A 57671-nucleotide genomic window follows, 5' to 3' on the forward strand; every position below is an offset into this window, starting at 1 on the left:
AATTTATCCTTACGAGATAAATCCAACCATAGTATCGAGCTTAAACTCTAAAATTACAATCTATAAAATACTGAGAATACTGGAGAAAACGCGAGTTTTCACTTTGTTTATTGAGGGAGTTTAGTTGAACAAAGCCGATGGAAATTTTGGAAAAGAACCTTCTATTAATTGATGTAGTACCAAATTTAGCGTTCAGGATTAAAAGCTTTTTTATTGAAAGGTCTAGAATGGATTCAGTTAGGCAGGTCGAGCATCTGATATAGTAAGGAGAGGGTCTAAATAGTTTGTTTGATATATAATGTACCACTTTTATTAAAGACATTAGGCGGATTAATTGGCGCAACAATGGGTTTTGTATTGGCATTAATGGCACTTAAACAGGGGAAAAATAAAGTTTCAACTAGAAGAAGAGTATTTGGATTCATAGTGTTTTTATTCCTAGCTATTGGTATATTTTTTATTGTTATTGCCTATTTTTTAACTAACTCAGGCTATGAAAATCTATCAGATAAATTTGCAATAGGTTCCGCTTTATTTTTTAGTATTTTTTTTATTATGAGTTTGGTGTTGGTTGTAATGGCGAAAAGAAAAAAGAATCGTTAATCGGATAATCCTTATTTTTTGTTATTAACGAAATGGTTACTCTATGAAAATCTAATAAAATAAGTACATTCGATTCTAATTTAAAAATACGTTTGTGAAATTTTGCACTTAAACAAACGGGGGCAATTCTTCAATAACGAAGGATCGCATTGGGGCAGGTTACTTCAAGATGAATATCTCGCTATTTTGTTAAAATAGTGATGTAGGAGGTTACTTTATGAATGAAAAAGATTTGTTAGAGTTCTTTACATTTATAGCTGAGGAAGATGCTCAAATCGGTACTATTATCGGTTTTTTCACTAATCAATTAGGGTATGACGTAAATATTTTAAAGAATATAGTTAACTATGGTGTGAAAATAGATGTTTTACAAGTGATTGAAAATGACGAAGATTTTAAAGATTATTTAGAAGTTAAGGGTAATAAGTTAAACGAAATTAATTGGTCAACTTCAAATGTTAGAAACGAAATATACTTTAAGGACTTTGATTATTATAAAAAAAAGTTATTTATTTCTAATCCTAAAATACCAAATGAATTTAGATGTTTTATAAAAGATTAAGGTTATGGATTGTGAATCATTTCACTTAAAGTAACGGGTGCTTTAGTTTAATATCGAACTTCAACAATCGGGCGCTTTTCTTGAATAAGAAAGGGGGCTTTTTGTAACGTCCCAACTCATTTTAGGAGAACTTTTTAAGAAGAAGAAAAGATTGTGATGTTTTTTTACTTAAACTAAAGGGGTGCGATTCTTCAAGATGGCATTCCCCAAAAAACAACTAATAAAAGTGCTTAAAGGGAGTAATTATATGTTTGAAACAATATATTGGCGGATATTCATCGATGTCACCTCAAAAGGAAAGGCACAAAAAGTAATAAACAGATTATCTAAAGTAATTGGAGAAATAAACACGGTAAAATTGGAGCCATATTGGAAGGATAAATCGAAGTACGAACTTGTTTGTGAAACCAAATTACTAATTGAAGAACCAGATAAGGCAGTGTTTTATGTACTTCAATTAGTTAACCAACTTGGACGAGAAATTAGTGTAATGGGTCCTAATATATACGATAAAGGTCAGGTGAAGTTCGAGGGTATCTGTTCATCTCCTACATTTGTAGGGCTTAGTTGGTTCCATTTTTATATCGATAATTCTGGATCCTTATTCAGCTAACTGTTGCTATAATTGAATAAGCATATGTATTTAATAAAGGGTAATAAAGGCTTAATATACAAGGTTTTATGCATAATTTGTATGTTAAGCCTTATTTACATTCAAAAAACATACAGCAATTAGCGACATTTCTAATTTGTCAAATACCCTCCACTAATTTTGGAAGTGTTAAAGCCGGTTGGAAATGGCGTTTAAAATAATCCTGCCCCAATTCGACCCCAATTAAATTAAAATGGATGGTTTTAACATAGAAATAAAAAAAGAAACCCTTGATATATCAGGGTTTCTAGTACGTCCCAGAGAGGATTCGAACCTCCGACCTACAGTTTAGGAAACTGTTGCTCTATCCTACTGAGCTACTAGGACTTAATAATAAGGAACGTTTATAATTATAATAAGTTAACTGAAAAAGGTCAATGATAAGTTCTTTTAAAAGGATATTTATGAATCACATCTGACTTTTCTCTTAAGATCAGCCATACGATCAGACTTAACATAATGAGCAAGCCTTCCATCGATAAAATGTACCAAGGATAAGGTCCGAGAAGATCCAATAAACTGGCACTTCCTGGCTTATGACTTAAAAACATATAATTGCCGCCAACCAGTTTATTAATTACCATAATAATAGGCATTAACCCATTTAAAAAAACAAACAGTTTCATCACTGACCATATCGTCGGACGATAGCCTTTTACCCATGTGAAATATAACGGCACCCAAATCGACATGAGATGGGTATAAAAAAAATGGAAGTAGCGAAAATGCGGAAAATCATATTTTAGTGCTGGCGTTATGATTGCTTGGGATGCCCCTAATAAAGCTGTAAACAGAAGAATTTCATAGATTACTTTTTTTCTTGTCAGTAATAAAAGGATGGTAAGAATTAAGCTGATGCTACATAATTCTAAAGGGATGGCATGGCTGACATTCCAACTGCCATTTATAATCATCCAAACATGATAAATAATTTCAATGGTAATTAGGGAAATGGCAATCCCTAATTCTGCTTTCCTCCACTTTTCATCTTTCAATTGTTCCTTCATTAGATAAATAACCACTAAACCTAGTACGAGGATTCCAATAATGGCAAGATGGCTCATCGAAAACATCTCAAAATCAAAGTTTTTATTACTGCGGCCAAACCAGTCCAAAATATCACCACCTCCCTATTAATATTACCATTTAAATACAGTTTAATTAATACAGAAGATTTAGACAATTATCGCGTTGAAAGTGGTTTATTCTGCCTAATAAAGTCATATAAATTTGTGATATAATAGTTTGTCGAAGCTACTCGAAAGTAATAGGTAATGGAGGAAAATATGTCAACTTATACTCCGATGATGCAACAATATATACAAGTCAAGGCAGAATATCAGGATGCCTTTTTATTTTTTCGCCTAGGAGATTTTTATGAAATGTTCTTCGAGGATGCCATTAAAGCATCTCAAGAATTAGAAATCACCCTGACTAGCCGTGAAGGCGGAATGGAAAATCGCATCCCCATGTGCGGTGTTCCTTTTCACTCGGCAGCAGGATATATAGAAACGCTTGTTTCGAAGGGCTACAAGGTGGCTATTTGCGAACAAACAGAAGATCCAAAACAGGCAAAAGGGGTTGTCCGCAGGGAAGTGGTCCAACTCATCACCCCAGGAACGATGATGGAAGGCAAGGGGTTAGCTGATAAAGAAAATAATTATATCGCCTCTGTAACTGAATTTGAAGATAAAACCTTTGGTCTTGCTTATAACGATATTTCTACAGGGGAAAGCAGGGTTACATTGCTCTCTTCTCATTTTGATGAAGTTTTAAATGAACTTGCAGTATTAAGTGCAAAAGAAGTGGTGGTTGCAAGCCATTTTGATGCAGAACTGCAGAGGAAAATGAGGGAACGCGAAGTTTTGACGATTTCCTTTGAGGATCATAGTTCAATAGAATTGAATTTTGCACATCTTTTAGAGGGAATTAATCAGGAAAAATTAAAGCAGACTGCAGCAAGACTTTTCCATTATTTATTCCGCTCCCAAAAACGCAGTTTGGACCATTTACAGCCGGTTTCTACCTATCAAATTCAACAATTTATGAAAATAGATTATTATTCGAAGCGCAATTTGGAACTGACGGAAACCATTCGTTCAAAAGGCAAAAAGGGTTCATTATTATGGCTTTTAGATGAAACGAAGACGGCAATGGGCGGCAGAATGCTGAAATATTGGATTGACAGGCCGTTAATAAATCGTGAAGAAATCGAACACCGTCATAGTCTAGTTGAGATTTTTATGAATCATTATTTTGAACGGCAGGATCTTCGGGAAAAACTGACTGAAGTGTACGATTTGGAACGTTTAGCAGGAAGGGTTGCATTTGGGAATGTAAATGCTCGTGATTTAGTCCAGCTCAAGCGGTCATTATTGCAAATTCCGTTATTAAAACAAATTCTCCACAGTATCCAGGGTGATAAGATGACGGAGTTAGTGGATTTATTGGATCCATGTGAAGAGGTAACCGATCTATTGGAGCAGGCGATTGTTGAAAACCCGCCGCTTTCCTTAAAAGAAGGCAATATCATTCGTGATGGATACAATGAACAATTGGATCAATATCGGGATGCAAGCCGGAACGGGAAGACCTGGATTGCTCAACTCGAGAGGCAAGAGCGCGAAAAAACTGGAATTAAATCGTTGAAGGTAGGTTACAACCGGGTGTTTGGTTACTATATCGAAGTGACTAGAGCCAATTTGCACCTACTTCAAGAAGGTCAGTATGAGCGAAAACAAACATTAACTAATGCTGAGCGCTTTATTACTCCAGATTTGAAGGAAAAGGAAGCATTAATTTTACAAGCAGAAGAAAAAATCGGCGAATTGGAATACGAGTTATTCACGGAAATCCGTGAGATCGTGAAAGAATACATTCCGCGTCTTCAGGCACTAGCCAAAACTGTCAGTGAGTTGGATGTGCTGCAATGCTTTGCCCAAGTGAGTGAGGAACGCCGCTATGTGAAGCCGCTTTTCTCTTCTGAACGACAAATTATCGTAAAAGAAGGCCGTCATCCTGTTGTTGAAAAAGTATTGAACGCGCAGGAATACGTACCAAACGACTGTATAATGGATAGCGATCGTGAAATCCTATTAATCACAGGACCAAACATGTCTGGTAAAAGTACGTACATGCGTCAAATTGCTTTAACGGCAATTTTGGCACAAATCGGCTGCTATGTTCCGGCAACAGAGGCTGTCCTGCCTATTTTTGACCAAGTGTTTACGAGAATTGGTGCAGCTGACGATTTAATTTCTGGCCAAAGTACGTTCATGGTTGAGATGCTGGAAGCGAAAAATGCGATTGCCAATGCGACTCAAAATAGTTTAATTTTATTTGATGAAATTGGCCGCGGAACCTCGACGTATGACGGTATGGCTCTTGCTCAGGCGATTATTGAATATATTCATAACCGTATTGGTGCGAAAACCTTATTTTCAACCCACTACCATGAGTTAACCGTTTTGGAAGAAGAACTAAACAAGTTAAACAATATTCACGTCAGTGCAATTGAACATAACGGCAAGGTCGTTTTCCTTCATAAAATCAAAGAAGGACCGGCTGATAAGAGTTACGGAATTCATGTAGCTCAACTTGCAGAGCTGCCTATGGAACTCATTAATCGTGCTAATGAGATTTTAGCAACACTTGAACAACCGTCTTCTGTCCAAGTTCAAACCATTGTCAAAGAAGTCGCGGCTGTTTCGGAACAACCATCTCAGCTGTCCTTTTTTGACGAGCCAAAGGAACCGAAGAAGCACGAGCATTCATCAAAAGAGAAAAAGGTTCTCGAGAAAATCAAAGAGCTTGATTTGCTGGATGTAACGCCACTGCAAGCGATCAATATGCTTTATGAACTGCAAAAAAAGTTAAAAGGTTAGGGGAATAAAAGGAGGCGGAATACATGGGGAAGATCATTCAATTAAATGATGCTTTATCCAATAAAATAGCGGCGGGAGAAGTAGTCGAACGCCCCGCCTCTGTTGTCAAAGAACTTGTGGAAAATTCGATTGATGCCGGCAGTACGGTGATTGAAATCGAGGTAGAGGAAGCAGGTCTTGCGAAAATCCGCATTACCGACAATGGCGCCGGAATTGAAGAAGATGATGTGTTAATCGCATTCCAACGACATGCCACTTCCAAGATCAAAGATGAAAATGACTTGTTCCGTATTCGTACACTTGGATTCCGCGGTGAGGCATTGCCAAGTATTGCCTCAGTGTCCAGATTGGAAATGTCAACTTCGACTGGAGAAGGTGCTGGAAATCGGATAGTCATTGAAGGCGGTAAAGTAGATATTTTTGAAAAGGCACCGAGCAGACGCGGTACCGATATCGTCATAACCGATTTATTTTTTAATACTCCTGCCCGCTTAAAATACATGAAGACGATTCATACTGAGCTCGGGAATATCACCGATGTGGTGAACCGGTTAGCTCTTTCACATCCTGAAGTGGCATTTCGGTTGATTCATAATGAACGGAAGCTATTGCAGACAAACGGGAACGGTGATGTGAGGCAAGTACTTGCATCAATCTACGGAATGAGCATTGCTAAGCAGCTTGTTCCGATTTCGGGAAGTTCGCTTGATTACAAGATTAGTGGATTTGCTTCGATGCCGGAAGTGACTAGGGCATCTCGCAACTATATTTCGACCATGATCAACGGCCGTTTCATTAAAAATTACTCATTGGCAAAAGCGATTCAGGAAGGGTATCACACTTTGCTGCCGATTGGCAGATTCCCGATAGTTTATTTAAATATTGAAATGGATCCGCTCTTGGTAGATGTGAACGTCCATCCATCGAAAATGGAAGTCCGTTTTAGTAAGGAAGCGGAACTGAACGAGCTTGTCACCACAACGATTAAAGATACCTTTAAATCAAAAGTGCTGATTCCAACGGCTTATACGCATGTGAAAAAAGAAACACCGAAGACAGAGCAAACTACTCTAGTATTGGATGAGGGAACAAGCACTTCCCAAAAATTCGAGGAAGAAGAGACAATTAAACCTGTTGAGGTTGAAAGGCCTTGGACTGCTCCGATCACAATCCGTGAAAACTTTCCCGAAAAGGTGGAAGCGGAGGATACTTGGACATCCGTTGACCCGTTTGCTGGTTTTTCTAACAGAGTGGAACCGGTCGTGGAGGAGGAAGTCAAACCCGTTGAAGAGCCTAAAACAGAAAGCAGGGTACCCCGTATGTACCCAATCGGGCAAATGCACGGGACTTATATTTTTGCCCAAAATGAAAATGGACTATATATCATTGACCAACACGCCGCCCAGGAAAGGTTGAAATATGAGTATTTCCGGGAAAAAGTCGGTCGCGTAGAACCGGAGCTCCAGGAAATGCTGATGCCATTAACGTTTGAGTATTCCACCGATGACTATTTAAAAATTATGGAATACAAGGATGAACTGGAAAAAGTCGGTGTATTTCTGGAAGAGTTTGGCTTAAACAGCTTCGTGGTACGATCTCATCCTCAATGGCTGCCAAAGGGTGAAGAGAAGGAAATCATTGAAGAAATGATTGAACAGCTATTATCCATGAAAAAAGTGGATATTAAAAAGCTACGCGAGGAAGCGGCGATTATGATGAGCTGTAAAGCATCGATAAAAGCAAACCGCCATTTGCGTAATGATGAAATCCAAACATTACTCGATGATTTACGAAGGGCATCCGATCCATTTACCTGCCCGCACGGCAGACCGATTATTGTGCACTATTCTGTGTATGAGATGGAGAAGATGTTTAAGCGGGTGATGTAGGGCCTTCAAAGGATATTTGTTCGGTATTTGAGCAAATATCCTTTTTATTTAGCTAAGTATCTATTAGGTATGAAACCCTATCTTATTTGAATATAAATAGGTGAACACTAGAGATGGAGGAATGATTATGAGTTATGTTTCAATCTATACAGTTGGTAGCCTAAGTCACCCCTATCATCACCCTGCTTCAAAGGACTTTTTTGAAGTGGGAGAGGAGATTGTTCGTCAAGCCGCTAAATCAGGACAACTACTAGAGATTTTTTCACCAGATAGGGTCCCTTTTCCTGAAGAGGTCACTAGGGAAGGCGGTTTCCCTGTACTCACTCTAACCGTATGGAAAGATCTTCAATCCTTATATAATTTTACGTATTCAGGTCTTCATAAGCAGGCATTGCGGGATAGGAGCAAATGGATGGCGACTTATCAAGAGAAACATCTTTCCTATGTTGTATGGTGGACCGATAAAGTAGGAGATGTTTCCTGGAAGGAAGCTTTTAATAGATACCGGTATTATATTCAAAATGGCCCGACTCCTTTTGCGTTTAATTTTAAGCATGCTTTTGATGAAAAGGGGGAGGTAATCTCGATTAAGTCCCAGTGAGATTGGAGGTAAAATATATGCACTTTTTTGACTGGCAAATTGAATTAACAGGAGATTTAAAGCCGTACATAGACATAGAAAATAAAAGAGTGGCGATTCTTACTGAAGGTGATGATGATATTCATATTGCTATTGAATTTGATGAAAATAACAACTTGGTCATGCATCCAAGATGGAATATAAACATTACTGTTCTTGGTGAAAAACATTTAAGATTCTCTACTAATTCTTAAGTTGTCAGTTCACTAAAAAAATTGAAAAGAAGGTCGTTATTAGGATATCTACGTTCCTGAACAAGGTCTAAAAATCAAAATCCGGGAACGTAGTCTGCTTCTACATTCCTGAACTAGGGTTAAAAATCAAAATCCGGGAACGTAGCCAGCTTCTATATTCCCGAACAAGGGCTAAAAATTAAAATTCGGGAACGTAGCCAGCTTCTACATTCCCGAACAAGGGCTAAAAATTAAAATTCGGGAACGTAGCCAGCTTCTACATTCCCGGACAAGGTCTAAAAATCAAAATCCGGGAACGTAGCCAGCTTCTATATTCCCGAACAAGGGCTAAAAATCAAAATCCGGGAACGTAGCCAGCTTCTACATTCCCGAACAAGAGCTAAAACCAAAAAACAGGGAACGTAGCCTACCACTACGTTCCTGAACAGGATTGTTAAAATCAAAACTAGTCATATAGGACAAATCTATCAGCCTGTAAATCAATATTTATCGGAAAACCGGTCAGATAAGGCGTCAGTTTAGCAGCTCAAAATTTAGTAAAGAAACCAAAACATCAGTCGCCAGTAAGGCCCCAGGCGACCGAGACCCCGATCAAAACAAAATCCAATCGCCAATAGCCCTTACTTCGCAGCACCTTCAAGCTTCCCCATATACTGCAAAGCCTTCCCAGTACCAACAGCCACCGATTCAAGAGGACTTGGCGCTAACTGAACTGGAACAAAGATTTCCTGACTCAGCCATTCCACCATACCTTTCAATAGCGCACCGCCACCAGATAAAATCACACCCCGGTCTACAATGTCGCCACTAAGTTCAGCAGGACAATCCTCCAAAGTCGCACGGGCAGACTCTAAAATGTGCAACAATGACTCTTTTAAAGCACCACGAATTTCAAAGGAAGATAGAGTAATAGTCTTTGGCAACCCAGTAACCAGGTCACGGCCACGGACATCAAGGAACAGCTCCTGATGCTCAATCGGGGCATACCCTATTTCCATCTTGATGAATTCAGCCGTTCTCTCACCGATTAACACATTATACTTTTTGCGGACATATTGAATAATGTCATCATCCAACCGATCCCCACCAATTTTAAGAGAATGGCAGGCAACTACCCCACCATAAGAAATAATGGCCACTTCCGTATTACCACCGCCGAAATCGACCACGACATTGGCCACCGGCTCATCGACGGGAAGGCCGGCTCCAATCGCAGCTGCTACAGGTTCTTCAATCAATGAAATTTTCTTAGCCCCGGCATTCCGAACAGCATCCTCTATCGCCCTACGCTCTACACTAGTTGAACCAGAAGGGATACTTACCACGACATTTGGCTTTCTGACCCCAAACCCTATCCGTTTAGAAGCCTTGCGAATCATGTGCTTCAGCATATCTGAAGTGATGTCGAAATCGGCAATCACGCCTTCTTTTAATGGCCGTAGGGCAACAATTTTTTCAGGTGTCTTCCCAATCATATCTTTTGCTTCCTGACCCACAGCGACAATTTTCTTCGTATCCGTATCCACGGCGACAACGGATGGCTCGTTGAGGGCAATCCCTTTGTTTTTGCTATAAACCAATGTATTTGCAGTACCTAAATCAATTCCAATATCATAAGTTGACAACATATTTTCACCTAATTCCCTTTATTTTTACAAAATAAACTACGAAATTTTACAAAATAAACTACGAAAAAGACTAACATGAATGTGGGGGTGAAAAAGCGTTTGTAAATGAACCGTTATTTATTTGTAATCAACTAAGAAAATTTTTCCTGTTAAACAAGCATAGAAACAAATTTTTTTGTATATACTTGTTTGATGTTCAACTGCTTTTTAAATTTATGGTACGATATGAAATGAAAGGCAGTGTGAAAAGATTGGAGTCAAAACAAAAGCTATTGGTCATCATTGGGCCAACCGCCGTTGGTAAAACAAAGCTAAGCATTGAACTGGCAAAACGGTATAATGGTGAAATTATTAGTGGAGATTCCATGCAGATTTACCGTGGCATGGATATTGGGACCGCAAAAATCAAGTCGGAAGAAATGGAAGACATCCCGCATCATTTACTTGATATTCGAGAGCCACATGAAAATTTTTCCGTTGCTGAATTTCAACAGCTGGTTCGTGACAAGATAAAGGGGATTGGCAAAAAAGGTAAACTTCCGATTATTGTCGGTGGAACAGGTTTGTACATTCAGTCCGTTATTTACGATTATCAATTTTCGGATGTTCCCGGTGATGAAAATTTGCGCAAGGAGCTTGAAGAAAAAGCCAAGGAAATAGGTAATGAAGCGTTATATCAAGAATTAATGAAGGTTGACAAGGAAAGTGCCGCTGATATTCATCCAAATAATATCAGAAGGGTGATCCGAGCACTTGAAATATTTTACCTGACAGGAAAGACCAAGCAGGAATTTCAAAATACCCAGCAACCCGACCTTTTATATCAGACAGCTATGCTTGGATTAACTATGGACCGAGAGAAGCTGTACGAAAGGATTAACCAGCGCGTGGATATCATGATGCAGGAGGGTTTATTAAAAGAGGTTGAGGGGTTATATCTACAAGGCTTGCGTGACTGTCAATCCATTCAGGCGATTGGATATAAGGAAATTTATGACTATCTGGATGGTAGCATTTCCTTAGATCAAGCCATTGAAAATTTAAAGCAAAACTCCCGCCGGTATGCCAAAAGGCAATTAACTTGGTTTCGGAACAAAATGGAGGTACAATGGTTTGACATGACTGATGTGAATAATTTCTCGAAAAAAATAGAGGAAATTTCACATTATGTTGAAGGAAAGCTTGGAGTAAAATCGAATACATATTAGTAGAGACAAAAGAGGAGGATATTTACCATGAAAACATCAATTAATATTCAGGACCAATTTTTAAACCAATGCCGCAAGGACAACACGAACGTGACGGTCTTCCTATTGAACGGATTTCAATTAAGAGGTCAAATTAAAGGCTTTGATAATTTTACAGTACTTTTTGAGTGCGAGGGGAAACAACAATTGGTGTATAAGCATGCCATTTCTACGTTTGCTCCGCAGCGAAATGTGCATCTTGATTTGGAAAATCAATAATCTAATAAAGAATTGGGCCCGTGTATTCGGGCTCTTTTTTATTTTGTAAAAAATCTTTTTTAATGAAACGGATTTTCGATGAATAAACATATCATAGAAGGATTATGCCATCCGTCATTTTTCGAAAAAAGACCAGGATGATCTTGTTGCAGATTGAGAGGTGAAAGCTTTGGATCAACCAAATAACGCGAAAAGTAACGGTCGAATTAGGGTTGTACTTAATTCTCAAAAAAGAAAAACAATAACAAAAGGGTTACCTGACTTTCAAGTTGCTCCAAAGGTTATTCCCCCTGAGCATGCGGCTTTGAAGGAAATTGAAGCGGAGCTAGGTGCTTTGGTTGGCATGGATGAAATGAAAAAGACAATAAAAGAAATTTATGCTTGGATCTATGTAAATAAAAAGCGGGAAGAATTGGGGCTGAAGGCCCGAAAACAGGCGCTTCACATGATGTTTAAAGGAAATCCCGGCACTGGAAAAACAACAGTTGCCAGGTTGATTGGCAAATTGTTTCAAAAAATGAATGTCCTTTCCAAAGGACATCTCATCGAAGCCGAAAGGGCTGACCTTGTAGGAGAATACATTGGCCACACCGCTCAAAAGACAAGGGATCTAGTAAAGAAGGCACAAGGTGGAATCCTTTTTATCGATGAGGCCTACTCTTTGGGGCGAGGTGGGGAGAAGGATTTCGGTAAAGAGGCGATCGACACACTCGTCAAACATATGGAGGATAAACAGCATGAATTTATCCTAATTCTTGCAGGGTATTCACGGGAAATGGACTATTTTCTTACCCTCAATCCGGGCTTGCATTCCCGTTTCCCGCTGGTCATAGATTTTCCCGATTACAACATTGATCAATTGATGGAAATTGGGGGTAAAATGTTAGTGGAACGAGAGTACGCCTTAAGCCATGAAGCCGAGAAAAAACTGAAAGATCACTTGAATTGGGTCAAAGCCGTCCTAAGTCCCACCAGTTTTTCGAATGGCCGTTATGTCAGGAATGTCATTGAAAAATCGATCAGGACCCAGGCTATGCGACTCCTGATGATAAACACTTATGATCGACACGAATTAATGACGATAAGAAGTAATGATTTAGTGTTTGATGAAGATTAAAAAAATCGACGGAGCTAAGGGTTCCGTCGATTTTGCTATTTTGCTACTATAAATTGGTTTCTATTCGGCGAGTTGGCAATTTCCATTTAAATGTATAGGATAGTATGCGCAGCCCTGTAATGATGATGAACAACGTGTATAATTCCCAGGTCCGATCGGCTACTTTTAGTCCGATGACCAGACCGGCAAGAATGGCCCAAACGGCATATATTTCAGATCGCAATACACTCGGCTTCCTTCCAGCTAATAAATCGCGAATAATCCCCCCGCCACTTCCAGTTAACACAGCTGCAACAAGGACTGCACTTAACGGATGGTGCATATTTGCTGCATACATAGCGCCTTGAATGGCAAAGGCTGATAACCCGATGGCATCGAAGAGATTCCCCCATTTTTGCCAATGCCGCAGCATGTTTGTTGGAAATAAATAAACAGCAGTGATCGATAATAGCGCAATTTGAAAAAATAAACCTTGTTCCCATAGAGCGGAAACTGGTACACCGATTAACAGGTTCCGAATTGCTCCGCCACCAAAAGCAGTTACTATACCCAGAATATATACCCCTAAAATATCATATTCTTCTTCCATCGCAACGATCGCACCGCTGACCGCGAAGGCAATCGTTCCAATCATACTTAATACTTCCCAAGTCATCATTCTCCGTTTTCCCCTCATAGATGTTTTTTACATTTTAGATAAAATTTTATCACTGACAACAAATATTTCAACCATATTTTATGGAAAATTAGAGTATTGTGATCTTTTTTGCTATCATGGTAATTAGAGCCTTTTGGAAGGGAAGGATGCTTTTTGGAACAAAAGGAAACAAAGGAAAAAGCAATACTGGTTGGTGGTCAAACACAAGAAGATGATGACCTGCGCTTTCAATATTCCATGGATGAATTAGAATCATTGACCGAAACTGCCCAAGGAGAAGTGGTGGCGACGCTGGTCCAAAAACGGGAACGGCTGCATCCAGCAACTTATATTGGAAAAGGGAAAGTGGAAGAATTACGGGTTTTGGTGGAAGAACTGGAAGTTGAATTAGTCATTTTTAATGATGAGCTCTCTCCTAGTCAAAAACGAAACCTTGCTGCAGAAGTGGATGCTCGGATTATTGACAGAACGCAATTAATTTTAGATATTTTTGCACAGAGAGCTCGTTCTAAAGAAGGGAAACTTCAGGTAGAGCTTGCCCAGCTTCAATATATCTTGCCTCGTCTTGCGGGACAAGGTATCGCTCTTTCAAGACTTGGAGGCGGTATCGGTACGAGAGGTCCCGGGGAAACGAAACTGGAGTCAGATCGCCGTCATATCAGACGTAGAATTGATGATATCAAGAGTCAACTTTCTGTCATTGTTCAGCACCGGGAGCGGTACCGTGAACGGAGAAAGAAGAATAAAGCATTTCAAATTGCCATTGTCGGTTATACAAATGCCGGTAAGTCTACGCTGTTTAACCGCTTGTCAGAAGCAGAGTCCTATGAAGAAAATCAACTATTCGCTACATTGGACCCAATGACACGTAAATTAATTTTACCAAGCGGATTTCTTTCCCTCATTACCGATACAGTTGGTTTTATACAGGATCTGCCAACTTCACTGATTGCCGCTTTCCGTTCCACTCTTGAAGAGGTGAAAGAAGCGGACTTAATTCTGCATGTGGTCGATATGTCCAATCCAGATTATTTTCATCACGAAAAAACGGTCAATAAACTGCTTAAAGACTTAGAAGTAAAGGATATTCCACAATTAACCGTTTATAATAAACGCGACGTCCAGCACTCAGATTTTGTCCCAACAGCAGAAACACCAACCGTATTTATCAGCGCTTTCGATCCTGAGGATCGTAAAGATTTAAAGGTGAAATTGGAAAAGGTCGTCACGGAGATGATGAAGGCCTATGACGTAAAGGTGCCTTCAACTGAAGGCAAATTGCTTTCTCAATTAAAAAATGAAACCATCTTAAGGGAATTATCCTTTGATGAAGACACCCAGCTTTATCGGTGTAAAGGTTTTTCTTTACCCGAGTCGCAAATTGCGGGGCAATTAGAGAAATTTAATGTATAGTTAGGAGTTATAAATATGTTTCATCAGTTAAAAAATGGGGAAAAACTGCAGCAGATTGTTGAAAAGGTCGAACATCAAATTGCTGCTGTACATAAGGAAATCGATGAAAGAATCGACGCTAATCAATTCCGTGTCTTACAAAGCTTTCAAAAACACAGAGTAAGTGAATCTCATTTCAATCCCACTACTGGATATGGGTATGATGATATGGGCAGAGATACATTGGAATCTGTATATGCGGATGTATTTGGAGGAGAATCCGGACTTGTTCGTTCACAAATCACTTCCGGCACCCATGCCATTTCCACGGCATTATTTGGCGTGCTCCGGCCAGGTGATGAACTGCTGTATATAACAGGCAAGCCTTACGACACTCTTGAAGAGATTGTGGGTATTCGCGGTAATGGGGTTGGTTCCTTAAAGGATTTCGGCATTACTTATAATCATGTGGACTTGACTGAATCAGGTCATATCGATTGGAAGTCAGTAACAGAAAAAATAAAACCAAACACGAAAATGATTGGCATTCAACGCTCAAAAGGTTATGCCACTAGACCTTCGTTTACAATCGATGAAATCGGGGAAATGATAAAGTATGTTAAAGAAATCAAGCCAGAGGTAGTCGTTTTTGTTGATAACTGCTACGGAGAATTTGTAGAAGACAGGGAACCATGCCATGTCGGTGCCGACTTAATGGCTGGTTCATTGATCAAAAACCCAGGCGGTGGCATTGCAAAGACAGGGGGATATATAGTCGGTAAGGAAAAATGGGTAGTAGCCTGTTCATACCGATTGACGGCACCTGGGATTGGTCGGGAGGTTGGCGCTTCCCTTTATAGTCTTCAGGATATGTACCAAGGATTTTTCTTAGCTCCACATGTAGTGGGACAGGCTTTAAAAGGAGCCGTCTTTACTGCAGCAATACTTGAAGAATTAGGGTTAAATTCATCCCCAAAATGGGATGCGAATCGAACCGATCTAATACAATCTGTTCAATTCGATGACCAGGATAAGATGGTTGCTTTCTGTCAGTCAATCCAATTTGCCTCACCGGTAAATTCCTATGTAACCCCGTACCCAAATTATATGCCGGGTTATGAGGATGATGTGATCATGGCAGCAGGTACATTTGTGCAGGGAGCCAGTATTGAACTTACAGCTGATGGCCCTATAAGACCGCCATACGTTGTCTATGTCCAGGGGGGGCTAACATATTCCCATGTAAAGATTGCTATTCTCTTGGGGATTGATTCTTTGGTTGAAAAAGGATTAATACATTTTTAATAGGGGAAACATACGAAGGCGGCTCATAAATAGGGCTGTCCTTTTTAAGTTCTATTTATATATTCTAAAAAATATAACAAATAAAAAATTTAAAATAAAAAACCATGTTAGATTTCCTTACATATTGTTGACATATTTTCTTACACCAAATATAATAGCAATATGAATTAGCAAAGAGGAGGAGAAATTCAAGTGAGCGGAAAAGAAATTCGCCGTTCCATGCCATTGTTTCCAATCGGAACCGTTATGCAGTTAACCGAATTATCTGCTAGACAAATTCGATATTATGAAGAGCATCAATTGATTTCTCCGGCCAGAACCGATGGAAACAGACGTCTTTTCAGTTTGAATGATATTGATAGACTCCTAGAGATCAAAGATCTAATTGACCAAGGAGTCAACATGGCGGGAATTAAACAACTATTCTTGGTAAAAGAGCAACATGCTAGTGAAACTGAACAACAAGTTAAAAAGGAAAAACGCGAATTATCTGATGAAGAACTTAGAAAACTACTGAGAAACGAGTTAATGCACTCAAATGGTAGATTTAACCGTTCATCATTACGACAAGGCGATCTTTCACGCTTTTTCCATTAAATAAATTATTATTTGGAGGGTTTATCATGGCGAAGTATACGAAAGCTGATATTCAAAAACTCGCAAAAGAGGAAAATGTTAAATTTATCCGGTTGCAATTCACTGACATTTTAGGAACAATCAAAAACGTTGAAATTCCTATCAGCCAATTAGAAAAAGCATTAGATAACAAAATGATGTTTGATGGCTCTTCTATCGAAGGTTTTGTTCGTATCGAAGAATCAGATATGTACTTATATCCAGACTTAGATACTTGGGTGATTTTCCCTTGGACTGCTGAAAAAGGTAAAGTGGCACGTCTAATCTGTGATATTTACAATCCAGATGGCACACCGTTTGCTGGTGACCCGCGCAATAACTTAAAACGCGTATTAAAAGAAATGGAAAATCTTGGCTTTACTGATTTCAACTTAGGACCTGAGCCAGAATTCTTCTTATTTAAATTAGATGAAAAAGGCGAACCAACATTAGAATTAAACGATAAGGGTGGTTATTTCGACCTTGCCCCAACAGATCTTGGTGAAAACTGCCGTCGTGATATCGTCCTTGAACTTGAAGAAATGGGCTTTGAAATTGAAGCTTCTCACCACGAAGTAGCACCAGGTCAGCACGAAATTGATTTCAAATATGCTAATGCCTTAACAGCTTGTGACCAAATTCAAACCTTTAAGCTTGTTGTAAAAACAATCGCTCGTAAGCATGGCTTGCACGCAACTTTCATGCCAAAACCATTATTCGGAGTAAACGGTTCTGGAATGCACTGCAACCTTTCCTTATTCAAAAATGGCCAAAATGCATTTTTTGAACCAACAGGCGATTTACAATTGAGTGATACGGCTCGTCAATTTATCGCAGGAGTTATCAAACATGCTTCTGGTTTTACAGCAGTAACAAACCCTACAGTAAACTCTTATAAGCGTTTGGTACCAGGCTACGAAGCACCTTGTTATGTTGCATGGTCTGCACAAAACCGTTCACCATTAATTCGTATCCCTGCATCTCGCGGTCTAAGCACTCGTATCGAAGTTCGTAGTGTTGACCCGGCAGCAAACCCTTATCTAGCAATGGCAGTATTATTAAAATCAGGTCTTGATGGAATCAAGAATCAATTAACTCCTCCAGCTCCAGTAGATCGTAACATCTACGTGATGAGCAAAGACGAGAGAATTGAAGAAGGTATCGTAGATCTTCCTGCGACACTAGCTCAAGCTCTTGAATTACTTCAATCAGATGAAGTAATCGTAGCAGGTCTTGGCGAACACATTCTTGAACACTTTTTGGAAGCAAAAGAGATTGAGTGGGATATGTTCCGCACCGTCGTTCATCAATGGGAAAGAGATCAGTACATGAGCATGTACTAATATAGGGGAAGCCTTGGCGCTCTATGCGTCAGGGCTTTTTTATTTGAGTAGAAGTTTGCCTAGGAGGCATAGGTAAATATTGTTTTTTACAATTCATCCCTAAAATCTTTTGAATATTCTTCGTGCATATCAATCAATTCAATTTCCATTCATTTCACATTGACCATTTCTGGAGCTCTATTCCTAAACACCTCTGAATACCACTTTTCTTTCGATATTCGTCCTTCGATTAATGGCTTTTAATATCAAGAAGTTAGTAATATATACCTCTAAAGGATTTTATTTCCGATACATAGAATAAAAAAAGTACCAAAATGAAGGAGCTGATTTCGTTTTGAAAAAGTTTTGTATTTTATTAATTGTTTTAATTACAACTGGTTGTTCTGTTTTGGTAAATGAAAATGAAAATGTAAAGTGGTTTAAAGATGTGGATAAAGCTATTAATTATGGATTAAAAGAAGAAAACGTTCATAAAAAAGATGTTATAGGTAAAGTAAAGGACAACGGTGAATTATTTATTTTTTACAAAAAACAATTAAAGAATGGAATAGGATTAGGAGTTTCGAACATTAGTAAAAGGAACGGGAAATATACTTGGTATAGAGCCAATCCAGACGTCCTAGTAAATGTGTCTAAAATAAGTTGGGAAACAAAAACACTTTCAAATAAGAAGTTTGTCATTTTTACCGGTGTAACTAAAGATAAAAATATAGCAATCGAAACCAAAAAAGGAATGGTAAATCCTAAAATTGACTCCAATAATGGTATATATTATTATGTCGAATCAATAGAAAAATAGACACTACAAATCATTTTTACAATCTGTTTTTATCGATGTATATTTAAATGAAACTAGCTTACAGTATAGTAATTATGAAAATACCGGATTTACCAAAAAACAGGAAGGGGTGCGAAAGAGTCTCCCTAAAATAATTATTCCAAATGCAGCGTATTGGCAGGCAAGAGATTTGGTATTAGAGTTCGAAAAGCGTGGCTATAAAAAGTGAGGGAGTTGCCAAGAAATATATATGGACCTGGTGAACAACCTGCTGAAATAGATCCATATCAATTTGTTATTGAAACGACTTACGAACAAGCAAAACAATTAGTCATTGAATTGCAAAATCGCGGATATGATCGGACCTACGGTGAAAAAAATAGAGTTTTTTAGAATAGCCCCCGAATTTAGGTTAAAGTCCAAAATTTGGAGGTGTATGTTTTGTATAATATGTAAGTGATTATGAACCTATGAAAACAAAAAACCGGCACCTGCCGGTTTAATACACTTTAATGAATCTGCCGATAAACGCCGATTACTTTACCTAATATCGAAACGTTTTTCAAAATTATTGGTTCCATTGTAGAGTTTTCAGGCTGCAAACGAATATAATCCTTTTCCTTGAAAAATCTCTTACAAGTAGCTTCATCTTCCTCTGTCATGGCTACAACAATATCCCCGTTATTGGCTGTTTGCTGTTGTTTTACAATGACATAATCCCCATCAAGTATGCCAGCTTCAATCATACTTTCACCCATAATCTCAAGCATGAAAATATGTTCATCTGCTGGAGCAAGTCTTTCTGGTAAAGGAAAATACTCTTCAACATTCTCGATAGCTGTAATAGGTAGACCGGCAGTTACCTTACCAACAACAGGAACATTTACTACCCTATTTTTAGGAATATGTGCCGCCTCATCCACTTCTAAAATTTCGATCGCCCTAGGCTTTGTAGGGTCCCTTCTAATAAACCCTTTACTTTCTAATCTAGCTAAATGTCCATGGACAGTGGAGCTGGAGGCAAGTCCAACAGCTTCCCCTATTTCCCGTACAGATGGGGGATATCCTTTGCTTTTGACTTCTTCTTTAATAAATTCCAGGATATCCTGCTGCCGCTTTGATATTTTTACCATGATAAATTGCACCTCGCCTGGTTTTTCTTACCTTAATTATAACATGTTCGCTATCGTTATACAAACATAAGTTCGAAAATAACTTGACAACAAACAAATGTTCGTAATATAATCAAGGCAAATAAACGAACATACATTCCGTAAGAGGTGATAATGATGAAAAAATTATGGAGTAAATATTCATTTACTATTATTCTTGTTATTTTAAGTTGTTCTCTTGCATTCATACTTTCTGTGAAAAACCAAACGATCGATCAAGATAAATATGTAAAAGTAACAGTTTCTGAAGGGGACTCCTTATGGAAGATTTCCAAACAATATTCAGGACTTCATTCGCTTTCTAACGAGGAATTTGTTAATTGGGTAAAAAAACATAATGAAAACATCGGTGAGGAAATATACCCTGGAGAGAAGATAATGATCCCAGTAAGTAAAGACGAAACGACCAATCAATTTGCAAGTGTAGCAAATGAATAGAGGGTAATAGAATGAAAGCTATTATTTATTGTCGTGTAAGCACCAATAAAGAAACCCAGGAGACTTCATTAGAACGACAAGAGGAAGAATTAATACAGCTCGCTAATTTCCATCAATTTGAGATCGTCAACATTATTAAAGAAAAGGCAAGTGGTTATGATTTGGAGAGAGATGGAATTCTTCAACTTTTAGAACATATAAAGGATCAAAACATTAATGCGGTATTAATTCAGGATGAAACAAGAATTGGAAGAGGTAATGCCAAAATTGCCATCTTACACTGTATTTTAAAAGAAGGAATTAAGCTTTTTAGTATTTCACATAATGGAGAATTACAACTGTCGGAATCAGATTCTATGGTCCTGAAAATAGTCGGTATGGTTGAGGAATACCAAAGAAAATTACATAATGTGAAAATTAAACGTGGCATGAAACGAGCTGTTGAGCAGGGTTACAAACCACAGAAAAACTTATCAAACCAAGGGATGAATTCTGGACGAGAAAAATTGGAGATGCCTATCGATGAAGTAGTTAGGCTTAGAAAAAATAAGCTCACCTTTGCTGAAATAGCAGCTACCTTAAGAGGTTTCGGGTATCCTGTTTCAAAAGCAACTGTTCATCGTAGATACCAAGAATATATGGAAGAACAAGAAGAAAATCAATAATCTTGTCATTGCCTCTTTTTTCTAGTAAAATCTGTTGTTATCTAAACAGATTTTTTGAAAGGAATGGGCTTTATGCTATCCAAAGAGAAAATTGCCAGAATTAATGTATTAGCCAGAAAAGCAAAAGCGACAGGCTTAACCGAAATCGAGGCAAAAGAGCAATCAAAACTAAGAAGTGAGTATCTTGCTGCATTTCGTTCCAATATGATTGATACTTTGACCAATACTACTATTATCGACCCATTAGGAAACGATGTTACTCCAGAAAAAATAAAGCGTATAAAAAAGAATAAATTACATTAATACACAAAATGCTGTCTTGAACAGATTAATTTTTCATCACAATGGATTATGTTTTAGATGAAAAACAATTTGTTCTTGGGCGGCTTTTTTACATAGATTAGTCACTTCTGTGTCAAAATAAAGAACAAAATGACTTTCCTAGCTTAATTTGTTGTAATGTGTTGAATAATATGTAGATGCACTATAATATTAATGATGTGTGCTTATAAATCCTATTAGATGAAGAAAGGATGTAATTATGTTTAATACTATTGACGATTTATCCGTTACTACGATTCGCACGCTTTCGATTGATGCTATTGAGAAAGCAAACTCCGGACATCCAGGAATGCCAATGGGTGCCGCTCCAATGACATATGCTTTATGGACACGTTTTATGAACCATAATCCTAAAAACCCTCATTGGTTTAATCGTGATCGCTTTGTTCTTTCAGCCGGACATGGCTCTGCCTTGTTATATAGCATGCTACACTTATCTGGATACAACTTATCTATGGATGATTTAAAACAATTCCGTCAGTGGGGTAGCAAAACTCCTGGGCATCCAGAGTATGGTCATACTGAAGGAGTTGAAGCAACTACCGGTCCACTTGGACAAGGTATTGCTATGGCTGTAGGTATGGCAATGGCTGAACGCCACGTAGCATCTGTGTATAATAAAGATCAATATGAACTCGTGAACCATTTTACATATAGTATCTGTGGTGACGGAGATCTTATGGAAGGTGTATCTGCAGAAGCTGCTTCCTTAGCAGGTCACTTGAAATTAGGACGTTTAGTCGTTCTGTACGATTCTAACGATATTTCACTAGATGGGGATTTAAATAAATCTTTCTCTGAAAGTGTGAAAGAACGTTTCCAATCTTATGGTTGGCAGTATCTTCGTGTTGAGGATGGAAACAACCTAGAAGAAATCTCCAAAGCATTAGAAGAAGCTAGAAATGATTTAGATAGACCAACGATGATTGAGGTTAGAACAGTAATCGGTTATGGTTCTCCAAATCGTGCCGGCACTTCTGGAGTACACGGTTCACCTCTAGGTGCCAATGAATTAAAGCTTACGAAAGAAGCCTATAAATGGACCTTTGAAAAGGACTTCCATGTACCAGAAGAAGTTTACTCTAACTTCCAAAAGCTTATCGTTGAAAATGGCGAGAAGAAAGAAAAAGAGTGGAATGACCTTTTTGCTCAGTATAAAAATGACTATCCAGAATTAGCAAAACAATTAGAGCAAGTTTTAAATCATGAACTTCCTGAAGGCTGGGACAAGGATGTACCTGTGTACTCTGAAGGAACGGCGTTAGCATCACGTGCTTCTTCTGGTGAAGTAATCAATGGAATTGCAAAAAATCTTCCAATCTTAATTGGTGGGTCAGCGGACCTTGCAGGATCCAACAAAACGATGATTAAAGGTTCAAAGGATTTCATGCCTGATTCCTATGAAGGCCGGAACGTTTGGTTTGGTGTCCGTGAATTCGCGATGGGTGCTGCTATGAACGGTATAGCACTACATGGTGGAGTTAAAGTGTTTGGTGGAACGTTCTTCGTGTTCTCTGACTACTTGCGCCCAGCTATTCGTCTTGCTTCATTAATGGGCTTACCGGTAACGTATGTCTTCACACACGATAGTATTGCCGTCGGGGAAGATGGACCTACCCATGAACCAATTGAACAGCTTGCTGCTTTAAGAGCAATGCCGAATCTTTCCATTATTCGTCCAGCTGACGGTAATGAAACTGCTGCAGCTTGGAAATTAGCTGTTGAGTCAACTAATCAACCTACTGCACTTGTACTAACTCGTCAAGATTTACCAACCTTAAAAGGTACCGATCAAAATGCTTATGAAGGAGTTTCAAAAGGTGCTTATGTCGTCTCCGCAGCAGAAAAAGAAACTCCTGATGCTCTGCTTCTAGCAACGGGATCAGAAGTAAGCCTAGCGGTTGAAGCGCAAAAAGCTCTTGCTGCTGAGGGAGTTCAAGTTTCTGTAGTCAGCATGCCATCATGGGATCGCTTTGAAAAGCAATCACAGGAATACAAAAACGAGATCTTACCGAAAAACGTGAAGAAACGTTTAGGTATCGAAGTAGGGGCATCTTTCGGCTGGCATAAATATGTTGGTGATGAAGGAGATGTTCTAGCAATCGATACATTCGGAGCATCTGCACCAGGTGAAAAGATTATGGAAGAATACGGCTTTACAGTTACCAACGTAGTTGCAAGAGTAAAAGCCCTTTTACAACAATAATGTAAAGCAAAAGAGAGAGTGGCTCATCACTCTCTCTTTTTGCGTATAATAATATTCTCATCTAATCTCCAGAGTGTGTTTATTGATATTGGATTCCTTGTAATCGACAAAAAAAGAAATAGTTTTTGCCACGGTAAGACAAATGTTTCTATTCTGTTTTTTTATAATAGATAAAAGGGAATCTAGCGAAGGAGAGGTCTGTGTGAGAAAATATCAGCTTTACTTAATAGAAGATGAATTTGCCACCCATTACTTCGGAAGAGAGCGAATATTTTTTCAGCTATTCCAGGAAAGTCAGCTAGCAAGCGGTGACCTCCAATTTATTATAAAAAAACAAATTGCCTATATTACGAAAAGAATTGAGGTCCTAAAAATCCACCAGCTTATTCAAAAACAGCTTGGAAGATTAAAGGGATATAAAGCAGATCATGGTGCATATACACTTGAATTAAGTGGAAAAATAAGTATGGCAAGAGTTCAAGTATATCAGGATTACATTCTAATGGAGGCACATGGAAGCTATGAGGCAGAGACGGCGTTTTTTGAAGTGCTCCGTAAATGTGAGTCTTCCTTTTTGGCAATCGATTTGGAACATGAACGATTTGGCTGGTTAAAGCCAATAAAAGAAAGAAAATTTGTCTAATTGCAACGAAATATTGTCTAAATCTGTTTTATTTAGTAAACTGTTCTATGGTAGACAACATGAAGGAGGAAATTTTTAATGGGTATGTACATTCTAGTTGGTATACTAGCATTAGCAGCTGGTGTAGCACTAGGATTTTTCATTGCTCGCAAATATATGATGAGCTATTTAAAGAAAAATCCGCCAATTAATGAGCAAATGCTTAAAACCATGATGATGCAAATGGGCATGAAGCCTTCTGAGAAGAAGATCAGACAAATGATGAATGCTATGAACAAGCAATCAAAATAAATGATTTAATTGCAATGGAGAGCTCTTATTCAATTGATTCTTTAGTGAATTGCAAATTAATCATTTTCCAAACAGAACCACTTTATCTGTATTTTTCAGATAAAGTGGTTTTTTCATTTTATAAATTTTGTCTAAATTGTTACATCTTTCTTAGATTGTAGGAAAGATTTACCATTATGTAGAAATAGGTAGAATGGATAGGAGGTGATAAAAATGAATAGTCAGGAATCAGCAAAAATTTGGCTTAATGAGATCTTGAAACAAGAGAAAGAGCTTAGTCAGAATAAAGCAATATTAAATCAAAGAAAAGCTGTCCTATTTATGAAAATAGAATTACTGACTAAATTAAGACATCAGCTACAAACCAATATGTTAGATATTTACCAAAATGAACTTGATGAGATTCAAGCAGAGATAAAATCAATAGATGAACGAAAAGTGGACCTTGCTTTAATTCATAAGCACCTTGAAGAGCAGTTTCATCTTGTAAAATAATTTCATTTGGACACCCTCGTTGAGGGTGTCTTTTCAAATGTACAGGTTTCTTAATCTTTATTATTTTGGAAATATTTGATAAAATAAAACCTCGGAATGCGAAATGTTTAGTTTTTTTGATTCGGGGGCGTTAGGGTGAAAGTATTTTTAGAATTGGGCTGGTTTTTTAAACAAGAGAAAAAAGCATACATAACTGGAATTCTCCTTTTATTATTGGTAGCGCTCTTACAGTTGGCGCCTCCAAAAATTATCGGTATTATTGCCGATCATATACATGAAGGAACTCTTACAAAAGGGATGTTGGGGAAGTGGATGCTCCTTTTAGTGGTCACTGGTCTTGCCATGTATATTCTTAGATATTTTTGGAGGATTATGATTTTCGGCTCTTCTGTCAAGCTTAGTAAGATTCTTAGGAATCGGTTATATCACCATTTTACAAACATGTCACCATCGTTTTATCAAAAAAGTCGTATAGGTGATTTAATGGCCCACGCCACCAATGACCTTTCAGCGATTCAGCAAACAGCAGGGGTAGGCGTATTAACTTTAGTAGATTCGCTCTCAACAGGGGGCTTTGTCATTATGGCAATGGCGTTCACCATCAGTTGGAAATTGACGCTTATCTGCCTTATTCCTATGCCTTTTATGGCTATGCTAACGAGCTGGTTTGGTACAATGTTACATAAAAGCTTTTATAAAGCCCAAGAGGCCTTTTCTTCCTTAAATGATAAAACACAAGAGAGTATAACTGGCATAAAGGTTATCAAGACGTTCGGTCAAGAAAAGGAAGATATTGAAGATTTCCGCAAACAATCAGAGGATGTTGTGCAAAAAAATATACTTGTAGCGAAGATAGATTCACTCTATGATCCGACCATCTCCATCATCGTAGCGATCTCTTTTTTCCTAGCCATTGTTTTTGGAGCTAAGTATGTTTTGAATAATGAATTAACGATCGGTGAGTTGATTTCGTTTACCACTTATTTGGGATTACTGATTTGGCCCATGTTGGCATTCGGCTGGCTGTTTAATATTGTGGAACGTGGTCGGGCCTCCTATGACCGTGTAGCTGCTCTATTAAGGGAAAAGGTGGAAATTTCGGACGAAGAAGGTGCCTTAGATCAAATGCCGCATGGTGATCTTCAATATCAGCTTAACGAATTTACCTATCCTGGTGAGTCACAACCTGTATTAAAAAATATTCATTTTACCTTAAAAAGAGGAAACACCTTGGGAATTGTCGGGAAAACGGGTGCCGGTAAAACGACAATGCTCAAACTTTTAATACGAGAATTTGAGGGACAACAAGGTGATATTCGTTTTGGTGATAAGATTCTAAGTCATTACCGCTTGGAAAAATTACGTGAAGCTATTGGCTATGTCCCGCAAGATCATTTCTTGTTTTCCGCAACTGTCGCTGAAAACATTGCTTTTACCAATCCAAGTGTACCGCAAGGGGTAGTTGAACATGCTGCTAAATTAGCCAACATCCATGAGGATATTCTTCAATTTACAGAAGGATATCAAACGGTGGTAGGAGAGCGTGGGGTTTCATTATCCGGCGGTCAAAAACAACGGATATCGATAGCTAGAGCCCTGCTAATGAATCCTGAAGTACTAATCTTAGACGACTCCTTATCAGCCGTTGACGCTAAGACGGAGGAAGCCATTCTTTCTTCATTGAAAGAAAACCGACAAGGAAAAACAACCATCATCACCTCACATCGTTTAAGTGCCATCCAACACGCCAATCTCATTTTAGTACTAGAAGAAGGAAAAATTTTTGAACGGGGTACACACGATGAGTTAATGACACTCAACGGTTGGTATCATGAAATGTTTATCCGGCAGCAATTAGAAGAATTGGTGGAGCATGGGGGGAGATAACATGGATGAAAAAATGGATCTATCGGGTAAAGAGCAAAGAAAGGTGTTATTTCGCCTACTTTCCTATACGAAACCACATAAAAAAGTGATTGGCTTTGCATTCTTTCTCCTATTGTTAACCACTGTTGGAGACATTGTGCTGCCAATTTTAGTGAAGATCTTTATTGATGATTATTTGACGCCTGGTAAGCTGGAGTTTAAGCCATTATTGATTCTCGGTTCAACCTATATGGGAATACAAATAGTCAAATCCATTCTATTATTTTTTCAATTGGTTAAATTTCAAGAAATTGCTTTGTTAATAATCCAGCAGCTTCGAATTGATGTGTTTTCAAAGGTTCAAGCTCTTGGATTGAAGTATTTTGATAAGACTCCTGCTGGAAGCATCGTTTCAAGGGTTACGAATGACACAGAGGCAATAAAGGATATGTTTGTAACGGTCATTTCAACATTTATCCAAAGCGGGTTTTTACTATCGGGAATTTTTATTGCCATGTTTATTTTGAATGTGAAACTAGCCTTGCTTTGTGTGATCATCATTCCAGTTCTGATATTTGTCATGGCATTATACCGAAAACTAAGTTCACGATATTATCTTGATATGCGAGAGCGTTTAAGCCAATTAAATGCAAAACTTAGTGAATCTTTGCAAGGAATGTCCATCATTCAAGTATTCCGTCAAGAAAAACGCCTTCGTAAGGAATTTGGCCATATTAATGAGTTGCACTATAATGCCGGCATGAAGAACATTAAAATTGATGGATTGCTTCTACGGCCCGCTATTGATTTAATTTATATTTTTGCCTTAATTATTGTGTTATCGTACTTTGGCATTACGTCCTTTGATACCACCATCAAAATTGGAGTTGTTTACGCGTTTGTCAATTATTTGGAACGTTTCTTTGAACCAGTTAATCAAATGATGATGCGACTTAGTCTGTATCAGCAGGCGATTGTGGCTGGCTCACGTGTATTCCGATTGTTGGATAACGATGAATGGGCCCCTAAACAAAATGAGGAGAAAGACCATACAATAAACGATGGAAAAATAGAATTTCGTAATCTAAGTTTTTCGTATGACGGGCAACGAGACGTGTTAAAAAATATTACCTTTACAGCTAATCCCGGAGAAACAGTTGCTCTTGTGGGCCATACCGGCAGCGGTAAAAGCTCTATCATCAATTTAATGATGCGGTTCTATGAGTATGAACGCGGTGATATTTTAATAGATGGCAAGTCCATTCGGGAGTATTCCAAGCATGAATTACGGGATAAATTAGGACTCGTTCTGCAAGATCCGTTTTTATTTTATGGAACGGTGATGGATAATATCCGACTTCATAACAAAACGATGACGAATGAGCAGATCAAAGAGGCAGCGAGGTTTGTTCAAGCACATACTTTCATTGAACGTCTGGATGATGGGTATAAACATAAGGTTGTGGAGCGGGGATCAACTTTTTCCAGTGGACAACGGCAGTTATTAGCTTTTGCGAGAACCATTGCCGCCAATCCAAAAATTCTCGTTCTCGATGAAGCTACTGCCAATATAGATACAGAAACGGAAGAAGCGATTCAGACAGCTCTAGCAAAAATGCGCAAGGGGCGGACGACGATTGCTATTGCTCACAGGCTTTCTACGATCCAGGACGCAGATTTAATTCTCGTCCTCCATCAGGGTGAAATTGTTGAGCGTGGAACTCATCAAGAACTACTGGCGCAGGGAGGGTTATATCATAAAATGTTCCTCCTTCAAAATGGGTTAGTAGAAAGGTTGGAAGATGCTGTAAACTAAAAGAAAAAGCCTGGGAGACCAGGCTTATACATATATTATGATGTGGCTTTGGCCAAATACCTTCGATTATACTCGTTAAGCAGATTGTCCAGTTCTTGGCTATATCGAATAGCAACGGAGGAAGTAAAGCCGTAGGAGTTTGCGACTTTAATTAATTCAGCTCGTTTTAATTCAATTAATGTGATTAATTCCTGTTTGATCACGGCCGACTTTCCTTTCCGAAAAATATCCTAGGCTTTGGAAAAAAAGAAAAAAATAGTTTTTTTTAACTAGGAACTGTTTACTAGTATAACCTAACTTGTAAATAATTTCAAAGTGGTTTGTAAAAAATTATCCAATTAAAAATATTTTGAAAAAACAAAATCCTCTGAGACACAAAATATTCATGGTAATCATTATCTTTTGTAGTCAAGTTTTGTTAGAATGAAAAGGTATCGACTATTATGGGAGTGTTAATATGTCAGATGTAAATATTTTTATGGCAGCAGGTGCCGGATTCATGAGTTTTATCTCCCCATGCTGTTTGCCGCTTTATCCTGCGTTCCTTTCATACATAACTGGAATGTCCGTCGGGGAATTGAAGGGCGAAAACGCCATGCTTCAAAAACGCAGCCTTTTACATACTCTATTCTTTATTATCGGCTTTTCCATCATTTTTATTGCCATTGGCTTTGGAACCTCCCTGCTCGGCAACTTTTTCTTATCGTATAAAGATTTAATTCGTCAGTTAGGCGCCATCTTTATTATTTTATTTGGACTAATGATCGTCGGGATTCTAAAACCAGAATTCCTCATGAAAGAGCGCAAAATTGAATTTAAACATCGTCCATCAGGCTATATCGGTTCGATTTTAATTGGGATGGCATTTGCAGCTGGTTGGACACCTTGTACTGGACCCATTCTCGGATTTGTTATTAGTCTTGCGGCTTCTAATCCTGGCTCAGGTTTGGCGTACATGATTGCTTATACCCTTGGCTTTGCTATTCCGTTTTTCATTCTATCTTTCTTTATTGGACGCATGAATTGGATAAAAAAGAACAGTGCGACCATTATGAAGGTAGGGGGATATATCATGATTGTCATGGGTATTCTGCTGTTCTTTGATTGGATGACAAAAATTATTCAAATCATCTCGCCTCTATTTGGCGGTTTTACTGGATTTTAAAACCATTTAAGGATTTCTTAAGTGGTTTTTACTTTAATTGCAATAACTTCCGTGGTTTCTTCAATGTTGGAAATGAATCGCAGTAAAAAATTTTTTCCAAAATCAATAATATGATATATAATGGGTAAGTAAATTTACAAATAAGGGAAGATTGGACACTATGAACTACGTTGTTATTTCTTCAGTTGGTGCCGTTTTTATGGGCTTCTTTGTTTTATTTGTCCGCATGAAGGCTGCCAAAAAACCAACCAATGTTAAAAAGATTATTTTACCGCCAATTTTCATGTCGACCGGAGCATTCATGTATGTAGTGCCACAGTTCAGATTGACCCAATGGGAAATCCTTGAGGCAGTTGTTGTCGGGATGTTGTTTTCTATTTTATTAATCAAAACATCTAAGTTTGAAATTCGTGACAATGATATCTATTTAAAGAGATCAAGGGCTTTTATCTTTATCCTTGTCGGATTATTAATTGTCCGTCTTGTTATGAAATCAATCCTCAGCAGCACCATCGACGTCGGCCAGCTCAGTGGTATGTTTTTCTTGCTTGCCTACAGCATGATTGTCCCTTGGCGGATTGCGATGTATCGTTCCTATATGAAGCTCCATAAAGAAATGCAAGGGATTAAGATGATATAAATATTAGGACACTGACTCTTTTTTGGCGTCAGTGTTTTTTATTTGTATTGTAAGTTATATTTCAATCTACATAGAAAAAACCGTTCAAGAGAGGTGAACGGTTAAAATAAATGTTCGTATGGCTTTACATCAATTTTGTTTTCGAACAGTTTCTTGCGTAAAAATTTATGGTCACGCTTTGGTGTGGCCTGAATATAGCCGCGAATCACCAGTTCCTCAGAAATTTTTGGAGCTTTTTCGTTAAGTGCTAACTCACCAATTTTACCGGCAATCTTATGTCTAGCCACATCACGAAAGAGTTCTGGAACCGGGCTGACTAAATCCTCAAGCAGCGCCTTTTCCTCGGACCCCCATAAGTGGCGTGATTCATTTACAAAATGCTCTTCCCAATCCATAACAGACTTGCCGTCTTCTTTGGGCATCTTCTTCAAAAACTTCCGAAACATAAAGTACCCGCCAATCCCAAATGAGAACACGAGGAAAAACACCCAAAATAAAATAAACCACATAAACCAACCTTGAAGCATGATTATTCACCTACAACCATTTTTCTTTTCTTTATTATAAAGTGTTCTTTGAAAAAATGACAAGTTCTTGACATTCATAGGTGGAAGGGGGCACTTAGACACACACCCTTTTCTCAAATAATAAAGTTGTCGGAAAAATGACAATGCAAACTAGTGTATTGATTAATACTATTTACCATTGTAATATAGTTTTTAGAAATGTTTTGCTAAATATATAATGGGGCTGAATGGGGTACTGGTGTCCTCCACAGTCTTCAAAACTGCTTGAGACCTGCGTGCCAGGTCTGGTGGGTTCGATTCCCACGCAGTCCCGCCAAACCAAGTTTTTCAATCAATCACTCAATTTCTCACCTCCACAGTCTTTTGCTCATTTTTGACGAGACTGAGAGTGACCGAGATGTTGAAACTGTGTTTGTTTAGAACCTTCAAATACAATCATTTGGAGGTTTTTTATTATGCGTAAAGGTACTAGAAAGCATGGTCGAGTAACAACAGTGAGAAAGGTTTCAGAGAGCTTTACAATGACGGAAATGTTTGAACGTTTTATGTGGTTCAAAAACTCTGAAGGTTTAGCTCCGAGAACAATTGAAGAATACCAGCTTCACTTTCAATGGTTGTTGGATTATCTGGCTCAAGACCTGTCAAAAGAGCAAATGACTCTTGAAGTGTTCCTCGAATGGATTGACTTCATGTTGAACGATAAAGGTCTTCAACCAACAACGGTCAACATTCGTGTTCGGACAATGAGAGCCTTCCTCCGTTGGTGTTACTTTGAGAAACTGATTGGCGAACCTGTTCACGAACGCTTCAAGCCAATGAAGACAGCAGAAGACACAATTGAAGCTCTGACCGTGGCTGAAATTAAGACTCTGTTGACCGCTTTTGACGAGTCAACTTTCGTTGGTTTCAGAGACAAGGTTATGGTAATGGTTCTGTTGGACTCGATGGTTCGTATTTCGGAGCTTCTTTCAATGAAGCGGAGCAATGTTGACTTCAAAACTGGAATTATCAAACTAGAAGCTATGAACACCAAGACTAGACGAGCTAGGGAAGTACCGCTTTCAACCAAGACCATGAGGCTTTTGAAGGGTTACATGCTTGAGTCAGAAGACTTTGGTGAAGACCTGTTGTTCCTTACATATGATGGAAGGGAAATGTGTTCAAATACTTGGAGGACTCGGTTGCATGAAGTCGCTGAAATTGCTGGGATAAAGAAAGCTGTTCGTCCTCATATTATGAGACACACTGGGGCATTGCTTTACATCATGAATGGTGGAGACCCTTTTAGCTTACAGAAAATACTTGGTCACTCTGATATGTCAATGACCAGAAAGTACATCCAAATGACAAATATGGACGTGAAGCGTCAACACAATTCCTTCAGTCCATTAAAGAACGTATTTAAGTAAAGCCTTTAGTCAAATGGGAGCTTTTTGCTCCCATTTACCTCATTTACCAAAAAAGGAAGGTAGTCTTTTAATGTTATTGAAATTTGTTATTCAAGATTTTAAAGAAGACAGGGAAAATCACAAACCTATCTAAATTCACCGTAGCCTAACCACTGCATGCTTTTAAAAGCTCTTTCATTACATATTGGAATATCTTCATTGTTTACCCATCCATAAACTTCTTGAATACTACTTCTTCCAAATCTTACAAGTGAGTATTCTGGTTTATAGATACAATTTGTTATTCTCTTGGTATAATCATCTTTACCAAAAAGTAGATAAATAAGTGTATTTTTTATCTTTCCTACGCCATTACTCTCTAAAAAATCATATTGATAACTCATGTTTGGACTTTGCCTAATATGCTCATAAAAGGCCGTTACAATCTTTAACGTGTCTAGTAAGTTCTGTTCGTTTAAACTTTTTATCATCTTTTCCGATGACAAATTGTAGTTAATAATTTGGTAATTATCTACTTCTTCTTGGTAATTTGTGGATGTATCCTTCAGGAACTCTCTTATGTTTTCTTCTACAAAATTCTCCAACTCTTTTCCATACCTTGAGGGAGCTTCCAAATATAATTCTTTATACGCCTTATTTTTCCTTATCCAATTCAAAAATCTATGAATTTCTATTCTTAAGGGTAATTCCTTCTCAGATACTTTTCTTTTACCAATCTTTTTATAAGTAGTTTTGAGTTCATCAAATTTAATTAAATATTCTTGGTAGCGTTTTAATAGTGAAACTTCATACTCCTTAGACTTTGCCTTCTTGTTTTTTGTTATGTTAATGTCATTGGGAGGAGTGACAAGACCAATATCATTGATAACTTGTCTTTCAACTATGGCATGTGTTTGGGCAATTTCATACACTAACGATTTATATTTCTCTAATGCATCATTATCTAAAACTTGTGCTTGTTCCCAGTATTCATAAAAAACCTCTTGTAAACTTTCAAAGGTACTGTCCTCAGAATCGATTGAAATATTCAGTTCTTGATTAGACATTAGCCCGCCATCTGTTAGATTAGAAGAACCTAAAAAGGCTTTGTCGTTACCGAAAATATAAAGTTTTGGATGAAAACTTCTGCTTGTATAGAATCTAACTAATACATTCTTCATCCCTAGTGCTGTTTTTAGACTTGTTGGGTCTGTAGGAAAACCTAACCTTACTATTAGTTTAACAGTACAACCATTTTCAACTAGCTTTTTAAGGAATCGTTCATTTGTAAAGAAAGCAACAGCAATCATCACTTCATTGTTTTTAGCGTATTTTTCCATTTTATGACCAAGAAAGTCTTTTCTTTTATTGGTATTTGAAAAGATATTATCCAAGAGTTTCACCTCGTATCTAATAGATATAGCTATATAATATCATGTGAAAGTATAATGGTAAAAAATAACTTTAAAAAAATTCAGATTTCTAGTTCAATAGAATCAAGGGGGGGATATCATGACTTTTAATCCTAATTTAAAATTGGGTCAAACATTAAATAACAATCAAATATCCGAAGTCTTTAAATGTTCAACGCAAGGTGGCATGAGACGTTCGCATGCAACTAATACTCTTGTAATAATTTCAGACCATACAAAGCTCTATGAAGATAAATGGATAGGAAAAATATTTTATTATACAGGTATGGGAAAGAAAGGGCACCAAAGTCTAACATTTGCCCAAAACAAAACCCTATCTGAATCTAATACTAATGGTGTTGCTGTTCACCTATTTGAAGTGTTACGACCTACTGAATATGTTTATACGGGGCAAGTAGTTCTAGCTGGAGAACCATATCAAGAAGAACAGTTTGATGAGGATAAGAAGCTCAGAAATGTGTGGGTATTCCCATTGGAACTAGCTAACGGTAAAAAGCCTATTAAGATTCCAAAAAAGCTCATTGAGGTCAAAGAGTTAGAGAGAGAAAAACTTGCAAGAAAGTTAAGTGACGAGGAACTCGCAAACAGAGCAAAACATGCAAGTAAAAAAGCTACAAGTAGAACTGTAACAAGTAACAACTTTGAAAGAAATCCCTTCGTTACAGAATATGCTAAGAGATGGTCCAAAGGGGTTTGTCAATTATGTGAGAAGCCAGCTCCATTCAAGAACAGACAAGGTGAACCACATCTGCATACTCACCATATTGAATGGCTTTCCCGTGGTGGAGAAGATAGCATAGAAAATACTGTGGCTCTATGCCCTAATTGCCATGACAGAATGCACATATTAGATTCTCCTGAAGATATTAAGAACTTAAAAGATAAAGTAGCAAAGGGAACTAAAATTTCAATTTATTAAATCAACCGATTTATACCTTTCTTTAAATAGGAGGAACAACCGTGTTTGTTTACAAATCTATTGTTACTTGTTCAAAATGTAAGTCCCTTAAAGGTATGAAAAGGAAATTTTATTTATTGTAGCGTTTGGAAATTTGAAAGCACTTTTTTAAAAAGTCAAAAACGATATATGTATGAATCTCTTAAATCTTTGTTTCCGTACTATCGTCTATACTGTTCGTGAGATTGCCAATAATCAACCTAAGCATCCATTAGGGGTCGATTATAACACCCCATTAATAGAATACACTTTTTATAAGCAATTTTGGAAACCAGCTTTAGACGAAGGAATAGTAGACATTATTGAAACGGATGAAGCGATGGGAAAAAACGATTTAGTTAGCTAATAAAATTATGATTTATCAATGAACTAACAAAAAAACGCTTTAAAGACAAAATTATAATTGGTGGACGCTATCCATAACGAGTAACGTCCATTTTCATTTATAGAAACTTATCTAAGTAGCTTTTGAACTGTTCCCAACCTAAAACGATTGTAACGATAGCAGAAACAAAACCTATGCTAATGATAAGGAAATTCAAGAACTTTACTACAATGTTATTAGATAGCTTGAATTGTGTAGAATATTGAATTACCCCCGTCCAATAAAGTAGGGATATAGGGAGTGTTACGAAGAATTGAACGCCTTCCCTTAACAAGACCAGAGGATTAAGGACATTCCCTTTAATGCTTTCGTGAAGTTCCTTGTATCTTGCAATTTGCATAATCAGTATAGTGTTCACCCAATTAAATTCTTCCGTCAATGAAGATGGATTCCTTAAAGATTGTACCGTATTAACCAATATAGGATAATTCTTAACCATGTACCCACGAAAGGCAGGTTGATAATCAACAAGTCCCGCGTTCAATAATAACCGTTGGGCTTTTGGGGCTTCGCTTATTAACTTAATATGTAGTTCTTTTTCTTTTGGGGTATCATATCTTTTTCCAAGATAATTGTTCATATAATCAACGTAAGTGCCGTTGTAATTGGAAAGGAAATCAATATCTTCAACAACTCTTAGTAAAGCCCTTAGTTCCTTTATTAAGCCAATAATTATTAAAGCTATTACAACTAAAATCATCTTTAAAACCATTTAAATAGACCGCCCCTTGTTCTAAGATATGCTAATACAATTATACTATAAATTGGAAAGGAAGCCATTTTTGAGTTGCTTCTTGATAGTGGGGGTGCTTATCACCAAAACCATGGTTTTGTCTACAGATTTAATGAGAGGCACTTCCACTCCCACACTCGTATGCTATTAGTCTTTGAACTTTCCATTCCAACGCACATTCCTTAATGACAATTTTAAATATGAAATACTAAAGCCCTTTCCAAAGTGAATGGGCTTTTTGGTTATATTTGTTTAGGATTAGATTTCCTAAGGGTTTTTTACAGGACAGATAAGAATAGTCTGATATATCCGCTCAAAATCCAAACCAAAAGCAGTAGCGAATGATATATAAGAATTTGCTTTGTATGTAAGATGTTAACTTGACATACTAATATGTCTGTGGTATAGTATATATACGACATAATAATATGTCAAAAATGAAATGATAGGAGAATTAGGATTGATTGGATTAGAACATATTGTTAAAGAATTTCAGCTTGAGTACAAAGAAGTAGCTAAGACTATTGGTGTATCGTCCCAAACGATACAAGATTGGCTTAAAGGAAGGAGAAAAATTCCAAAACAACGGTTAGAGAGTTTGTCGAAACACTTTGGATTACCAGAATATTATTTTCAAAAAGAACTTACCTATATGGAAAAAGAAGAAATTGCATTGCATTATTTAGAAAGTATCTCAGGGGAAATTGAATTGCCAGTATTTAATGATAAAGATGAAGTGGTTGGTTACTCCAAAAAAAGCATGCTTGAAGATGAAATTCAATATTTAAGGGACAATATTGAAAACAGAAAGAAGAAAAATGATTTCATAAATGAATTAGAAAAATTCCTAGACACTGATGAACTTAAAGAAAATCCCTTTCTATCCAACTCATCAAGTATAGAAACAATTAATAAAACATTAACAATATTGCAGGATGACAATTTATCTAATCACTTGAAGGTGATAGTGGAATTGCTAAGTAATGATAATCAGCTTGGAGGAAAGGTAATCACAAAAATTTCTCCACAATATAGAGATTTTGCAGAGGATTTTTTGAGTTTATTAGAAAAGCATAAAATAAGAAAGTGAAGGGTTGTTATAGATGAAATTAATGTTAGACAAATTAGAATTTACAAGGAAGCCAGATAGTACAGAGGTAAAAGGGGTAAATACAAGAATTATTAAAAATCCTGTAGATATTGATATAAAAGAACTGGCAAAAGAAGTTATAAGGGGCAAAACATTTACTCCCGCTTACTTTAAAGTGAAAAATGGAGAGATACATAGAAGAAAGGAATATTGGTATTCTCAGGAAGTTATTGCATTAGATTTTGACGATGGAATGACATTAGATAAGGCATTGGAGGAATTTAAATCGTCAGGATGTTTTATATACACTACTTTCTCACATACAGAGGAAAAACATAAGTTTCGAGTAGTTTTTGTTTTGGATAGACCAATTTATAAAATGTATGATTTTGAAAGAATAATTAATGGGTTATTGACGAAGTATCCCCAAGCGGATGGTCATTGTAAAGACTGCAATCGTTTATTCTTTGGTGGTAAAGAACTATATGAAATAAACTATAACAATCGGTTAAAAGTGGATGATTTCTTAAATCTAAGTCCAGATAGTTTTAGCAGGACAGATAAGAATCTTCCCATATATCCTGCCAAAAACCTAAAACAGCCTAAAAGTAGTAAAAATGATGGATATTGTAATAAAGCTAATAATATACATCTAATTCAACAAAGAAACATAAATGAGTTACAAAAGAGGATTCCTACAGAACATATAGTGATACATAATAACTTCGAGGTTTCTAACTACCTAAAAAGGCAAGACTTACGGGAATACTTAGGAATCACAACATTAGGAAATTTTATCGATATTTTTCATGATGAAAATAATCCAAGTGCTTCAATTTATGAATCAAACAAAGGAAATGGTCATCAATTGTATAAATGTCATTCGACTAGTTCTGAGTTTACAGGAACTATTTTCGAGATTACTGAGCGTTTATTAGGTTGCCCTAGAATAGAAGCCAAAAATTTTCTAATGGATTTATACGAAGTTGAAATAATCGAAAGTGACCAACAAAAAGCTTTAAAAGAAGAACTTGATTTGTATAAGGAGATTCTACAATCGGATGATATAGAGGAAATGTATCCAAACTTTTATAAGGTTTTTAATCGATACGGTTATTTGAAAGACATGTACATATTATTGGATTTGATGAAAGAATATTTGCCAGCAGGAGATGACAAAAGATTATTGTTTAACCATTCAATTGAAACTATATCTAAGAAGTTTGGAAGAAGTAAAAGTGTTACACATACAAGAATGAACTTTTTGACCTTTTTTGAATTTCTTTCAAAACTGGATAAAGAAGTGATTCCTAAGGAATTATATGAAATCCAATTGGCTTCAAAAAGAAAGAAAGGTCATAAGTATATAAATTCGACTTACGAAATTCAGATATATAGTTTTGACTTCTTTAATACATTGGATAAAAAGTGTGCATTGTGGATTGAAAAAGGATGTACTACAAAAACCGTAAATTACGAGGGCATACTTAGGAATTTTGGAAGGGAAGAAGCAGATAGAGTTTTTCCTCAAGATAAAGGTAAAGATATTATGGCACTTAATGAGGAAGTTGCATCCATGATTCATAGAACTACTTTAGAATTGATAGAGTCTTATGGTTGGACAACAGAACAAGAGGTTTTAAACAACGTTAAGCTATATTTTAAGGGACAACAGAAATTTAAAGAAAAGCATTTTAAAATCTGTTTCGGTGAGTTATTAGAAGCCTATGACCTAGAAAGACTTAGGTTAAATAAAGAACTTAAAGCGAAGTTGGAAATAGAAGGTAATGGTTATGGTTACATAATAAAACGCAGAGAGTACATAGAAAATATAATGATTGAAGCACCAGAGAGTTACGAAAACGTTGGAATTTTGTATTAATCTTAGGTGATAAACACAAAAACATATACCCAATATGGGTAAACATAAGGTTAATAGAAAGTTTCAAAACATGGAGTAATAAGACTGAAACCCCATATACAATGGGTTTTTCTATATAAAAGGTATTGGTAAATACCTACACGTGAGAATTAATAAAAAAACTCGTCTATTAAAAGGTTTTTACGTAAAAATAGTATAAAAAATTATCTACAGAAAATAGAACTTCTAGGGTGGGATGTATTTATGTATTTTGGCATTATTTATAAAGCAACTAATTTAAGAAATGGGAAAATGTATATTGGTCAAACTACCGACCCGATGGAAGAAAGAAAAAGAAGGCATATATCATCTGTAATTAATGGTGATGATACTGTTTTTTATCGTGCAATAAGGAAGTACGGTGAAGAAAATTTTAATTGGTGCATCATAGGGGAAGCATACTCGAAAGATGAACTCGATGATAAAGAAAGGTTTTGGATAGCTTATTACAATACTTATATTCATGCTAAAAAGAGTCATGGATACAATATGACTCTTGGTGGTGATGGAAGTTTTGGGTTTAAACATACTAATGAATCTAAAGAAAAAATGAGTAAACTGCAGAGAAAACGACTTAGTAATAAAGAAAATCATCCGATGTTTAAAAAACACCATACAGACAGAGCTAGATTTAAAATTAGCAAAGCTAGAAAAGGTGTCTATTGCGGTGAGAATCATCCTTGGTATAACAGAAAGCATACAGAGGAATCAAAACAAAAAATGCGAGAATCAAGTATAGGAATGAATAAAGGTGCGGATAACTATCAATCTAAACCAATTGTTAAACTAACATTAAAAGGGGAATTTGTTGAACGTTTTGAAACTATAAGAGATGGTGCTAAATCTGTAAATGGTAAACATTCTGCAGTTTCAAGATGTTGTAGCGAAAAAGGTAAAAGCTATAAAAAATTTATCTGGATGTATGAAGATGATTACAATGAAAACAATGTTAAAGTAAGGCTGAGGGACTTAAAGATAATTAGAAACCATTCCAGACAAGTAATTCAACTAACCTTAAATGGAGAATTTGTTAAAAAGTGGGACTATATCAAAGAAGCATCGATAGCGTTAGGTGTTAATGATGGAAGCATTGTAATGTGTTGCAAAGGTAAAAGAACAAATGCTTATGGATATATTTGGCTATATGCCGAGGATTATGAAAAATATATAAACGGTGAAATCAAAATTGAACCTAAAAAGCAATCTAATAAAAAAGATGTTATCGCATTAGACAAAGATTATAATTTTATATGTAAATATGTTTCAATGCGACAAGCAAGTATAGAATTAAATGTTGATGGTACGGTTATAGGAAGACATTGTAAAAATGGAGGGAAAAGTGTTTATAAAGGGAAATTTAGATTTATGTTTGAAGAAGATTATCTAATGCAAAATAGGGAATAACTGTTTTCATAAGGGAACGAGGAAATAACCTTCTTTGAAAATTGATGTAGGAATGAGTTACAACTGGATATTAAATTTAATTTAAGATACCAATTTTATTAGTATCTTTTTTTTGTTTTTTATTGGATAAAATTCGATTTTTATCAATTTGGGGTAGACATACCCTATAGAGAGTATATTACTCCCACAGTCTTGTTAAATGTTATCCCAGTGTGATTCTTCTTGAAAATCTGACATTGTGAAGTTTTTAAGAGTAATTTAAATAAACTCTTCAACTACCATGAAGATACAAAACAGTGAAAATCTAAAACTATAATTTAACCTCATGTGACAATATCAATATGACCACAAAAACCTACTTTCATTCTCTTTGGTGCATCGATTATTTTTTCACTGCGTGGATGGCTAACGGGTGTTTGAGTTTAATGAGAATCATGAAAATATAATAAGGTCTTTTTCTTTTTTTCTATATAAGTTAAGTGAGGTTTAGTGAAGTTAAGAGAAGTTAAGTTTATTTGAGTTTGTTTAATTTAATTCACAAATATTTAATTATACTACAAAGTAATCAAATTTGTCTATATTTTTTTCTTGAAAATCGGTGGAAATTTGTGTTATTATGTCCTAAAGTCTTTCTGGGGATATATAATAGGTCATTTTTCATTAAACCAAAGGATTGGTAAACATAGTTATTTAATAGTATCCATAAAGGTAAAGGACGATTAATAGGGGGAAAAGGGGGGGAAGGAAAGTGAAAAATAAGTATCTAGAAAGAATTAACCGACTTTATAAAGATATAATCGTTCCTAATAGAGTTAAGTTTGAACAAGGTAAATGGTATAAAAGAAATGAAAATAATAACGATTGGGTTGAGCTAATAGTATATAAAAGTGGGCAAGTCAGTCTATCGCACTCAAAAGGGACAGCAACATATACATCTCACCTTAGTTTTTTATTAAATACTACTGGTCCATATACGCTTGAGCAATTAGTAGATTATATGTATAACGGAGTATTTCATAAATTTTACGGATGGGTAGAGGGATTTTGGGATAAACAAACTTTATCAATATACTTTGAAAAATTAAAAGAAAATAATGAACCCTTATATGAGGTATCAATCAAAACCAATCATGTTCCTTTCTACAAAGCTACAAGACGCCTTTACAAATGTGAACAGTCATATCGTACTTTCCTCTCGGAAATGGGAGAGAATCCAGATGAAGTGAGTGGTAGTTTTTTAGTAGATAAATATTTACAAGAAGGAAGGGGGATAGAACATAAAATAACAACTTGCTTAAAGCAATTACATGCCCCGTATGAATACTTTGTAAGATTTCCTAGTGGAGCTACACCGGATATATACGATAGGGTGAATCACAGTGTAATTGATATTAAAAGAAGCATTAAGACAAGTATTGATAAGGAAATTAATGTTTATAAGGAAGAGTTTAACAATGTAACCGTTATTTATCTATTAGGAAGTAGAGAATTAATCAAGAATGAAAATGGTGTGAAGAAATTGAGCTTTTATAAATGGCTTAGCTTTCAAGGATTTTTTAGAGATTTAACTGAGCTGAAACAAGAAAGAGTTTTAAGGGAAATAGATAAAATTGTTAAAAGTATCGATGAGGGGCAATTTAATTCTGACCTTCATGACTATCATAGAACTCTTGTACGTGAAATAATTGAATACGATAAAAAAGGCTTGAACAACCCACAGATTTCTGAAAGGGTTGGTATTTCTTATAAATATGTTAATCGTATTTTACAAGGGAAAGTCCTTCAAGAATATAGTGGCGATTATCCAAAGATATATAAAGAAAAACAATTGAGCAACAAAAAGAAAAAAACGGATATAAAGGATGAAGCCATTCAATTATTTTATCAAGGTTTATCAAATAAAGAGATTAGTGATGAACTGAATATCTCCAAAGATATGGTGAATTACTATCTTAGAAATGCTGAGTTAAATTCTAAAGCGTTAATTAATAAAAGAAATGAGAAGATTCATAATTTATTAAAGACCTATACTACTCATGAAACTTTAAATGAGAAATTCAGTTGGATAGCAGATGCTCTTAAGCAAGAATACCCATCTATAACCCAATCAATTATAGATAATTACTATTACAGCCATTTTGTTCGAACGGAAGGAGAAATAAAAATAATAAAGGGGAAGGAAAATCAACAAACATTAGTTATTGAACTTTTTACTTCTGGAAAAAGCAGAGAGGAGATAAGCCAGATTCTAGACATTCCGATTACTACCGTAAGAGATTACCTTAGAAAAGCAAAATTAGGGAGGAAAGATATTCTTCTTATTCGTAATGAAAAAATAGAACGATTATTAAAATTAGAATCGCACCAAAAAACATTGAGGATTAAATTTGAAGATATTGCAAGACAACTTAAAGAAGAGTTCCCAGATATTACAGCACGGACTGTACACACTTATTACTATACATATTTTTTAAAAAAGTAGTATTATAGCTAAAAGTCATATATTAACATACTTGAGGTATAGGTAAGTAAATGGAATCGGTAGGAAATGCACAGTCAAGATGAATTTAATAAGACAGTGCATATTATTAAAGACTTTGATAATTCATTGTTAAAAGAATCCAAGCATTATGTTACAGTATGGGAAAAGTTACAGGAATACTACAATATCAAGGTTGGAGAAAAAGAGTGTATTACACTAGCCCCTTAAATGAGGGGTTTTTGTTGTATAAAGGACCGTTTTTATTTGCTGGGAATAAGTTGAAAAGGTATGTTTTGCTTCCACAAATAATCCTATATTTAACACGTATAAAAGGTGAAAAAATATGTTTATAAACAGGATTTGATATATGGTATTGTACGGATAAATATCATGGGAGTATTCTACATATTCCATTGAAGTTTTACGAAAAAATTGATAAAGGTTTGGTCATTTTTGATAATGTAAAGGGGTTGGAACACTACAGGACTACCTTATTGCTCCTATAGCTATTCCAACCACAACAACCATTGTTACAAATATTGTCTTCAAAAAGAAATCTTTCATAAATGGCACTTCCTAGTCTTTTTTCTAGATTATACCGTAAAAAAGGAGATTTGGTAACTTGTCATAAAAAAGTTGAATCAGGCGATATCTGAAGAAACTTATTTAAAATAGCTTTATAATAACAATAAAGATTGACTAGAGAGCTTTAGAATTAATGTTGCAGAGGAAAGTTTATTAACTTATTATAAGCAATTAACCACGACGGACATAACTTATGGTTACTTTTCTAAAAAGGGGATATTACTACAATGGCAAAGATACACGAGCAGTATGTTACAGAATTAGCTATAAAAAGAAAAGGTAAAGTCAAATTAAAAGAAGGCGAATTATATCAAGGAGCAAAGACTCCGATCGTTCACATTTGTGAAATTGGTCATGAATTCAAAATGTCTCCAACTAATATATTATCTAATAAAGGATGCAAAGAGTGTGGTAGAGCAAAGATGTCAAAGGCTCATAGCCACACACACGAAGAGTATCTAAAGATAATGTCAGAAAAGTTCAATGATACAATTATCGTTCATGGAAGATACATTAATAACACTTCTCCTTTAAAACATGAGTGCGTTACTTGTGGGTTTGAGTGGGAAACAACTCCTGCTATCCTGCTAAGAAAGAATAGTAAAGGTTGTAAAGAGTGTGATAAAAGAAGTAAAACAAAGTCACATGAACAATATGAATCTGAAGTAAAAGAAATTTGGGGAGATGAAATATCTCTACTTACAAAATATATAAATGTATCTACTAAAATATCCTTTAAACACAATTTATGTGGACAGGTTTGGGAGACAACTCCAAGACAAGGATTAAAGGGATGCAAGTATTGCAACAGGAAGAATATTGGCAGTAGTAAAAGATTTTCTCACGATGAATATGTAGAGAAACTTAACGAGAGATACAACGGAGATATCAAGGTTCTTGAGCCATACAAGAATTTTAAAGAGGCTATTCTTCATAGACATAAAACATGTGGACACGAATGGAGTATTATGCCACAGACTCTCATGAGCAAGAATGAAGGTAACATTGGGTGTGCAAAGTGTGGTCATGAAATGGCAGGTAAATCGAGGGCAGTGACACATGACGAACATGTTAGAAGAGTTAATGAAGTTCATAGAGGAGAAATAGAAGTACTCGGAACTTACACTCATGTTGATTGCGAAATTGAATATAAACATAAGAAATGTGGACACACATGGTATACAATGCCAAGGGTAATAACAGATGGAAGTGGTTGCCCTAAGTGTAACAACTGCTTTTCAAAAGGAGAACAAAGAGTTTGGGATTGGTTGAAAGCAAACTCATTGAACCATAAGAGACAGCATCTTATGGATGGATGCAAAGATGAAATAGCATTGTCTTTTGATTTTGGAGTATTCGTTAACGGTGAAACCATCTTAATTGAATTCGATGGAAAACAACACTTTGAACCAATTGATTACTTTGGGGGAGAAGAAAGATTTAAACTCCAAGTTAGACATGACAAAATCAAAAACAAGTACTGTGAAAAACACACAGTAAAGCTTATCAGAATTAAATACACAGAGTTTGACAATATCGAGTCTATTTTGGAAAAAGAATTGTTAGGAAAATCAAACACAAGTGAAGTAATCACGTTTTATCCACAAGCATATTATACAGAGGAAGCGTTTAACTTATTACTGTCTAGCTTCTTCTCCTAATAAGAAAGATTTAATTTAAAATAGGCTATTGCTAGGTAAAAGGATAAATAAACATATAAAAATAGGATTAACTGATTGACTATTGTTAACCATAGTCAATCTTTTTTATACAATAACCTTAATTAGTTAAAGTGTTAAAGTGATATATCCCCACAGTACTGTTAATGTTTAAGACGTATGAAACGATGCTAGGAAACCGCTATATAAAGGCATTTCTATCGTGTGCAACCATACGGAGCGATATTAAAAAAAACACCATTGCAACCCTTTGTTAAGCAGTTTTGTATACATTTCTTATTGTTTTCGATACATAAAAGATAGGTGCAATTACATAAATACTTCTTTAATTGCTTCTTTAAATGCTTCATCAATAAGAGGTTTGACATATTCCAAACTCTTTACATGTTTTAATTTAATATCAATTTGATTAGGCTCTTTGTCCTTTTTATTTGCATCCTGTAAAATCTTATCTTTGTAGCGGTATAATTCGGGAATTGTATTTTTGTATTTATCGTATACGGAATCACGGTTTCCATTTGGGAAATGAAAAAGCAATCGGTTTCCAATAGTTGATATTGATAGAAATTTCTCGTTACAATGCACAACTTGAAACATGATTCCATCTGAAATATTACAGATAATTGGTGTGTCTACAGTATGTAATTTTTTAGCAACATATTCATAGATTTCATTTGCAATAGTTCCTTGTTTATTTAATTTTTTGATAACATTTGCAATTGTTCGATAAGCAGAATTTCCTTTAGGTATTTCAACTACATTTTCTAAATGTACTTCTATGTCCTTTTTATTGAAATTCTTATACTCTATTTGTAGTTCTTGTAATTTTAATTGATAAATATCTTTTATTGGATAGTTAGCGATTAGCATGAATCTTGAATATTCATTTCCTACCAATGTTCTATATTCCAAAATTTGTGCAATAGCTTTATCGTCTACTACTTCTTTTACTTCGATATAAAGCTTTTCTCCGTGTAGGTCTTTAAATAAAATATCACATCTCATCCTTATAGGAATTACCGATTCTCTCTCAATTAGGGTTAGTCCTTCTTCAATTAAGTCATGCCTAATTAGTAATTTATTTTGTAGAACAATTTCCTCATTTTGAATCATGGTATCTACTCCTGATTATTTATTTAGAATAATCATAACATTCGTTATCCTAAAAGGTTTAAAATTGTTCAATAAAAGAGAAGTTTTATCAAAAAAATAGTATTCTGTCCCCACGACCGTGTTAAATATCAATTACGTGTGATTCTATTGTAAAACATGTCAATTAAGGTGATTTTACGTGTGAATTATTCAACTAAAAGTAGTTTAGTTCAAGAAGGACAACTAAGGATAATTGTGGAAAAATATAATATAGGGAATTTTTATAGACTTGATAATACCACACTGACAATGAAATTCTCTAAAATTTTATTCATATTAATAGGAGGAACAGGATGGATAATAATGTTAAAAAAATCGATAATATAAAATACCAAGTAAAACAATTGATACAAGATAATTTATATAGGGAAGTTACACCAGAAACAAAACATAATATTTCAGGTATATATATGATTTATATAGACAATTTCACTTCTGAGAAAATTGTTCCGATTTATATAGGACAAGCAAAAGATATACAAAGAAGATATAAACAACATTTTAGTGAAATTCTTGCTTTAAATAGGCTTTCTTATGATGAGTATCATAAATATTTCTTTTCAAGAACATCATCCTTCTATGACGGGAAATATAAAGCATGTAAAATTTTTAAATATATGATAGAAAATAATTGTACTCTACAGGACTTCCGTTTGGTTATTTTAGAAGAGGTAGAATTAGAAAACTTAGATAAAAAAGAACAGAAATACTTATTAGATGAAAAAGAACAGGAATACTTTCAAAGATTATTGCCTTCATTTTTTGGATTTAATCAATTAAATTCTCATCTTTATCAACTTAGTTTTCGATTATCAAAATCACAAATGATTAACTCCGAAATAGATGAATATTTGAAAATATTGTTGGAAGATATTAAAGGTATAAAGTCTTATTACGAATATGGATTTACAAGATTTAATTTTGAGTATTCCTTACCTAGAAATATCAACTATCTATTGGAAAAGAAAGAAGAACTAAATTATGACACGCTAATAAAATATTATGAAGTAAAATCAAGTCTTGATGAATTGTTTAAACTATATAATCTTGACGGTGAAATTAGTGAAATTCAAAGGTTGAATGAAATGGAATCCAAAACATTTGAAGATTATAAGATTGCTAAGGCTGTGTATGATGAAGGGTTAAATCAACAAGAAAAAGGAGTAATTCAGAAAATCAAACAAAAGATAGGGGTCTTTGATAAGAAAAATGACAAATTACAAATTGAAAAGAATAATAAATTTGAACTTTTTCTTCATGCTGATATGTTAAGGAAAGAAAGTTTGAAGGAAATGAACCACAAAAGATATAAATTGATATTTCCATCTTATGAATTTGGGTCATTTTCTCTAAAAGACAGGTCGGATAACCTTTCAATAAAAATGAATGAAGATAAGGATTTATTAAATACATGTCATATTAAAATATACATTTCAAATAATGGAAATAGCAGAAGTGAATTTATTAGAAAAGACCCGAATATTATTAGGATTGACTATTGTTTTATTGATAATGAAGGAAAGAAATTAGAAAAAAAGTATTATATCAAGAATGAAACAACAAAAAATTGTCAGTCTCAAATGGAGTATATTGAGAAAGATTTTATGTTTCCATTTAATGCACAAAGGTTTAACATTTCTTGCGTAATTGATAATGAAATTGATAACTCTTTTATTTCTACAAAAGCTGAATATAAGCATGGGATTAATGATTATACAATTAAAGGTAAAAAATTGATTAAATTATCGGCTGTTTTGGATGAAATTCAGCAATTAACCGATGAAGAAACTCAATTTAATATTGTTCCTTCAGAATCCTATAACTGTTTAAAAATGTGCATGATAAATGAAGGATTAAAAAATAATCCATTTGTAGAAAAACTAGCTACAAATAAATTATCTAAAATTAAGAAGCGTAAAAAATCTAAAGATGCTAAGAAAGTAGTAGATAAGCCATCCGAGGACAAAGTTGATAGCAAAGTTAAAAGGGCAGAGACTTTTAAACAGAAGGTTTTAATAAAGTCTAATAATAATGTTGATGTATTAAATTACGTTTCAAGTAGGGAAAAAGCAACCGCACATTGTACGAGTTGTGGGCATAAGTGGGAAATACGAAGTGACCATTTATTAGCAAGACCTTATTGCCCGCTCTGTAGAAAAATGACTACAGATAATTTAAAAGAAAGGTTGGACACGCTCTTTTAAACACATGTCAAGTACAGAAGATTGGTTATCTATAAGAAAACATACATTAAAAGGTTGCCCTTAATAGGACAGTTTTTGTTGTTAAGGGAGGTTTTATATTCTTGAGTAAAAAAGAGAAAGTAAAAAAACCATTTTATAAAAAATGGTGGGTATGGGTTATTGCTATTATTGTTTTATTTGGAATTATTGGTAGTATCGGAAATGAAGAACCTACAAAAAAATCAGAAAAAGTAACAGAAAAGGATACAAGCTCATATACAGCGGATAATGTATATGTATGGTTAAAAAAATCAGGTCTAATTAAAGGCGAAGCAGTCGATAAAACTTCTGAATTTAAAGGTAATACTGAAGGGGTTATTAAAGTTATCGGTACAGGTGAGGTAGATATTCATGAATTTAAAACGGCTGAGCAAGCTAAAAAGTATGATATAGGGGGAGATATGACTGTAGCGTATAAGAAGATTTACATATTGATTATTCAAGGTCAAAGCCAACATGATAGTTTTAAGAAGGTATTAGAAGCTGGTAAACCTTTAACGGATTTAGAAACAAAGTATTCATCAGACCAACAAAAGCAAGTAGCGGAACTAATGCAAAATGGCTCTGATTTTTTCCCATTGGTAGAAGCGTATTATAGTTTACCAAACGACCAAAAATCACAGACTTATGATGATTTTATTTATAAAAAAGAAGTATCATGGACAGGAACTATTGCTGATTTAGAAGCTATTGGAGATAGTATTGTTGTCTATGGAAAACCAACAGGTTATAACGGTGAAAATTGGTCAACAATAAGCACAAATAAGAAAGATATGTTGCCTTATGTTTTCATTGTAGAATTAAAAGATAAAGCTATGAAAACAGGATTAAAAAAGGGAGAACAGGTTAAAGTAAAAGCGGTTGTTGGTTCCCGTGGAGATAAAAAACTACAATACAATTGGAAATTGTATGAAGGTGAAGTTATAAAATAATTTAAAATGAAAGGACTTCATTCTTTTGGAGTGCTTTTCCTATTATTATTACTTCCACTAAAAAGATACATATAAGTTCAATTGTAGAAATAGGTAAAATTTGGTTAAATACGATAATCTGTTTTTCTTTAAAACAATATTTAGGTATCTGTTTATCAGTAGGAAATATTTAAAGTTGTTAAAGGTATAGGTTTATAATGCTAATATAAAAAAACATTTGTAGCTGTTATTATTGTTTGTAAAGATTATTTTGATACAAATAGTTGTTTATAAAATAATTTGGTCTTTATAAATACATTGGATACAATTGGAATATAATGTATTCGGAGCTTTTCAAATGACTGAAACGGAAGCTTATATCCGTGTGCATCAAAGGAACAGAATTTGGCACGTCATACAGTTTAATAAGAATTATAAAAGACCAAATAATAAGGTCTTTTTCTTTTTGGACTAAAATATTGAAAATCACCCTATATAAAATATGTGTCTAAAAGTTTCAACTTCTGAACAATATAATATAGCAGTCTAAAAGATAGTCTGAAAATAACTTGTGTTTGTCTAAAAGATAGTCTAAAATAAAAAGTATAAAAGATAACTAACTTTTAGACAAAGGAGCAGTTAATATGGCGTTAATTGGATACGCAAGAACTTCTACAGTCGGACAGGATAACGGATTGGAAACACAAAAGCATTTATTAGACGAAGCGGGATGTAAACGTATCTTTTTTGAAAAGGTAACAGGAACAAGCACCATTAATAGAAATGAATTAAAAGAGGCTACTCAGTTTTTAGATAGAGGTGATACCTTAATCGTGACAAAAATTGACCGCTTAGCACGTTCTATAATTGACTTACATAACATTGTCAGAGAATTGAATATAAAAGGGGTAAATGTTCGGTTTTTAAAAGAAAATATCGAATTTCAAGCAGGAGAAAATAATAATTCTCTTCAAACATTACTTTTTAATATTTTAGGTTCATTTGCACAGTTTGAACGTGACATTATTGTAGAACGTACAGGTGAAGGAAGAGAGAGAGCAAAGAAACAAGGAAAACATATGGGAAGACCTTCAAAAAATAAAAAGGAAATAGATAAGGCATTGAAGCTATATAATGACCGAGAAGCAAACGGTTTGAGTGTTAATGACATATCCAAAATGACAGGTGTACCACGTTCTTCAATATACGCTGAATTAAAGAAACGGTAAAAGGATAGTTATCCGAATTGACTTTATTGTTTTGTATCTTTTGAGTACACCCTATTTTAACTTTTAACATTATTTTCAGTAAACATTTGCTGAATTGCAGGTGTTTTATTTTTTTGTATGCAACGTCTAAGCAATACTCCCAAGAGGCTTTTAGAGATTTTTATCTTTAATTATTTAATACTAGTTATGAATTTTGAGATAATTGTTTTAATTTATGCTATAATTATACAAAAAATGACACTTTATGGTAAAGAGTCATGCGATAAGGGTGGAGGGGTAGTGTAGTGCCAAGAGATTATCAAAATACCAACATAAAAGAGGAAATTGGAAAAAAAATTAATACATTTAACATAACCAGAAATAATCGAATCTATATGAGCTTAAGATTAAAAGATTATGGTGAGAAGTGGAAATTAATATTCTTTTTCTTAAATTTCGAAGCAGTTATTTTTGTTGGAATATCATTAGCTGGAAAGACAATTCTTAATGAAGGTCCTTTAACAATTCTATCAGTTATATCTGGTATATTTTCAATCTATGTAATACTAATACAATATTATATAAATGTACTTAATTACAATGAAAGAGCGTTAAAGGTTCATTATCATCAATTGGATATTGAAGATTTAATAATTAAACTGAAAAATTTAGTTATGAATATAAATATAAAAGATGATACTAAAATTGTTAAATATGAAGAAATAATTGAGAGTTTTAACATTATTATGTACGAATATCAAACAATTTTAAAAAATAATGAAAATCATGACCCCATCGATAATAAAAAAAGAATACTAAACGAAATAGAAGATAATAATAATTTTTTTAAGAAGAATCGTGATTTTACAATGGATAATATCATACTGCATATTAACATTTTTATTTCATTGATAATGCCAATAATTATTGTGGTAATTTTCGGAATGGAGTGACCAATAATTATGGCATCTGATAAAGAATTAATGGAACTAGCTTATGACTATGTTTTTGCTTTATCAAAAAAAAAGACCTATAATCCACAAACCCTTGCTAATTATAATTATTTAAAAAGTAATAGTAAAATAAATGTAATTGAAGAGATGAAAAAGTCAGTTGAAGATTTTTTATACAACAATGAAGTTTGTAAAGTAAAGGACTTTGTCTACAAGAGTGATTATTTTACACCTAGAAATATGTTTCTTATTAATCCTATATACTATGTATATTATACATATTTGGTCTTTAAATTATCATATTTACACTTAAATAAAAATGAGGTCAAACTAGATTTTTCGAATGAATATATTAGTTCCTTTTATTCTGGTTCATTAGTTTTTTGTACATCACTAAAAGAAATTAATGAGAATGCTATGTTTAATAAAAGCTATTCTTTATTTCAACAAGAAAGGAAAAATTTTTTTGGAAATCCAGTATTAAAAATAGATATTCAAAATTTTTTTTCCAATATAAAGATAGATGCCTTAATGTTTAAGTTAAGAAGGTTATTAGGTGATAAAAGAATTATAGATGAACTTGAATACTTTTTTAATTATTGTAATTTTGATAGTTTACCCCAACTTCATTATTCAATTGCCTCATCTATATTATCTCAATTTTATTTATTGGAATTTGATAATAAAGTCAAGAGAGTATTAGAAAGAGAAAATCTCTTTCTTATCAGGTTTGTTGATGATATGTATATAATTCATCTAAACGGAGAAGGGAAAACCAAAACGAATAATAATTTATTAAATGAAATAAGCTATTTTTTATGGGAAGATTCTTTAGCATTAAATACATCGAAGACAAAGATGCTATCTGCTGAGGAATATGAAAATGATTATGAGATAACAGATTCGGACTATGCAGAGGAAACAACTTCTTTTTCTACAGAAATCCTTATCGATGAAAAGTCAACTAAGGTACTTACAGATGGTAGTTTTATAACTTTTATAGCAGAATTATGTAAATTAGAAAAAAGTAATGGAATTGATTTATATGAATATAGACACCTAATGAATGAATACCTTTCAATTGAAAATGAGGATTCGAATAAAGTGTTAAAGAATATTATATTTTCTAAAAAATGGAAGAGTATGGAGACAGAGGATTTAATTAAAATAATTAGAAATTGGAAATATCTATTGTTTAACCCCTCTGAATTTACTATTTTATATGTTTTGGTATATAGATATTTGGAGAGTGAAAAGGTTATCCAAGACAAAGGTTTAAAAATTAAAAGAATACTTAATTACTTATTTACAAATGATATTTTTACATTTCGAGATACCCTAGTTGCGGTATCATATTTATTCCAAAGCAATTTTAAAAACAAAGATTTAATTAATAAAATAAAAGGTGTTAATCCTGACTATGTATTATTTGTTGAAACATACATTATTTAATTAAGGTTAGCGAGTATGAGTAAAAAAATAACGCCTCGAAAAAATATTAGAGACACTCAAAAAGAGTGTCTTTTGTTTTAAAGTGGGGGTACTTTTCACCAAATACAATGACTTATACTCAGAATTGTGTAGTAGCTGTACCATTCCTGCAGGTGGTATTATTTAATAGAAGTGATACTTGTAAAGGCTAATCAAATAAAAGAGCGGTATATTGATTAATTATAGGGGGGAGAAGGTGAATAGTTATATAAAGCAATGGAATAACTTAATCTTAAATTGTAGCTTTGATAATACGTATAAAATGGTATGGAGTAAGGCGTTAGTAGAGTTATCGTTAAGTGTAAGTGACGAAGTTAAAGACGATACTATTGTTTTTGATTTTATTGATTTATCGAAACTTTGTCTCAAGTATTATTGGAATCAAACTATATACTTTGACTTAGTACAAAGTCCTAACCTTAAGAAACCTCCCGAAATGATAACTTATACTAAAAACCTAATTTATACGTACTTTAATAAAAAACAATCTGTTCAGCCGATAAGGTTTGAAAAAGTAGATTTTAATACTACTCAGTTATCAGAGATTTATGAAGGTACGGTCAAAAAAATAGCAAATACCTTAAAACAAGACGTTTGTTGGCGTTTTAAAAACCTTAACCGTGAAACATACGAAATTTACGATTTGGACCGTAATGAAGGTAAAGTGTTTATGAATAAAAATGATGTATTAATGCTTAAACAGTATAGTGATTTTTTGTTTACCGTTATAAATTATAGATGGACACAAATGTTAGAAGGATTTAACTATAGTCCTAGAATATCACGTAAAGTAAGAGCAATAGACGAAAATAACATTAAACGTGCATCTTTAAAAAAATTTCATCCACATCTTGATTTATTGTTTGAAGATGGTAAAAGGAAATGTTTTTATTGTGGTAAAAACATTGCTGAAAAAGAAATATCAGTTGACCATGTAATACCGTGGTCTTATATGTTTTCTGATGATTTATGGAATTTAGTTTACTGCCATAAAGGTGAAAACAGCCAAAAGTCGAACCGCCTACCTACTGAAGAAGATATTACACGATTAGAAGAGCGAAATAAACAGTTGCTACAACGTATGCAAAATAACTCTAAAGATTACGACCAACTACAAATTGCAATTGAAAAGGATTACGTTAAGAAGTTTTGGATTTCATTTAAAGGATAGGGAGTTAGTAATGACTGTTGAAAAGGTTTATAACAAATTAGTACGAGATAAAATACCGCAGATTATAGAGAAGGATAACAAAATACCTATTACAAACATAGCTTCTAAAGAAGAAGTAAAAGCATTGTTATTACTTAAATTGATTGAGGAACTTGAAGAGTTTAAAGAAACTCCAGTAGAAGAAGAATTAGCCGATATATTAGAGGTTATCGATGGCATTGCAGAAGTATTTGACCTTGATATAGATAAAGTAAAAAGTATAAAGAATACTAAGAAGGAAGAACGCGGTGGTTTTGAAAAAGGGATTATTTTAGAAACGGTAATTGAGAGATAATAGGATAAATTTATTATCAATATACATAGTTGCTATGTTGGAGGCATTTGAATGATTAATGAAGCAATAGATTTTGTTCTTTATGAGGTTCACAATCCTGCCCTTATGCACCCGGATTTAGATAAGTCTATTAAAAATAAGGTTCAAAGGTCAAAAAATGTTATTAAACAAATGAAAAAAATAGGTGATATTTATAATTACTTAAGAAAATTTTCTGAGGTGCCTATTGCTGGAGAAAGACTAGTCTATGATGAATTAAAGAAAATTGGATTAAAGACTTATGAAGATTTATACACTGAATTTCAACATAAATTTAATAACCATCTAGATGAAATTACGACATTATCAGATTTTATACTCGGAAAACAATATAGTTCATGGGATATTGCTATCTTTTCAAAAACCTATGATGTTCAATCAGGTATATATAAGATTCCAGGTAATCCTAATATAAAAGCAATATTTATAAAAGCCACTCTTGAAAACGGAAAGTATAAAAATGAATGGTTGGTTCATAATGAGCTATTGAAATATTATTTTTACAGTCTTAAGGGTAAATTTAGTCCTGAATATGAGGTAAATAAATCAATTATAAGTTCAAAAGAAAAAAATATTCCTATCTATGTATTTATTAAGGAAGGGACTATTTGCACATTAACAGGAATATTTGAATATGTTACTTATAAAGTTGAGCAGGACAAGTCTATGTGGTTTACGTTAAGAAAGGTAGATATATATAACGTAGATAATCCAGTGAATGAAATTGAATATGAAAGTGACTTTAGTCATAAAGTAAATAAGTCTTTATCTGATAAGGCAGGAAGAAAACAAAGACTTAAAAATGCACCTAAAACACCAGAAATTATAAAAGTAGTAACCACTAATTTTAAAAGAAATCCAGACGTTGTTGCAGAAGTTTTAGAAAGAGCAAATGGTGTTTGTGAGTTTTGTGGGAACAATGCACCCTTTTTTCGGGCTAGTAATGGTACACCTTACCTAGAAGTGCATCATGTAATCCCATTAGCCTTAGGTGGCGAGGATACAATTGAAAATGCTGTGGCACTATGTCCAAATTGTCATAGAGAGGCACATTTTGGTATTAAAAATTAAAAAAGAATACTTTAAAACTTATGAGTGTTGCATGGGAGTTTGACCCTGATTTCAAAAAAACAAGAAGCATAGATTGGAAAGGCATCTGCATTGCAGGTGCCTTTTTTGATGTTGTTATGGAACTACCACCTTGCCATGAAAAATGGGTTTTAATGGAGTGTATGATTGGAGTGAATGGACTGATTAAATATTCTAAATAGAAAAAGGGGAGTGTACCAACATACAAACAAAAAAAACACCACAAAAGGCTTATTTGAAGGCTTTTAGGTTGAATGGTTTGGACTTGGTGAACAATTTTTTTCTCTAAAAATACCCCTAAAACACTGCTTTTTCCCTGCCCTTACCAAGTATTTTTTATTGTTTTCTTTCCAGTTCACATAGCTGATGAGATAGAATTAAAATCATAAATTTGTAAATCTTTTATTTATCCCCAGAAATCGACAAAGAAATTTTTAAAAGAAATTTCTGGCCCTGTTATATATTACTTTGATAGTTCTATTTAAAAGGTGACAGCAATTCTTCCTTGAAAATTTATCAAAAAGTGGTCAGTGGAAGCACCTGCCCATGTCACAAAAAGCAACCTGTATCGTTGTTATCAGTGTAAAATATGGGTGCTAAAATCTCATTGAAGGCTTCACTATCACATACAGTGAGGGGTGTAACACTGCTTATCCCCATTTTTACAGGGTGTGGCACTAAAAATATTCAGTAAGGTGTTATATTTTTACATAGCAATCTTACTGAATATATGGCAACCAAATAAAACCTTAAAATTTTTCAAAAAAGTGGTCTGTGAAACCTGTGAAACATACAGCTTGGATTCATCATGTTTACAATTAAATTAAGCAGAAAATTTTTTGAAAAACCATATAAGGAAAGGGTGGTCAAACAGGATATTACCTTATGAAGGTAATTTAATAAAATTTGGAGAGGTGAAGGGCAATGGCATTGGACAAAAAATTAGACCATGCAGAAAAGTTGGTAGAGAATCTAACTGAATTTATGGAAGTTATTATGAGGAATAGGGATAAAGCCTTTCCCCCAGAGTATGCCTTACTTGATGGGCTATACAGCATCTTAGCAGAGATGAGATGGGAAGCATTTGATTATTTGAATGCCTTAAAAGGTGATGTTGTCACAGACAATCCTTTATGGACAGCAAAACTAAAAGAATCAGTCTTATTATTGGATGCTATATTTGATAATTTAAATGATACTTCAATGGCCTTTTTCCCATTTTATCTTACCATCCATTCTGGTGTTAAGGCATTAGATTAGTAATTATTAGGATTTGGAATTTTAAATAAATAAACAACTACCCACAAAACTAAATGTTATTTTTATCTGAGGACTTCCTGCCTAATTAACACAGGCAGATAGTCCTCTTGCCTTTTTAGTGTTGTGATGTGGAAAGGATAGTGATGGGGAGAATAGGACATTAATTTAGGGGAAAAAGGGAATTTTTGAAAAAGTTAGTTGAAGGTTAAAGAAGAGCAAAGAAGGAAAGCAATTATTGAAGCTTATAAGAAAGGGAAGTCTATTAATGATATTCGTACAACGTTTAAAGTAGGCACAGGAACTATTTACAGATTGTTGGACAGGGAAGGTATTAGGTAAGAAAGTAGGCACTCAATAGAGTGTCTTTTTATTATATAAAGGAGTATTACAACAAAATTTCTATTTGGTAATATCAGTAACGAAAGTGAGGTGGTAAAATAGAGCTAGATAATAAAGGATATGGAGATGTCGTAATGAACCCAAATTTTATGACCCAAAAGGCTCTATCCAACAAAGTTGGTTGGTCAGAAGCAAACGGCAGAAGATGGATAAAAATATTTAAACAGTTTATCCCTGTACAATATGATGGTATAAATAAGTTTTTTAATGAAGAGTCTTTTAAGGTACTTTCAATAATAAAAGAAATGAGCGATTATGGATATACAAGCAGTGAAATCCTTGAAATGTTTAAAAAAAATGGTATACCAAAGAACCCTCAAAGTCTAAAGAAATTAGTGAAAGATAAATCTGTTGTCACTATTGCTGAGAAA

At 34.8% G+C, this 57671-nt stretch carries 55 protein-coding genes and 2 tRNA genes (1 of these 57 running past the window's edge); 47 read left to right on the forward strand and 10 right to left on the reverse strand.

The window, feature by feature from the left end:
* The first annotated feature begins 288 nt into the window (after nt 1-288).
* From ACI3K6_RS16640 to ACI3K6_RS16650, 3 genes are all read left to right on the forward strand, one after another.
* On the forward strand, nt 289-603 hold the full coding sequence (locus ACI3K6_RS16640; RefSeq protein ID WP_435555711.1) for a hypothetical protein: 315 nt from the start codon (nt 289-291) through the stop codon (nt 601-603).
* A 217-nt stretch (nt 604-820) separates the two neighbouring features.
* Nucleotides 821-1165, forward strand: a complete 345-nt coding sequence (locus ACI3K6_RS16645; RefSeq protein WP_435555712.1) for a hypothetical protein — start codon at nt 821-823, stop codon at nt 1163-1165.
* Between the two features lie 247 nt (nt 1166-1412).
* The gene (locus tag ACI3K6_RS16650; RefSeq protein ID WP_335481395.1) at nt 1413-1778 is read left to right on the forward strand and encodes a hypothetical protein; all 366 of its coding nucleotides are present in this window, start codon (nt 1413-1415) and stop codon (nt 1776-1778) included.
* A gap of 292 nt (nt 1779-2070) precedes the next feature.
* Here the strand turns inward: ACI3K6_RS16650 and ACI3K6_RS16655 are convergent.
* Nucleotides 2071-2144 (reverse strand) — tRNA-Arg (locus ACI3K6_RS16655).
* Nucleotides 2145-2191: 47 nt separating this feature from the next.
* Entirely contained in the window at nt 2192-2932 is a 741-nt protein-coding gene (locus ACI3K6_RS16660) for a YwaF family protein (protein ID WP_435555713.1), read from the reverse strand.
* A gap of 171 nt (nt 2933-3103) precedes the next feature.
* Here ACI3K6_RS16660 and mutS point away from each other — a divergent pair, with 171 nt between their 5' ends.
* From mutS to ACI3K6_RS16680, 4 genes are all read left to right on the forward strand, one after another.
* The gene (gene mutS, locus ACI3K6_RS16665; RefSeq protein ID WP_435555714.1) at nt 3104-5701 is read left to right on the forward strand and encodes a DNA mismatch repair protein MutS; all 2598 of its coding nucleotides are present in this window, start codon (nt 3104-3106) and stop codon (nt 5699-5701) included.
* A gap of 23 nt (nt 5702-5724) precedes the next feature.
* Nucleotides 5725-7590, forward strand: a complete 1866-nt coding sequence (gene mutL, locus ACI3K6_RS16670) for a DNA mismatch repair endonuclease MutL (protein WP_435555715.1) — start codon at nt 5725-5727, stop codon at nt 7588-7590.
* 127 nt (nt 7591-7717) lie between these two features.
* Nucleotides 7718-8191 (forward strand): DUF3291 domain-containing protein, encoded by a 474-nt coding sequence (locus ACI3K6_RS16675; protein WP_435555716.1) that lies wholly within the window; start codon nt 7718-7720, stop codon nt 8189-8191.
* A gap of 17 nt (nt 8192-8208) precedes the next feature.
* Nucleotides 8209-8424, forward strand: coding sequence for a hypothetical protein (locus ACI3K6_RS16680; protein ID WP_435555717.1), 216 nt, complete (start codon nt 8209-8211; stop codon nt 8422-8424).
* Nucleotides 8425-9044: 620 nt separating this feature from the next.
* Here ACI3K6_RS16680 and mreBH read toward each other — a convergent pair.
* The gene (gene mreBH, locus ACI3K6_RS16685; RefSeq protein WP_335481041.1) at nt 9045-10052 is read right to left on the reverse strand and encodes a rod-share determining protein MreBH; all 1008 of its coding nucleotides are present in this window, start codon (nt 10050-10052) and stop codon (nt 9045-9047) included.
* Nucleotides 10053-10303: 251 nt separating this feature from the next.
* Here mreBH and miaA point away from each other — a divergent pair, with 251 nt between their 5' ends.
* The 3 genes from miaA (at nt 10304) to spoVK (ending at nt 12635) form a co-directional block, all read left to right on the forward strand.
* Nucleotides 10304-11260: a tRNA (adenosine(37)-N6)-dimethylallyltransferase MiaA gene (miaA, locus tag ACI3K6_RS16690; protein ID WP_435555718.1), complete on the forward strand. Its 957-nt coding sequence runs from the start codon at nt 10304-10306 to the stop codon at nt 11258-11260.
* A gap of 27 nt (nt 11261-11287) precedes the next feature.
* Nucleotides 11288-11518 (forward strand): RNA chaperone Hfq, encoded by a 231-nt coding sequence (hfq, locus tag ACI3K6_RS16695; protein ID WP_335481044.1) that lies wholly within the window; start codon nt 11288-11290, stop codon nt 11516-11518.
* Nucleotides 11519-11687: 169 nt separating this feature from the next.
* Nucleotides 11688-12635, forward strand: coding sequence for a stage V sporulation protein K (gene spoVK, locus ACI3K6_RS16700; RefSeq protein ID WP_435555719.1), 948 nt, complete (start codon nt 11688-11690; stop codon nt 12633-12635).
* Nucleotides 12636-12681: 46 nt separating this feature from the next.
* On the opposite strand, the gene ACI3K6_RS16705 is transcribed toward spoVK, so the two are convergent.
* Complete coding sequence (locus ACI3K6_RS16705; RefSeq protein WP_435555876.1) at nt 12682-13290, reverse strand: trimeric intracellular cation channel family protein; 609 nt, start codon at nt 13288-13290, stop codon at nt 12682-12684.
* A 156-nt stretch (nt 13291-13446) separates the two neighbouring features.
* Between ACI3K6_RS16705 and hflX the strand changes: the two genes are divergently transcribed.
* From hflX to ACI3K6_RS16735, 6 genes are all read left to right on the forward strand, one after another.
* On the forward strand, nt 13447-14706 hold the full coding sequence (gene hflX / locus ACI3K6_RS16710) for a GTPase HflX (protein ID WP_435555720.1): 1260 nt from the start codon (nt 13447-13449) through the stop codon (nt 14704-14706).
* Nucleotides 14707-14721: 15 nt separating this feature from the next.
* Nucleotides 14722-15990 (forward strand): methionine gamma-lyase family protein, encoded by a 1269-nt coding sequence (locus ACI3K6_RS16715; RefSeq protein ID WP_435555721.1) that lies wholly within the window; start codon nt 14722-14724, stop codon nt 15988-15990.
* A gap of 192 nt (nt 15991-16182) precedes the next feature.
* Nucleotides 16183-16587 (forward strand): MerR family transcriptional regulator, encoded by a 405-nt coding sequence (locus tag ACI3K6_RS16720; RefSeq protein WP_435555722.1) that lies wholly within the window; start codon nt 16183-16185, stop codon nt 16585-16587.
* Nucleotides 16588-16613: 26 nt separating this feature from the next.
* A complete protein-coding gene (gene glnA, locus ACI3K6_RS16725; protein WP_435555723.1) occupies nt 16614-17948 on the forward strand; it encodes a type I glutamate--ammonia ligase in 1335 nt (444 codons plus the stop codon).
* 334 nt (nt 17949-18282) lie between these two features.
* Nucleotides 18283-18747 (forward strand): hypothetical protein, encoded by a 465-nt coding sequence (locus ACI3K6_RS16730; RefSeq protein ID WP_435555724.1) that lies wholly within the window; start codon nt 18283-18285, stop codon nt 18745-18747.
* A gap of 213 nt (nt 18748-18960) precedes the next feature.
* The gene (locus tag ACI3K6_RS16735) at nt 18961-19119 is read left to right on the forward strand and encodes a hypothetical protein (protein WP_435555725.1); all 159 of its coding nucleotides are present in this window, start codon (nt 18961-18963) and stop codon (nt 19117-19119) included.
* A 116-nt stretch (nt 19120-19235) separates the two neighbouring features.
* Here ACI3K6_RS16735 and lexA read toward each other — a convergent pair whose 3' ends face one another.
* Nucleotides 19236-19859 (reverse strand): transcriptional repressor LexA, encoded by a 624-nt coding sequence (gene lexA, locus ACI3K6_RS16740; protein ID WP_435555726.1) that lies wholly within the window; start codon nt 19857-19859, stop codon nt 19236-19238.
* Nucleotides 19860-20015: 156 nt separating this feature from the next.
* Between lexA and yneA the strand changes: the two genes are divergently transcribed.
* The 9 genes from yneA to ACI3K6_RS16785 all read left to right on the forward strand — a co-directional run bounded on the left by yneA (nt 20016) and on the right by ACI3K6_RS16785 (nt 28660).
* Nucleotides 20016-20336, forward strand: a complete 321-nt coding sequence (gene yneA / locus ACI3K6_RS16745) for a cell division suppressor protein YneA (protein WP_435555727.1) — start codon at nt 20016-20018, stop codon at nt 20334-20336.
* An 11-nt stretch (nt 20337-20347) separates the two neighbouring features.
* Nucleotides 20348-21001 carry a YneB family resolvase-like protein gene (locus ACI3K6_RS16750; protein WP_435555728.1) on the forward strand — a complete coding sequence of 218 codons (654 nt, stop codon included), beginning with the start codon at nt 20348-20350 and terminating at the stop codon, nt 20999-21001.
* A gap of 72 nt (nt 21002-21073) precedes the next feature.
* Nucleotides 21074-21304 (forward strand): DUF896 domain-containing protein, encoded by a 231-nt coding sequence (locus ACI3K6_RS16755; protein ID WP_335481063.1) that lies wholly within the window; start codon nt 21074-21076, stop codon nt 21302-21304.
* Nucleotides 21305-21542: 238 nt separating this feature from the next.
* Nucleotides 21543-23549 (forward strand): transketolase, encoded by a 2007-nt coding sequence (tkt, locus tag ACI3K6_RS16760; RefSeq protein ID WP_435555729.1) that lies wholly within the window; start codon nt 21543-21545, stop codon nt 23547-23549.
* Between the two features lie 202 nt (nt 23550-23751).
* A complete protein-coding gene (gene sirA, locus ACI3K6_RS16765; RefSeq protein ID WP_435555730.1) occupies nt 23752-24192 on the forward strand; it encodes a sporulation inhibitor of replication protein SirA in 441 nt (146 codons plus the stop codon).
* 78 nt (nt 24193-24270) lie between these two features.
* Complete coding sequence (locus ACI3K6_RS16770; protein ID WP_335481068.1) at nt 24271-24483, forward strand: YneF family protein; 213 nt, start codon at nt 24271-24273, stop codon at nt 24481-24483.
* Between the two features lie 213 nt (nt 24484-24696).
* A complete protein-coding gene (locus tag ACI3K6_RS16775) occupies nt 24697-24978 on the forward strand; it encodes a hypothetical protein (protein ID WP_435555731.1) in 282 nt (93 codons plus the stop codon).
* A 135-nt stretch (nt 24979-25113) separates the two neighbouring features.
* Entirely contained in the window at nt 25114-26865 is a 1752-nt protein-coding gene (locus ACI3K6_RS16780) for an ABC transporter transmembrane domain-containing protein (RefSeq protein ID WP_435555732.1), read from the forward strand.
* A 1-nt stretch (nt 26866) separates the two neighbouring features.
* Nucleotides 26867-28660, forward strand: a complete 1794-nt coding sequence (locus ACI3K6_RS16785) for an ABC transporter ATP-binding protein (RefSeq protein WP_435555733.1) — start codon at nt 26867-26869, stop codon at nt 28658-28660.
* Between the two features lie 35 nt (nt 28661-28695).
* Here ACI3K6_RS16785 and ACI3K6_RS16790 read toward each other — a convergent pair whose 3' ends face one another.
* Nucleotides 28696-28863: an aspartyl-phosphate phosphatase Spo0E family protein gene (locus ACI3K6_RS16790; RefSeq protein ID WP_335476466.1), complete on the reverse strand. Its 168-nt coding sequence runs from the start codon at nt 28861-28863 to the stop codon at nt 28696-28698.
* 254 nt (nt 28864-29117) lie between these two features.
* On the opposite strand from ACI3K6_RS16790, the gene ACI3K6_RS16795 reads away from it, so the two are divergent.
* Nucleotides 29118-29825, forward strand: a complete 708-nt coding sequence (locus ACI3K6_RS16795) for a cytochrome c biogenesis CcdA family protein (protein WP_335476468.1) — start codon at nt 29118-29120, stop codon at nt 29823-29825.
* A gap of 160 nt (nt 29826-29985) precedes the next feature.
* The gene (locus tag ACI3K6_RS16800; protein ID WP_435555734.1) at nt 29986-30465 is read left to right on the forward strand and encodes a CcdC family protein; all 480 of its coding nucleotides are present in this window, start codon (nt 29986-29988) and stop codon (nt 30463-30465) included.
* Nucleotides 30466-30566: 101 nt separating this feature from the next.
* On the opposite strand, the gene ACI3K6_RS16805 is transcribed toward ACI3K6_RS16800, so the two are convergent.
* Complete coding sequence (locus ACI3K6_RS16805) at nt 30567-30992, reverse strand: DUF2621 domain-containing protein (protein WP_435555735.1); 426 nt, start codon at nt 30990-30992, stop codon at nt 30567-30569.
* A 219-nt stretch (nt 30993-31211) separates the two neighbouring features.
* Between ACI3K6_RS16805 and ACI3K6_RS16810 the strand changes: the two genes are divergently transcribed.
* Both ACI3K6_RS16810 and ACI3K6_RS16815 read left to right on the forward strand, forming a co-directional pair.
* Nucleotides 31212-31308 (forward strand) — tRNA-Sec (locus ACI3K6_RS16810).
* A gap of 139 nt (nt 31309-31447) precedes the next feature.
* Nucleotides 31448-32401, forward strand: coding sequence for a tyrosine-type recombinase/integrase (locus ACI3K6_RS16815; RefSeq protein ID WP_435555736.1), 954 nt, complete (start codon nt 31448-31450; stop codon nt 32399-32401).
* A 125-nt stretch (nt 32402-32526) separates the two neighbouring features.
* On the opposite strand, the gene ACI3K6_RS16820 is transcribed toward ACI3K6_RS16815, so the two are convergent.
* Nucleotides 32527-33774 carry a phospholipase D-like domain-containing protein gene (locus ACI3K6_RS16820; protein WP_435555737.1) on the reverse strand — a complete coding sequence of 416 codons (1248 nt, stop codon included), beginning with the start codon at nt 33772-33774 and terminating at the stop codon, nt 32527-32529.
* A 118-nt stretch (nt 33775-33892) separates the two neighbouring features.
* On the opposite strand from ACI3K6_RS16820, the gene ACI3K6_RS16825 reads away from it, so the two are divergent.
* Together ACI3K6_RS16825 and ACI3K6_RS16830 are read left to right on the forward strand one after the other, a co-directional pair.
* Complete coding sequence (locus ACI3K6_RS16825) at nt 33893-34732, forward strand: HNH endonuclease (protein ID WP_435555738.1); 840 nt, start codon at nt 33893-33895, stop codon at nt 34730-34732.
* A gap of 172 nt (nt 34733-34904) precedes the next feature.
* Nucleotides 34905-35117, forward strand: coding sequence for a hypothetical protein (locus tag ACI3K6_RS16830; RefSeq protein WP_435555739.1), 213 nt, complete (start codon nt 34905-34907; stop codon nt 35115-35117).
* 97 nt (nt 35118-35214) lie between these two features.
* Here ACI3K6_RS16830 and ACI3K6_RS16835 read toward each other — a convergent pair whose 3' ends face one another.
* Entirely contained in the window at nt 35215-35868 is a 654-nt protein-coding gene (locus ACI3K6_RS16835; RefSeq protein WP_435555740.1) for a hypothetical protein, read from the reverse strand.
* Nucleotides 35869-36349: 481 nt separating this feature from the next.
* Between ACI3K6_RS16835 and ACI3K6_RS16840 the strand changes: the two genes are divergently transcribed.
* From ACI3K6_RS16840 to ACI3K6_RS16860, 5 genes are all read left to right on the forward strand, one after another.
* Complete coding sequence (locus ACI3K6_RS16840) at nt 36350-36979, forward strand: helix-turn-helix domain-containing protein (RefSeq protein WP_435555741.1); 630 nt, start codon at nt 36350-36352, stop codon at nt 36977-36979.
* A gap of 13 nt (nt 36980-36992) precedes the next feature.
* Entirely contained in the window at nt 36993-38861 is a 1869-nt protein-coding gene (locus tag ACI3K6_RS16845) for a hypothetical protein (protein ID WP_435555742.1), read from the forward strand.
* 243 nt (nt 38862-39104) lie between these two features.
* Entirely contained in the window at nt 39105-40304 is a 1200-nt protein-coding gene (locus tag ACI3K6_RS16850; RefSeq protein ID WP_435555743.1) for an NUMOD3 domain-containing DNA-binding protein, read from the forward strand.
* A 748-nt stretch (nt 40305-41052) separates the two neighbouring features.
* Nucleotides 41053-42786 (forward strand): LuxR C-terminal-related transcriptional regulator, encoded by a 1734-nt coding sequence (locus ACI3K6_RS16855; protein WP_435555744.1) that lies wholly within the window; start codon nt 41053-41055, stop codon nt 42784-42786.
* A gap of 812 nt (nt 42787-43598) precedes the next feature.
* Complete coding sequence (locus ACI3K6_RS16860; protein ID WP_435555745.1) at nt 43599-45032, forward strand: hypothetical protein; 1434 nt, start codon at nt 43599-43601, stop codon at nt 45030-45032.
* 327 nt (nt 45033-45359) lie between these two features.
* Here ACI3K6_RS16860 and ACI3K6_RS16865 read toward each other — a convergent pair whose 3' ends face one another.
* Nucleotides 45360-46163: an endonuclease NucS domain-containing protein gene (locus tag ACI3K6_RS16865; protein ID WP_435555746.1), complete on the reverse strand. Its 804-nt coding sequence runs from the start codon at nt 46161-46163 to the stop codon at nt 45360-45362.
* Between the two features lie 332 nt (nt 46164-46495).
* On the opposite strand from ACI3K6_RS16865, the gene ACI3K6_RS16870 reads away from it, so the two are divergent.
* The 11 genes from ACI3K6_RS16870 to ACI3K6_RS16920 all read left to right on the forward strand — a co-directional run.
* Nucleotides 46496-48406 (forward strand): RING finger protein, encoded by a 1911-nt coding sequence (locus ACI3K6_RS16870; RefSeq protein WP_435555747.1) that lies wholly within the window; start codon nt 46496-46498, stop codon nt 48404-48406.
* 101 nt (nt 48407-48507) lie between these two features.
* The gene (locus ACI3K6_RS16875) at nt 48508-49377 is read left to right on the forward strand and encodes a hypothetical protein (protein ID WP_435555748.1); all 870 of its coding nucleotides are present in this window, start codon (nt 48508-48510) and stop codon (nt 49375-49377) included.
* 623 nt (nt 49378-50000) lie between these two features.
* Nucleotides 50001-50585 (forward strand): recombinase family protein, encoded by a 585-nt coding sequence (locus ACI3K6_RS16880; protein WP_435555749.1) that lies wholly within the window; start codon nt 50001-50003, stop codon nt 50583-50585.
* A gap of 284 nt (nt 50586-50869) precedes the next feature.
* Nucleotides 50870-51517, forward strand: coding sequence for an SLATT domain-containing protein (locus ACI3K6_RS16885; protein WP_435555750.1), 648 nt, complete (start codon nt 50870-50872; stop codon nt 51515-51517).
* Nucleotides 51518-51526: 9 nt separating this feature from the next.
* Nucleotides 51527-52969, forward strand: coding sequence for a reverse transcriptase domain-containing protein (locus ACI3K6_RS16890; RefSeq protein ID WP_435555751.1), 1443 nt, complete (start codon nt 51527-51529; stop codon nt 52967-52969).
* 235 nt (nt 52970-53204) lie between these two features.
* Nucleotides 53205-54179 (forward strand): HNH endonuclease domain-containing protein, encoded by a 975-nt coding sequence (locus tag ACI3K6_RS16895; protein WP_435555752.1) that lies wholly within the window; start codon nt 53205-53207, stop codon nt 54177-54179.
* Nucleotides 54180-54189: 10 nt separating this feature from the next.
* Nucleotides 54190-54513, forward strand: coding sequence for a phosphoribosyl-ATP pyrophosphohydrolase (locus tag ACI3K6_RS16900; protein WP_435555753.1), 324 nt, complete (start codon nt 54190-54192; stop codon nt 54511-54513).
* Between the two features lie 51 nt (nt 54514-54564).
* Nucleotides 54565-55623, forward strand: a complete 1059-nt coding sequence (locus tag ACI3K6_RS16905) for an HNH endonuclease (protein WP_435555754.1) — start codon at nt 54565-54567, stop codon at nt 55621-55623.
* 942 nt (nt 55624-56565) lie between these two features.
* Entirely contained in the window at nt 56566-56901 is a 336-nt protein-coding gene (locus tag ACI3K6_RS16910) for a hypothetical protein (RefSeq protein ID WP_435555755.1), read from the forward strand.
* A gap of 198 nt (nt 56902-57099) precedes the next feature.
* Nucleotides 57100-57240, forward strand: coding sequence for an IS630 transposase-related protein (locus ACI3K6_RS16915; protein ID WP_435555756.1), 141 nt, complete (start codon nt 57100-57102; stop codon nt 57238-57240).
* Nucleotides 57241-57374: 134 nt separating this feature from the next.
* A protein-coding gene (locus tag ACI3K6_RS16920; protein ID WP_435555757.1) for a restriction endonuclease crosses the window boundary here: on the forward strand, nt 57375-57671 show its 5' portion. Its footprint extends 837 nt past the window's final position; the window shows 297 of its 1134 coding nt (coding positions 1-297); it begins with the start codon at nt 57375-57377; its stop codon lies off the right edge, out of view.

Origin of the sequence: Neobacillus solisequens (genome assembly GCF_051233465.1) — a bacterium.
Classification (GTDB): domain Bacteria; phylum Bacillota; class Bacilli; order Bacillales; family Cytobacillaceae; genus Neobacillus.

Coding starts and splice junctions, on each gene's coding strand:
- ACI3K6_RS16645 (WP_435555712.1), top strand. CDS start 821: ATGAATGAAAAAGATTTGTTAGAGTTCTTTACATTTATAGCTGAGGAA.
- ACI3K6_RS16650 (WP_335481395.1), top strand. CDS start 1,413: ATGTTTGAAACAATATATTGGCGGATATTCATCGATGTCACCTCAAAA.
- mutS (WP_435555714.1), top strand. CDS start 3,104: ATGTCAACTTATACTCCGATGATGCAACAATATATACAAGTCAAGGCA.
- mutL (WP_435555715.1), top strand. CDS start 5,725: ATGGGGAAGATCATTCAATTAAATGATGCTTTATCCAATAAAATAGCG.
- ACI3K6_RS16675 (WP_435555716.1), top strand. CDS start 7,718: ATGAGTTATGTTTCAATCTATACAGTTGGTAGCCTAAGTCACCCCTAT.
- ACI3K6_RS16680 (WP_435555717.1), top strand. CDS start 8,209: ATGCACTTTTTTGACTGGCAAATTGAATTAACAGGAGATTTAAAGCCG.
- mreBH (WP_335481041.1), bottom strand. CDS start 10,052: ATGTTGTCAACTTATGATATTGGAATTGATTTAGGTACTGCAAATACA.
- hfq (WP_335481044.1), top strand. CDS start 11,288: ATGAAAACATCAATTAATATTCAGGACCAATTTTTAAACCAATGCCGC.
- ACI3K6_RS16705 (WP_435555876.1), bottom strand. CDS start 13,290: ATGACTTGGGAAGTATTAAGTATGATTGGAACGATTGCCTTCGCGGTC.
- ACI3K6_RS16715 (WP_435555721.1), top strand. CDS start 14,722: ATGTTTCATCAGTTAAAAAATGGGGAAAAACTGCAGCAGATTGTTGAA.
- glnA (WP_435555723.1), top strand. CDS start 16,614: ATGGCGAAGTATACGAAAGCTGATATTCAAAAACTCGCAAAAGAGGAA.
- lexA (WP_435555726.1), bottom strand. CDS start 19,859: ATGGTAAAAATATCAAAGCGGCAGCAGGATATCCTGGAATTTATTAAA.
- yneA (WP_435555727.1), top strand. CDS start 20,016: ATGAAAAAATTATGGAGTAAATATTCATTTACTATTATTCTTGTTATT.
- ACI3K6_RS16750 (WP_435555728.1), top strand. CDS start 20,348: ATGAAAGCTATTATTTATTGTCGTGTAAGCACCAATAAAGAAACCCAG.
- ACI3K6_RS16755 (WP_335481063.1), top strand. CDS start 21,074: ATGCTATCCAAAGAGAAAATTGCCAGAATTAATGTATTAGCCAGAAAA.
- tkt (WP_435555729.1), top strand. CDS start 21,543: ATGTTTAATACTATTGACGATTTATCCGTTACTACGATTCGCACGCTT.
- ACI3K6_RS16770 (WP_335481068.1), top strand. CDS start 24,271: ATGGGTATGTACATTCTAGTTGGTATACTAGCATTAGCAGCTGGTGTA.
- ACI3K6_RS16775 (WP_435555731.1), top strand. CDS start 24,697: ATGAATAGTCAGGAATCAGCAAAAATTTGGCTTAATGAGATCTTGAAA.
- ACI3K6_RS16785 (WP_435555733.1), top strand. CDS start 26,867: ATGGATGAAAAAATGGATCTATCGGGTAAAGAGCAAAGAAAGGTGTTA.
- ACI3K6_RS16795 (WP_335476468.1), top strand. CDS start 29,118: ATGTCAGATGTAAATATTTTTATGGCAGCAGGTGCCGGATTCATGAGT.
- ACI3K6_RS16800 (WP_435555734.1), top strand. CDS start 29,986: ATGAACTACGTTGTTATTTCTTCAGTTGGTGCCGTTTTTATGGGCTTC.
- ACI3K6_RS16805 (WP_435555735.1), bottom strand. CDS start 30,992: ATGCTTCAAGGTTGGTTTATGTGGTTTATTTTATTTTGGGTGTTTTTC.
- ACI3K6_RS16815 (WP_435555736.1), top strand. CDS start 31,448: ATGCGTAAAGGTACTAGAAAGCATGGTCGAGTAACAACAGTGAGAAAG.
- ACI3K6_RS16825 (WP_435555738.1), top strand. CDS start 33,893: ATGACTTTTAATCCTAATTTAAAATTGGGTCAAACATTAAATAACAAT.
- ACI3K6_RS16830 (WP_435555739.1), top strand. CDS start 34,905: ATGAATCTCTTAAATCTTTGTTTCCGTACTATCGTCTATACTGTTCGT.
- ACI3K6_RS16835 (WP_435555740.1), bottom strand. CDS start 35,868: ATGGTTTTAAAGATGATTTTAGTTGTAATAGCTTTAATAATTATTGGC.
- ACI3K6_RS16845 (WP_435555742.1), top strand. CDS start 36,993: ATGAAATTAATGTTAGACAAATTAGAATTTACAAGGAAGCCAGATAGT.
- ACI3K6_RS16850 (WP_435555743.1), top strand. CDS start 39,105: ATGTATTTTGGCATTATTTATAAAGCAACTAATTTAAGAAATGGGAAA.
- ACI3K6_RS16860 (WP_435555745.1), top strand. CDS start 43,599: ATGGCAAAGATACACGAGCAGTATGTTACAGAATTAGCTATAAAAAGA.
- ACI3K6_RS16865 (WP_435555746.1), bottom strand. CDS start 46,163: ATGATTCAAAATGAGGAAATTGTTCTACAAAATAAATTACTAATTAGG.
- ACI3K6_RS16870 (WP_435555747.1), top strand. CDS start 46,496: ATGGATAATAATGTTAAAAAAATCGATAATATAAAATACCAAGTAAAA.
- ACI3K6_RS16880 (WP_435555749.1), top strand. CDS start 50,001: ATGGCGTTAATTGGATACGCAAGAACTTCTACAGTCGGACAGGATAAC.
- ACI3K6_RS16890 (WP_435555751.1), top strand. CDS start 51,527: ATGGCATCTGATAAAGAATTAATGGAACTAGCTTATGACTATGTTTTT.
- ACI3K6_RS16900 (WP_435555753.1), top strand. CDS start 54,190: ATGACTGTTGAAAAGGTTTATAACAAATTAGTACGAGATAAAATACCG.
- ACI3K6_RS16905 (WP_435555754.1), top strand. CDS start 54,565: ATGATTAATGAAGCAATAGATTTTGTTCTTTATGAGGTTCACAATCCT.
- ACI3K6_RS16910 (WP_435555755.1), top strand. CDS start 56,566: ATGGCATTGGACAAAAAATTAGACCATGCAGAAAAGTTGGTAGAGAAT.